39 protein-coding genes and 1 pseudogene are annotated in these 41,051 nt (G+C 40.7%); 23 read left to right on the top strand and 17 right to left on the bottom strand.

What is annotated here, in order from left to right; genetic code table 11:
* Positions 1–71: 71 nt before the first annotated feature.
* A complete protein-coding gene (locus V7266_RS18575; protein ID WP_335469802.1) occupies positions 72–503 on the bottom strand; it encodes a YwpF family protein in 432 nt (143 codons plus the stop codon).
* 244 nt (positions 504–747) lie between these two features.
* Here V7266_RS18575 and ssb point away from each other — a divergent pair, with 244 nt between their 5' ends.
* Complete coding sequence (ssb, locus tag V7266_RS18570) at positions 748–1,122, top strand: single-stranded DNA-binding protein (RefSeq protein ID WP_335469801.1); 375 nt, start codon at positions 748–750, stop codon at positions 1,120–1,122.
* Complete coding sequence (locus V7266_RS18565; RefSeq protein ID WP_335469799.1) at positions 1,109–1,330, top strand: hypothetical protein; 222 nt, start codon at positions 1,109–1,111, stop codon at positions 1,328–1,330. The genes ssb and V7266_RS18565 overlap by 14 nt, the downstream gene beginning before the upstream one ends.
* A 364-nt stretch (positions 1,331–1,694) precedes the next feature.
* On the opposite strand, the gene V7266_RS18560 is transcribed toward V7266_RS18565, so the two are convergent.
* Positions 1,695–2,108, bottom strand: coding sequence for a helix-turn-helix domain-containing protein (locus tag V7266_RS18560; RefSeq protein WP_335469797.1), 414 nt, complete (start codon positions 2,106–2,108; stop codon positions 1,695–1,697).
* A 216-nt stretch (positions 2,109–2,324) separates the two neighbouring features.
* Between V7266_RS18560 and V7266_RS18555 the strand changes: the two genes are divergently transcribed.
* Positions 2,325–2,747: a hypothetical protein gene (locus tag V7266_RS18555; RefSeq protein WP_335469795.1), complete on the top strand. Its 423-nt coding sequence runs from the start codon at positions 2,325–2,327 to the stop codon at positions 2,745–2,747.
* A gap of 209 nt (positions 2,748–2,956) precedes the next feature.
* Positions 2,957–4,123, top strand: a complete 1,167-nt coding sequence (locus V7266_RS18550; protein ID WP_335469794.1) for a 3D domain-containing protein — start codon at positions 2,957–2,959, stop codon at positions 4,121–4,123.
* A gap of 189 nt (positions 4,124–4,312) precedes the next feature.
* Here V7266_RS18550 and V7266_RS18545 read toward each other — a convergent pair whose 3' ends face one another.
* On the bottom strand, positions 4,313–4,528 hold the full coding sequence (locus tag V7266_RS18545) for a spore germination protein (RefSeq protein WP_335469793.1): 216 nt from the start codon (positions 4,526–4,528) through the stop codon (positions 4,313–4,315).
* Between the two features lie 190 nt (positions 4,529–4,718).
* On the opposite strand from V7266_RS18545, the gene V7266_RS18540 reads away from it, so the two are divergent.
* Entirely contained in the window at positions 4,719–5,675 is a 957-nt protein-coding gene (locus V7266_RS18540) for a carbohydrate kinase family protein (RefSeq protein ID WP_335469791.1), read from the top strand.
* A gap of 91 nt (positions 5,676–5,766) precedes the next feature.
* Here the strand turns inward: V7266_RS18540 and V7266_RS18535 are convergent, their stop codons facing one another.
* Positions 5,767–6,765 (bottom strand): peptidoglycan recognition protein family protein, encoded by a 999-nt coding sequence (locus V7266_RS18535; RefSeq protein WP_335469790.1) that lies wholly within the window; start codon positions 6,763–6,765, stop codon positions 5,767–5,769.
* Between the two features lie 386 nt (positions 6,766–7,151).
* On the opposite strand from V7266_RS18535, the gene V7266_RS18530 reads away from it, so the two are divergent.
* The 4 genes from V7266_RS18530 (at position 7,152) to deoD (ending at position 10,573) form a co-directional block, all read left to right on the top strand.
* The gene (locus V7266_RS18530; RefSeq protein ID WP_335469789.1) at positions 7,152–7,583 is read left to right on the top strand and encodes a MarR family winged helix-turn-helix transcriptional regulator; all 432 of its coding nucleotides are present in this window, start codon (positions 7,152–7,154) and stop codon (positions 7,581–7,583) included.
* Positions 7,584–8,399 (top strand): class I SAM-dependent methyltransferase, encoded by an 816-nt coding sequence (locus tag V7266_RS18525; RefSeq protein ID WP_335469787.1) that lies wholly within the window; start codon positions 7,584–7,586, stop codon positions 8,397–8,399.
* Between the two features lie 253 nt (positions 8,400–8,652).
* On the top strand, positions 8,653–9,819 hold the full coding sequence (locus V7266_RS18520) for an MFS transporter (protein ID WP_335469785.1): 1,167 nt from the start codon (positions 8,653–8,655) through the stop codon (positions 9,817–9,819).
* Between the two features lie 49 nt (positions 9,820–9,868).
* Positions 9,869–10,573 carry a purine-nucleoside phosphorylase gene (gene deoD, locus V7266_RS18515; protein ID WP_335469783.1) on the top strand — a complete coding sequence of 235 codons (705 nt, stop codon included), beginning with the start codon at positions 9,869–9,871 and terminating at the stop codon, positions 10,571–10,573.
* A 276-nt stretch (positions 10,574–10,849) separates the two neighbouring features.
* Here the strand turns inward: deoD and V7266_RS18510 are convergent, their stop codons facing one another.
* Entirely contained in the window at positions 10,850–11,611 is a 762-nt protein-coding gene (locus V7266_RS18510; protein ID WP_335469781.1) for a TrmB family transcriptional regulator, read from the bottom strand.
* A gap of 210 nt (positions 11,612–11,821) precedes the next feature.
* Between V7266_RS18510 and V7266_RS18505 the strand changes: the two genes are divergently transcribed.
* Positions 11,822–13,003 carry a NupC/NupG family nucleoside CNT transporter gene (locus tag V7266_RS18505; protein ID WP_335469780.1) on the top strand — a complete coding sequence of 394 codons (1,182 nt, stop codon included), beginning with the start codon at positions 11,822–11,824 and terminating at the stop codon, positions 13,001–13,003.
* Between the two features lie 60 nt (positions 13,004–13,063).
* Here V7266_RS18505 and V7266_RS18500 read toward each other — a convergent pair whose 3' ends face one another.
* Positions 13,064–14,353, bottom strand: coding sequence for an NCS2 family permease (locus V7266_RS18500; protein WP_335469779.1), 1,290 nt, complete (start codon positions 14,351–14,353; stop codon positions 13,064–13,066).
* 429 nt (positions 14,354–14,782) lie between these two features.
* On the opposite strand from V7266_RS18500, the gene V7266_RS18495 reads away from it, so the two are divergent.
* On the top strand, positions 14,783–15,328 hold the full coding sequence (locus V7266_RS18495; protein ID WP_335469777.1) for a DoxX family membrane protein: 546 nt from the start codon (positions 14,783–14,785) through the stop codon (positions 15,326–15,328).
* A 240-nt stretch (positions 15,329–15,568) separates the two neighbouring features.
* Here the strand turns inward: V7266_RS18495 and V7266_RS18490 are convergent, their stop codons facing one another.
* The 9 genes and pseudogenes from V7266_RS18490 to V7266_RS18450 all read right to left on the bottom strand — a co-directional run bounded on the left by V7266_RS18490 (position 15,569) and on the right by V7266_RS18450 (position 24,345).
* On the bottom strand, positions 15,569–16,084 hold the full coding sequence (locus tag V7266_RS18490) for a type 1 glutamine amidotransferase domain-containing protein (protein ID WP_335469776.1): 516 nt from the start codon (positions 16,082–16,084) through the stop codon (positions 15,569–15,571).
* Positions 16,085–16,307: 223 nt separating this feature from the next.
* Complete coding sequence (locus tag V7266_RS18485) at positions 16,308–17,000, bottom strand: hypothetical protein (protein ID WP_335469775.1); 693 nt, start codon at positions 16,998–17,000, stop codon at positions 16,308–16,310.
* The gene (locus V7266_RS18480; protein WP_335469773.1) at positions 17,001–18,092 is read right to left on the bottom strand and encodes a hypothetical protein; all 1,092 of its coding nucleotides are present in this window, start codon (positions 18,090–18,092) and stop codon (positions 17,001–17,003) included.
* 260 nt (positions 18,093–18,352) lie between these two features.
* Positions 18,353–18,628 (bottom strand): annotated as a pseudogene (locus V7266_RS18475) (KGG domain-containing protein); the annotation flags it as partial.
* A 438-nt stretch (positions 18,629–19,066) separates the two neighbouring features.
* Positions 19,067–20,551, bottom strand: a complete 1,485-nt coding sequence (locus V7266_RS18470; protein ID WP_335469772.1) for an aldehyde dehydrogenase family protein — start codon at positions 20,549–20,551, stop codon at positions 19,067–19,069.
* 238 nt (positions 20,552–20,789) lie between these two features.
* Positions 20,790–21,866 carry a sensor histidine kinase gene (locus tag V7266_RS18465; RefSeq protein WP_335469770.1) on the bottom strand — a complete coding sequence of 359 codons (1,077 nt, stop codon included), beginning with the start codon at positions 21,864–21,866 and terminating at the stop codon, positions 20,790–20,792.
* Complete coding sequence (locus V7266_RS18460; protein WP_335469769.1) at positions 21,863–22,543, bottom strand: response regulator transcription factor; 681 nt, start codon at positions 22,541–22,543, stop codon at positions 21,863–21,865. Before V7266_RS18460 ends, V7266_RS18465 begins: the two co-directional genes overlap by 4 nt.
* A gap of 54 nt (positions 22,544–22,597) precedes the next feature.
* Positions 22,598–23,392, bottom strand: a complete 795-nt coding sequence (locus V7266_RS18455) for an ABC transporter permease (protein ID WP_335469768.1) — start codon at positions 23,390–23,392, stop codon at positions 22,598–22,600.
* Positions 23,389–24,345 carry an ABC transporter ATP-binding protein gene (locus tag V7266_RS18450; RefSeq protein ID WP_335469767.1) on the bottom strand — a complete coding sequence of 319 codons (957 nt, stop codon included), beginning with the start codon at positions 24,343–24,345 and terminating at the stop codon, positions 23,389–23,391. The genes V7266_RS18455 and V7266_RS18450 overlap by 4 nt, the downstream gene beginning before the upstream one ends.
* A 119-nt stretch (positions 24,346–24,464) precedes the next feature.
* Between V7266_RS18450 and V7266_RS18445 the strand changes: the two genes are divergently transcribed.
* The 7 genes from V7266_RS18445 (at position 24,465) to V7266_RS18415 (ending at position 32,000) form a co-directional block, all read left to right on the top strand.
* Positions 24,465–25,676, top strand: a complete 1,212-nt coding sequence (locus V7266_RS18445) for a methyltransferase domain-containing protein (protein ID WP_335469766.1) — start codon at positions 24,465–24,467, stop codon at positions 25,674–25,676.
* Between the two features lie 117 nt (positions 25,677–25,793).
* Complete coding sequence (locus V7266_RS18440; protein WP_335469765.1) at positions 25,794–27,059, top strand: MFS transporter; 1,266 nt, start codon at positions 25,794–25,796, stop codon at positions 27,057–27,059.
* 527 nt (positions 27,060–27,586) lie between these two features.
* Positions 27,587–27,940: a YojF family protein gene (locus V7266_RS18435; protein ID WP_335469764.1), complete on the top strand. Its 354-nt coding sequence runs from the start codon at positions 27,587–27,589 to the stop codon at positions 27,938–27,940.
* Positions 27,941–27,961: 21 nt separating this feature from the next.
* On the top strand, positions 27,962–28,630 hold the full coding sequence (gene bshB2, locus V7266_RS18430; protein ID WP_335469762.1) for a bacillithiol biosynthesis deacetylase BshB2: 669 nt from the start codon (positions 27,962–27,964) through the stop codon (positions 28,628–28,630).
* Positions 28,631–28,696: 66 nt separating this feature from the next.
* On the top strand, positions 28,697–30,013 hold the full coding sequence (locus tag V7266_RS18425) for an extracellular solute-binding protein (RefSeq protein ID WP_335469761.1): 1,317 nt from the start codon (positions 28,697–28,699) through the stop codon (positions 30,011–30,013).
* Between the two features lie 197 nt (positions 30,014–30,210).
* Positions 30,211–31,158 carry a carbohydrate ABC transporter permease gene (locus V7266_RS18420; RefSeq protein WP_335469760.1) on the top strand — a complete coding sequence of 316 codons (948 nt, stop codon included), beginning with the start codon at positions 30,211–30,213 and terminating at the stop codon, positions 31,156–31,158.
* Positions 31,159–31,169: 11 nt separating this feature from the next.
* Positions 31,170–32,000 (top strand): carbohydrate ABC transporter permease, encoded by an 831-nt coding sequence (locus tag V7266_RS18415; protein WP_335469758.1) that lies wholly within the window; start codon positions 31,170–31,172, stop codon positions 31,998–32,000.
* A gap of 296 nt (positions 32,001–32,296) precedes the next feature.
* On the opposite strand, the gene V7266_RS18410 is transcribed toward V7266_RS18415, so the two are convergent.
* Positions 32,297–33,139: a dimethylarginine dimethylaminohydrolase family protein gene (locus V7266_RS18410; RefSeq protein WP_335469756.1), complete on the bottom strand. Its 843-nt coding sequence runs from the start codon at positions 33,137–33,139 to the stop codon at positions 32,297–32,299.
* Positions 33,140–33,290: 151 nt separating this feature from the next.
* On the opposite strand from V7266_RS18410, the gene V7266_RS18405 reads away from it, so the two are divergent.
* Together V7266_RS18405 and V7266_RS18400 are read left to right on the top strand one after the other, a co-directional pair.
* On the top strand, positions 33,291–33,956 hold the full coding sequence (locus tag V7266_RS18405; RefSeq protein ID WP_335469755.1) for an AraC family transcriptional regulator: 666 nt from the start codon (positions 33,291–33,293) through the stop codon (positions 33,954–33,956).
* A gap of 96 nt (positions 33,957–34,052) precedes the next feature.
* Entirely contained in the window at positions 34,053–34,322 is a 270-nt protein-coding gene (locus V7266_RS18400) for an excalibur calcium-binding domain-containing protein (protein ID WP_335469754.1), read from the top strand.
* 123 nt (positions 34,323–34,445) lie between these two features.
* On the opposite strand, the gene V7266_RS18395 is transcribed toward V7266_RS18400, so the two are convergent.
* Entirely contained in the window at positions 34,446–37,388 is a 2,943-nt protein-coding gene (locus V7266_RS18395) for a DEAD/DEAH box helicase (RefSeq protein ID WP_335469752.1), read from the bottom strand.
* A gap of 443 nt (positions 37,389–37,831) precedes the next feature.
* On the opposite strand from V7266_RS18395, the gene V7266_RS18390 reads away from it, so the two are divergent.
* The 3 genes from V7266_RS18390 (at position 37,832) to V7266_RS18380 (ending at position 40,682) form a co-directional block, all read left to right on the top strand.
* Entirely contained in the window at positions 37,832–38,572 is a 741-nt protein-coding gene (locus V7266_RS18390) for a metallophosphoesterase family protein (RefSeq protein ID WP_335469750.1), read from the top strand.
* A 115-nt stretch (positions 38,573–38,687) separates the two neighbouring features.
* Positions 38,688–39,371: a GntR family transcriptional regulator gene (locus V7266_RS18385; RefSeq protein ID WP_335469749.1), complete on the top strand. Its 684-nt coding sequence runs from the start codon at positions 38,688–38,690 to the stop codon at positions 39,369–39,371.
* A 213-nt stretch (positions 39,372–39,584) separates the two neighbouring features.
* Positions 39,585–40,682 (top strand): tartrate dehydrogenase, encoded by a 1,098-nt coding sequence (locus V7266_RS18380; RefSeq protein ID WP_335469747.1) that lies wholly within the window; start codon positions 39,585–39,587, stop codon positions 40,680–40,682.
* Positions 40,683–41,051 lie beyond the last annotated feature (369 nt).

Below are 41,051 nucleotides of genomic sequence, written 5' to 3'. Positions count from 1 at the left end.
GCTAGACAATTCTCAAAGTTAAATACTTTTATAATTTCTTAACTCATAAAAAAACCAGCCTGAGCTGGTTTTTAAGGGTTCTTGACTTTAATTTTTGGTTTGCTTTGCATTTTTTCCTTGAATTCTTTAAGTAGTTCCGGTCCTTTGAGCCCTTTTTCAATCAGGCTGTCGAGCAATAGCTCAGAATAATCACTCTTATTCCGGCGCAGCTGGCCTTGAAACAGGACGCTTATATGTTTTTCGAATTGTATCAGCGAGCAGATCTTGGTTTGAAAATAGGCAGGGGCGTTTTCCTTCTTGGTGATAACCGCTTCAATAATAATGTCGCGGTCCTCCTCGGAGATTTTTTTAAAATAATCATAGAGGGACAGGTCTGTATATGCTTCAAGCAGCCAGGTGGAATGTTCGTCTTCTTTGTTCAAAATCAAGCCATCCACTAATGGGATTTCAACGGAATTACCATCATCCACTACATCCAATGAGTATAATTTAAAAGATTTCATCGCTACCTCCTATTTCTTTTTTCCTAATTATAACATATGTCAGGCGAAAGCAAATGTCGAAAAGTTTTTGTCGAAACTTGGATAATCTAGGTTAGCGGGGAGAAAAAGGCAGATGAATGACGAAAACACGGAAGATAATGAAAGTTCGTGACAAAAACAGGCCTGATAAATCCTTTATCGTCATTTTACAACAGTGTAACAGAGACGCTATGATAAAGCCATCAAATGGTGAAGGAGTGAAAACATGATCAATCAGGTCACACTTGTCGGCCGGCTAACACGCGATCCAGATTTAAGAAAGACAACTGAAGGAACGGCTGTGACACACATTACACTTGCGGTCAATCGCCCATTTCGCAATCATAATGGCGAGTTTGAGACAGATTTTGTACAGTGTACACTTTGGCGGAAGGCGGCAGAAAATACCTCCCAATATTGTCGAAAAGGAGCGGTAGTAGGAATCACAGGAAGACTCCAAACGCGCAATTACGACAATAAAGAGGGGAAACGGGTGTATGTCACAGAGGTAGTGGCAGAAACCATCCGCTTCTTAAGCGCCAAGCAAAACGTTGTGGTATCTGAACAAAAAAGGGAGGAATCCGCCGTTGGGATTTCATGAGGAAGACCTTAACAATTTAGAGCAGCTGCTCGAGAGTTTAATCAAGATGGTTGGAAAGGCTAATAAAAATGTGGACAGCCTGCAAGTCCGGGTTCGCCAGTTGGAATGGCTGATTCGGGAGCAGCAGTTTGGCATCAAGGAAAGAGACCCCCTAGAAATCTACCCAAGACATCATCATTCTTCTGAAAAATTCCCATTACAGCTTTGAAGACTGCGTAAGTTAGTAACTCATTACTTTGCCCTTTAGGGGCTCGCCTAACAGCGAGATTTAACATAGCTATAAAAATCAGCTTTGAGAGTGTTCCAATTTCGCTGCGATCCCCTTTACCTGAGGAGAGCCAAGCAGCAAGATTACAGCACTAGACGAGCGCTTCTGCCTTTCTAGTTTCCCTTCGTATAAAAAATCAAACAACTCCCCAATCGTCCCCATCTTTCCGGCATCATAACATGATGTCGATTTTTTTATAAATTTAGAATGTATAGAATTCAGCCGGCAGGGCAGAATAGTAGAAAAAACCCCCCTGTTTTTTTTTAAAAGAAGCCGCTGAACTCGTATCAGCGGCTTCTTTATATTACATTTTGTCTTTATGTTTTTTATTGACCTTAATAAATGTAGTTATCGCGTCAGAAAAGAAACTTTTACGTTTGGGATGCATGAGGTGAAGCTCGACCATTGCCTTTTTTAAATCAGGCTCATCTTGCAATAGCTGAAGAATCATGCCCACATCTGGATCCTCGAGTTTTTCCTTTAGTACAAACCCCGGTGCTTCCACATTTGGCAGGAGCTGATTGAGTTCATCGACTAGATACTCCTTGTCCACCCTATAAATCTCCGCAAATCGTATAACTGTTTGATAGTTGGGAATTGCTTTTCCTGTTTCGTAACGACTAATCGTTGACCGGTGCATCTTCATCATGTCCGCCAGTGTTTCTTGCGACCAGTTTTGCTTGTCACGCAGTTCTCTCAATTTTTCTGATAAAGCCATCTCTATCACCGCCGTAAAACAATTCATGTTTTTAACTTAACGGTTTAAAAGTTTGAAAAGCTGTAATGTGAACGTTGTGCACATTTATTAACGTGAAAATCATGCACATATGGAGAATAAGGCAGCTTTTTGGAAGGGGATTTACAGGAATAAGGGATATTATTGTCGAATAATAAAAGTTGATGTAGTTAATTGTCATTTCAGGAGGTAGTATGTTTGGAGAATAATAATATATTGATGTTTATTGGAGATATGATTAGCAGCCAAGAAATACGGATTACAAGAAAACCAAGCATTTACGATGCATTCTTATTAACAGAAAAGTCAATTTCAAGCTTCCCCGCACCTATGGACGGTCACTATCAATCGATCCCACTAGAGGAACAGGCAACGATTTTGATCCATATTAATCAATACCATATCCTACTCTCCTATCAGCAAAATTCCTTGCATATAGCAGAAAGCGGTAAAAATTTTCCGGAAGAAGAAGTATTAGAGGTGTTTAGCAACTTTATTGTGAGGATAGGGGGCAAGATTACCTATTTGGGCACCTCCCCTTATTGTAAAAAAAGGCCGCGCAGAAAGAAAAAAGAGCGCATCGTTGCCGAGGAAAAAAAGTTAGAAATAAGCCGGTTCTAATATGGTGCCTGTCACCGTATGTGGTATTTCCACTATATTAAACTATGGAAATATAGTTCCCTAGTACTGGCTAAAAATTGACACTGTTATGCCACAGATTAGACACTTTTTATAGAAATAAGACAAATTGTGATACACTTTTATTCTTTTTGTAACATGACTGTTACATTAGTCTGGTATAAATATAGTAACTAAGGAGGGAGAAGCGTATGCCAACGACAACAAAGCGTATAATTCTCGGTTTACTTACAACTATGTTATGTGTATCAGGTTCAATGGTTACATATGCACAAACAAACACTGAAGCGCTACATAACGCTGAAGCCCAGCTGGAGCAGAAGCAACAGGTAGTACAACAAAAAGTTCAAGAACAACAAACGGTTAATAAAGAAATAGAAAATATCCAAGCAGAAATAAAATCCATTTCCGATGACATTGCCAAAAACAAAGAGGCAATGGCAAAAACACAGGAAAAAATTGATGCAACCAATAAATTGATCGAAGAGAAAAAAGAAGAAATTGTTGTGATTGAGGATAAAATGCTTGCTCGGGAAGATGTAATGAAAAAGCGAGCAGTAGCGATGCAGCAAAACAGCAATGTCAATTTAATGATAAACATATTCTTTGAATCTAATAGTATTTCAGATTTTATCCAGCGTGCCAGTGCTGCTTCAGAATTAATTGATGCAGACAAAGATATCCTGACAGCGCAGCAAGAGGATCTAAAACAAATCGAAGAAGATAAAGCAGAAATTGACCGTCAAGAGAAGGTTTTAGAAGAAGATCAGAAAGCGCTTGCAGATCAACAAGCCCAGCTTGATCAAAATATTCAAAAAAGACAACAATCGTTAACCGTTATGCAACAGAAATTTGCGCAAATTTCCCAGCAGGTAGCAGTAGCTCAACAGGAAAAAGCGGGAATTGAGTCGCAAATGAAGAACCTTCAAGCAGCGATTCAACAAGAGCAGGCAGAAGCGCAAGCTCGTGCCGCGGCGGCAGCTGCTGCAGCAAAATCGAGCGCAGAAACAGCTGTACCAGTGGCTGCTCCAGTAAAAAATAGCGGAGCTTCAAAAGGTACTGCGCAAGGTAAAGAAGTATATGTGACGGCAACAGCGTATACAGTCGATTGTAAGGGCTGCTCCGGAATCACAGCTACGGGTCTTAACGTTAAAGCGAATCCAAATATGAAAGTAATTGCGGTAGACCCAAGAATTATTCCTCTTGGAAGCAGAGTTTGGGTAGAAGGCTATGGTCAAGCGATTGCTGGTGACACAGGCGGCGCCATTAAGGGCCACAGAATCGATATTTTAATGCCAACAAAAGCAAAAGCTTTGGCTTTTGGAAGAAGAACCGTAAAAGTTATCATCTTAAATTAGTATGCGAACAGAGCTATTTCCTTATAAACTAGCATACTAGCTGAAGTTTAATAATTTGCTAATAATTGTTAATAATACAATACCCAGAGACCTAACAAATAAAACTGTTAGGTCTCTTTTTTTACCGTTAAGGCTGTTTAGTTTAAATTGTTTAGATTGTGATAAAAGGAGAAATGGTGCCTGTCACCATTATTGCTCGCTGTCACTTTCCTTAGGAAGCGTGGTTTGGTTTCCTTTATTGATGATTTTTGAGATGATGGTGCCGTTATCACCAATATTTATGTTGCTGCCAATGAGGGTCGAGTTGGCTGTATGGCTGTTTTGATAGGTGGGCCCATAATTAATGTTGGCATTATTCGAGAGATTGTCCACGATAAAATTAGTGACATTGATGAAGAATTTCATTTTTGATCACCGTCCTAATTTATCCTATTACTTACCATTCACGATGTTTGTCCAAATACCTAATAAGCCGATTAATTTTTTTCAGAAAGTGGAAGGCATTCCTTAGAGTGAAAAGACTCTTCTTGCTATAATAAAACTAACAATTACCATTATTGGATGTTAGTAAACGGGGGAAGGAGACAGGGATAGGATGGATAAATCGATTTTATGTATTGGAGAATTGTTAATTGACTTCTTTTGTACGGATGTAGATATTGATTTAACAGATGGTCAATTTTTCCAAAAACAAGCAGGGGGAGCACCGGCCAATGTGTGTGCGGCTATTGTGAAATTAGGCGGCAACGCCCTTTTTTGCGGAAAAGTAGGCAATGATCCGTTTGGTCGTTTTTTGAAAAAAACGTTAGATGGATTAAACGTGGATACATCTCTGCTTTTGATGGACAAGCAATATCCGACAACATTGGCCTTTGTATCGAGGAAGGACAATGGAGAAAGAGATTTTGTGTTTAATCGCGGTGCAGATGCGTATCTAAACGAGGCTGATATAAATATAGAAGTCGTGATGAAGCACGACATTCTTCATTTTGGCTCGGCAACAGCCCTATTAAGCGATCCCTTCCAAACCACTTATTTTAAAATAATGAAGGCAGCCAGAGAAAAGGGGAAATTGATCTCTTTCGATCCAAATTATCGAAGCGACCTTTGGAAAGGCAGAGAGGAAGAATTTGTGGAGCTCGCAAAAATGGGAATTAGGATGGCTGACTTTGTGAAGGTTAGTGATGAGGAATTAAGAATCATCACAGGCTATGATGATGTACATGCAGGTGTCAGCTGTCTCCATTTACAGGGTGCTAAAACCATTGCTGTTACGTTAGGGAAAGAAGGTACGTTTGTTTCAAATGGTGATAACAGTGAAATAGTTCCCAGTATGAAGGTAAATTCAATTGATTCCACGGGTGCAGGAGATGCCTTTGTTGGTGGGACCCTATATCAGTTAGCCAAATCAGACAACCCAAAAACCGCTCTCGAGGATTACGAAAAATTAAAACAAATTATTTCCTTTAGCAACAAGGTTGGTGCGATGGTTTGTACAAAAATTGGCGCCATTGCCGCCTTGCCAACGGAAAAGGAAGTCTTGCAATTTTAAGGATCAAATGTATTAGACCTGCTGACTTAAGCAGGTCTTTTCCGACTGATCACTAATAAGTGGATCGTGTCATAACTCCTCCTTCGACCGATTAGAACATAACCGCCCAGGTTTTCGGACCGACAATTCCATCCGCTGCTAAACCATGGCTCTTTTGATATGCCTTTACGGCTGCCTCTGTTTTCGGGCCGAAAATACCATCTGGGGCTACTCCTACTCTTTTTTGAATCAGTTTTATATTGGCGGCATCGTGTGAACCCCGTTTAATCTGGTGACCTGGATAAGGACGGTTTGCCGTCGCACTCACCGCTGCTTCAAGTTTGGCCTTCGTTTTTGGACCAACAATCCCATCGACAGAGAGCCCATGATGCGCTTGAAACGACCTTACTGCAGCCTCTGTTTCTTTTCCAAAATCACTATCTGCCCCATATTTCGGGAGCTTTTCTCCAGCTTGGACCAGATACTGTTGCAGTTTTTTTACATCAGGCCCTTTATCGCCCAATTTTAACAAATTGGGACTTGATTTTGTTGAGGATGATGGTTTTGATGTTGATGTTATTGATGGTACTTCTGTATGTGCAGCGGCAACAAGGGTAGGATGAATGGTATTATAATTGATTGCCCGGCTAACAAACTCGTCTCGATTGATCGAGGTTCCAGGGCACGTCTTACTAGCATGCTCACGATGGAACATGATTTGAGCCCCGCAGGCAGTTATAAGATAATGCTGCAATTTTAACATTGAATGCAGCTGGGCACCTTCTAGTATATCATGGCCGATATCAAAGTTACCTAACATCTCGGTCATAAATGCCCCTTCATTGTAGCCGACGATGCCTGCTGGTGTTTCATTAAAAGGCCGGCCGGTGACAAATAAACCATCTGGCATCAGTGTGAGATGTTGTCCGATGTCATCCCAGCCACGCGTGTTAACATGGTAATTCCTCATTGCTTGTTGTAATTGGAGATGGTTCTTGCCATTGAAATCATTGTGACTAGGTTCCCATGTATGGTGAACTTGAGAATATCGATATTTCCTGCCTTTTAACCTTTGAATAACTTGATCAACGTTGAGAATTTCAAATGCCATTTGTTTTCCACTCCTTTACTCAACATATGTTACCCTATGCAAATTTGGGCGGGCGGTGCATGGCACAATAGTGTCCTCACGGAGATGTGGAGTAAAATGGCAAAAAAAATATCCAGCTGACGAGCAGCTGGACCAAACTATATATAATTAAAAGGGGGTCATTTATGAAAAAGAGGTAAAATCAATTTCATAGGTTTATCTTACACCCCGTAGATGAACAAACTATGAACAAATCATGAAGCTTATATAAAAATATTGCAAGATGTATGAATAAATAAGAATAAAACTCCAATATAGTAAATGAATATTTACTAAATACGTATGTAATTGTTGATTTATATTCTAATTAGTATATAATTATTTACTATATGTAGGAGGTTAAGAGCATGCAACAAGTGAGCAAAGAATATCTTGATTTAATCCCTAATTTGTTTAAAAGTTTTCAACGATTGAATCAAAAAACTAGCAGCTTAACGCATTTACAGAATCAACTTCTAGAATATTTATTTATGTACCAGCAACCGTTAGCAATCAAACAAATAAGCGAAGGCCTAAATGTCCCCAAACAGCAAATGACTGACTTACTTAGACGTTTATTTGACCAAGGATATATTACAAAAAAACAAAATTACCATGATAAACGGTCATTTGTGATCGAGTTAACAGAAGAAGGAAAAACCACACAGCAAGAAAAATGGTCAAAAATTTATCAGAACTTCGTCGATGATTTATCCAAATTAGATAGCGAAGAGCAACTCGATCTCCAATACGCCATGCATAAAGTCAACGTTCTGCTGAGAAAAATGGAGGGACGCTAGATGGAGATAAACTTACAATCCGTTCAAGCCACCATGCTCATCCCTCTTTGGGGGCGCGCGACAGCGAGTGAGAAGAACCCGGAAATACTGTACGACAAAGAAGCGATCGAAATCATTGCTGGCTGTGAATTCGATTTTACCGAAATTGCTAAGACGTTTGGGGAATACGGCGGCATCAGCTATATTGTCCGTGCTCGAAAAATAGACGATACGATCCGGGCGTTTATTAAAAAACACCCCCGGGCTACGATTGTGAACATTGGAGCGGGGCTGGATACGACTTTTTCAAGAGTGGATAATGGTACGATTAACTGGTATAACCTTGATTTACCCGATGCGATTGCATTCCGGCAAACACTAATCGCAGACACACCGAGGAATACCTGCATCGCCAAATCCTTTTTCGATGTGTCCTGGTTCGACGATGTGATTTTTAATAAGGAGGATAGCATCCTTTTTATCTCTGCCGGGGTTTTCTACTATTTTCAAGAAGGCCAGCTTAAAGAAATGCTGCCAAAAATGGCATCACGCTTTCCGCGCGGAGAGTTGTTCTTTGATGCAGAATCGAAATTTGCCGTAAACATCTCCAACCGGACCGTTGAAAAAACAGGAAACAAGGGTGCGAAAATGTATTTCTATGTTAACAATCCCAGAATACTTGAAAACTGGTCGCCGAACATCAAGATAGTATCGTCAGAACCATATTTTAAAGGCATTCCAGTCAGCAAGCAGTGGGAAAGTGGAACGCGCTTAATGGTGCGGCTTGTCGATTTAATCAAGATGTTAAAGTTTGTGCATTTGCGATTTAACGAATAGAAATGACCAAAGTCACTAATATAAGTGGCTTTTTTTTATATTTTAACTTAGCCATTGACTCCTACTGATGAACGGCTTGAGTGCCATCTATAATTTTTTTACAGCTATAACAACTTTATCAAAACGGACCGGCTGCACGCAGCTGGTTTTTCTTTTTGGTCATCGAAAAAAAGTTCTTGCATTAAGAATGTAATAGAGGTTACTATTATGGTAGTAACCAATTGGCGAATCTTTTAAAGGGAGGTTGGATTAGTTGAATTTTAGAGTATATATTTTAGCCATTGTGTCTTTTGTAGTAGGGATGGCGGAATTAATTGTCGGCGGAATTTTAGACATTGTTTCGAGCGGCCTAGGCGTTTCTGTTAGTAAAGCTGGAGAACTAATCACCATCTATTCACTTGTTTTTGCGATTTCGTCTCCCGTCTTGTTAACGTTGACCGCAAAGGTAGAAAGGAAACGATTAGCACTTATTACATTAAGCCTGTTTTTAGTGGGGAATCTTGTGGCCTTTTTAAGTCCCAATTTTCTCGTGCTTTTCCTATCAAGGATAATCTCAGCCGCATGTGGATCATTATTAGTTGTCCTCTGTGTAACGATTGGATCTAGTATTGTCAAAGAGGAATTTCGTGCACGAGCGATTGGGGTCATTTTTATGGGGATCAGCGGCTCCTTAGTATTAGGGGTACCGGCGGGACTTATCGTAGGGAATCACTTCGGCTGGCGTTCGCCATTCCTGTTCATTGCAATCCTTACACTTATTTCGATGATTGGGGTTTATTTCTTTCTTGGGAAAATTGAACCCAAACCGGTTATCTCGCTTGGCAAGCAATTAAAAACGTTAAAAAATTCAAAGATTTTGTTTGCTCAATTAACATCGGTCTTGTTTTTAACGGGCCATTTAACGCTGTATGCCTATCTGACGCCATTTCTAAAATCTACCTTACATTTAGATGCTGCATGGGTGAGTTTTTTTTATTTTATCTTTGGTATTTCTGCTGTCTTTGGCGGAGGGCTTGGCGGTTTTATGGCAGACAAATGGGGTTCGAAGAAAAGTATCTTGACCATAGTGGTGATCTTTTGCCTTGTGATGTTTATCCTGCCAAAAGTAACTTTTTCTATCATTCTGTTCGTGATTGTGATGATGGTGTGGAGTATGTTAAGTTGGGCGATTACGCCTGCACAGCAAAACTATTTAATTGAGACCTCACCGGAGACATCCGATATTCAACAAAGTTTAAATAATTCAGCTTTACATGTTGGAATTGCTTTAGGATCTATTATTGGCGGTATGGTGATTAATCATTATTCCGTTCTATATAATGCCTCGATTGGCGGGATTTTTGTCTTCTTCGCCTTACTATGTGCCATTTTTTCCATTACACGAGGAAATGTGAGAAATAGAGAGGCGGAGCAAATTTAAAGGAGGTGAACATGATTACAGGGGCTGCCATCTCTGTAATCATGAGCAAATGAGTGTTCATATTAACGCAAAACAAGGTGAAATTGCCGAAAATATTCTATTACCTGGAGATCCTTTGCGTGCGAAGTATATCGCTGAGACTTTTTTAGAAGAGGTCCATTGCTACAATGAAGTTCGGGGGATGCTTGGATTTACAGGAACGTATAAGGGGAAAAGAGTTTCCGTTCAGGGAACAGGGATGGGGATTCCGTCCATTTCGATTTATGTAAATGAATTAATTCGTGATTATGGTGTAAAAAACTTAATTCGGGTCGGTTCATGTGGTGCCATCCAAAAGGATATCCATGTACGTGATGTCATTCTTGCCATGACTTCTTCTACTGATTCAAATAGTAACAGGCTAAATTTTCCAGGGATTGATTATGCACCATGTGCTGATTTTAACTTGTTAAAAAGAGCGTTTGAACAGGGTATTCAAATGGGAATGGATATTAAGGCAGGCAATGTGTTATCGGCTGACATGTTTTACCGTGACAGTATGGAAATCGTGAAGAAGCTAGGAGACTATGGGGTCTTAGCTGTAGAGATGGAGACAACTGCTTTGTACACCTTAGCAGCCAAGTATGGAGCTTCGGCACTATCCATTCTCACTGTCAGCGATCATATTTTTACCGGGGAAGATACTACAGCTGAAGAGCGGCAAACCACCTTTAATGATATGGTCGTGATTGCTCTAGAAACGCTAACTAAATAAAAGGCAGGGGAACACCCTCTGCCTTTTCTTATTAGATAAGAGAGTATAAAATTTGCTCTGAAAATTGTCCAGCTCCAGCGCCTAGCCCCTCGATGGTCTACAGCCAATCTGTCCAAAAGGTTAAAAAGCAACCTTTCGGCCGGCTCGTCTTATGCTTGGCTACAGAAAGCTATCGCTTTCTGTACGCATTAAGGGTGACTAGTCTTTGTCCCAGCTTTCGCTGGCCAGTCGACAAGTCGCCCTATATCGGGGCTGACCAAGGCGCTTGCGCTTTTCTTAATACCGAAGCCGTAACAGAAGATGTTTAAACTCTTCATCATTCATTAACTGGTCTTCATATTTTTTTGTGACTTTTGTTAACACAACATCATGATAGAAGAACTCGACAAAAAATTTCACAAATGCCTTTGATTTTGTAAGCATGGCTTGCCATGAATCGTTTTCGACACCGGCAAACAAAATCGTCTCTTCATCAATAATGATGAGGCGGTTTTTCTCTAATCTGCGGTGTTCTTCATTAGGCGACAGGATATGCAGGGAGGAAAGGCGTGATTCTTGAACATCACCCACAACAAGTGCCTCGACTTTTACACCTGATTGTTCTTTATCGAGCAGAATTGGTAAAAATTCTTGGAAGTCTTCCTTCCAAACGGAAATTTGAATCGAATGCTCCGCTTCTTGGAGAAGCTGTTTACATTGGAGTTGAATGGAGGAATCAACCTTTAAACTCCAGACGCGGTCATCAGACCTGCTGTTTTGATGGGTATTGTTTTTCAATTGACTTATATTTTCTTCAAATTCCTTGGTTAATTTTTCAATCACTAGATTTAAAGGCAGCGCGTTATAGAGTTTTTTCTTTTCGGAAACAGAGTCTAATACGAGACCTTTTTCAACCATCCGCGTCAGCACTTCATAAATCTTTGCCTTGGGAACACCAGAATATTTCACAATGAGTGTGGCATCCAACGGCTCACTCGAAGATGCGAGAACTTCAAATACCTGGCTTTCATATTGAGAAAATCCAAACTTTCTAAGCATCATTCTGACCTCTTTTAAAAAAATTGGAAACACTAAATTAATCATATGGGATAAAACAAGCGTTGTAAAATATTTCTTATGACTAAAATGTGATATCTGCCTTTACAAGATTGGTTACTACTGATATAGTAATCATCGTTGTTAAAAATTTTTACTTATAATTGTAAGCGAATTCAAAAAACCAGAAAGACAGCATGGAGGAACTTAACGATGAAGTACATCATTGCCATTATTGGATTATTAGTAGTTTTTGGACTAGCCTATCTAGCCAGCAATAATCGGAAACAGATTAAATGGAAGCCGATCTTCCTTATGATCGTGATTCAAGTCATTTTGTCTGCTTTATTATTAAATACAACATTTGGATTAGTTTTGATCAAAGGGTTTGCTGATGTTTTTGGTAAATTATTAGAGTATGCTGCCAGCGGCGTATCATTTGTGTTTGGCGGGCTTGCAAATAAAGGAGAAGCACCATTCTTTCTAACGGTCCTGCTTCCGATTGTGTTCATTTCCGTCTTAATTGGTATTTTTCAGTATTTAAAAATTCTTCCCCTCATTATGAAAGCAATTGGTTTATTGCTAAGCAAGGTGAACGGTATGGGGAAATTAGAATCATATAACGCCGTGGCCTCGGCAATTGTTGGTCAATCTGAAGTATTTATCACGGTGAAGAAACAGCTGGGTCTGCTCCCTGCGAATCGTTTATATACGTTGTGTGCTTCCGCAATGTCAACCGTTTCCATGTCGATTGTCGGAGCTTATATGACCATGATTGAACCGAAATATGTGGTCACCGCACTTGTAATTAATTTATTTGGCGGATTTATCATAACCTCGATTATTAACCCTTATTTGGTGGATCCAGGTGAGGATATACTGGTGATTCAAGAAGTGCAAAAACAAAGCTTCTTTGAAATGCTAGGGGAATATATTATCGATGGTTTTAAAGTGGCAATCATTGTTGGAGCGATGTTAATCGGTTTTGTGGCGTTAATGGCGGGAATTAATAACGTATTTGATCTGATTTTCGGGATTTCATTCCAAGAAATTTTAGGCTATGTTTTTTCACCGCTTGCCTTTATCATGGGTGTCCCATTTTCAGAAACCGTCCGGGCTGGAGGAATTATGGCAACGAAGCTTGTCACGAATGAGTTTGTAGCCATGATGGATTTAACCAAAATCCAATCTAGCTTTAGTCCGCGGACATTAGGGATTATTTCCGTATTCCTTGTCTCGTTTGCAAACTTCTCTTCCATCGGAATTATTGCCGGAGCAGTAAAAAGCTTAAACGAAAAGCAGGGGAATACAGTCGCTCGATTTGGCTTAAAGCTATTGTATGGAGCAACTTTGGTGAGTGTTTTATCATCCGTGATTGTTAGCGTAGTTTTATAATACTAGTAAAAAAGAAGACCTCTTGGTATGTAAGAGGTCTTCTTTTTATTCGTTCATTTCCTAACCAACTGCATGAAGCAGAAAGTTGGTAAAGAACAACAGTGAAATGATGATGCTTGAAAGTGAAATCTGTTTTAATTTATTAGAAAAAACTTTAACAAGCGGATAAGCGATAAATCCGAAAGCAATTCCATCCACAATACTGTAGGTTAATGGAATCATGATGATCACCAGAAAGGCCGGAAATGCTTCAGTAAAATCAGTGAAATCGATATTTACTACATTTTTCATCATCAATCCCCCGATAATAATCAAAATCGGAGTGATCGCGGTTTCTGGCACTAGTTTAATAAACGGCATGAAAAATAGTGATAACAGAAGAAGTGAACCTGTTACAACAGAAGTTAACCCAGTTCTGCCGCCCGTCGTAATCCCCGCCGCTGTTTCAACCGTTGAAACAGCAGGACTTGTGCCAAACAATCCACAAACAATCGTGGAAATCGAGATGGCCTTTAAAGATTTCCCGCTCTTTTCCGGTGCCTGCAGCATCCCGTTCACTTGCGAATGCACCAGCCCGATATTTTCAAAGACGAGCACTAACACCAATGAGAAGACAGCCGACCAAAACGGAAGGAAAGACCACTTTCCAAAATGGCTGCTTAGGAACACATCCTTATAGCTCTCAAAAGAAATAAAGCTAGTGTCCATCCCTTTAAAATCAACCAGTCCAAAAAAATACGAAACGATCGTACCTAGAATGATGGTGATTAAAAAATTACCCGGTACTTTCTTCAAGAACAAAAATAAAGCAATGATGAGATTAATAATCGAAGCCAATACAACAGGCGAAGATAACTCACCAAGGGAAACAAAATTAGTCGGGTTCCCAACAATAATCCCGCTTTTTTGAAGTCCAATAAAGGCAATAAATAGGCCAATACCAACTGAGATCGATTCTTTTAAGGAATCTGGAATTGCTTTAGTTAGGATGCTGTGTAATTTGGTAAAGGCAACGAGTACAAAAAGGATGCCCGACAGGACAACCGCCCCTAAAGCCTCCTTATAATCAAGCCCTAATGAACCCACAATCGTAAACGTGAATAAGGCATTAATCCCCATCCCCGGAACGATAATTAATGGTGCATTAGCGATAAAGGCAACCAGTAAACATCCGATAAACGATGATAGTACCGTTGCAATGATCCCAGCTTCTAAAGGAATTCCTGCATCTTCAAGAATCTTTCCGTTGACGGCAAGAATATAGACGATCGAAAAAAATGAGGTTAACCCTGCTATAACCTCCTTTCTAATATTGGTTTCATGCTGCTTAAGTTTAAATACCCCTTTCATTGTTATTATCACACTTTCGCGATTTCCCTCTCCCACCCGCATCAAGTTCATTTATTTAACTTATGCCGGGGGTAATTATAACAAATATGTAAGAAGACATAAACAAAAAAAAATATCCAGCTGACGGGTCAGCTGGATCCAAAAATATATTAAAAGGGGGTCATTTATGAAAAAGAGGTAAAATCAATTTCATACGTTTATCTTACACCCCATAGATGAACAAACTATGAACAAATCATTAAGCATATATAAAAAAATATATAGGTCGTCCTTTCCATTGCAATAGTGTAACGAAATATCTAATGAATGACATTATTTTAAATAGTTTTAAGAGAATGTTAAGTTGTGACGAAATTTCCCGCACGGAAAAAGAAATTTGTTATGGTAAAACCGTACATACAACGAATTTTCCTAGGGGAGGCTGCAAAAATGGTAGTAGATTGGTTAAGACATAACAAGATTGCTTCTGGTATATTAACAGTTCTTCGTTTATATCTTGGGTATAATTGGCTCGCGGCCGGTTGGGGCAAGTTGGCAGGCGGGGAGTTTGACGCTTCGGGATTCCTGAAAGGAGCCATCGCAAACCCTGTAAAAGGGCCGGACGGAACGGTTGTGTTTGGGTGGTATGTTGATTTTTTAAAACAGGTTGCCTTGCCTAACGTCCACGTCTTTAATACAGTGATTCCTGCAGGGGAGTTCTTAGTTGGATTAGGTTTACTCTTAGGCTGCTTAACCACTGCGGCTATGTTTTTTGGTCTATTGATGAATTTCTCCTATTTGTTCGCTGGGGCCATTTCTTCCAACCCGATGGATATCTTATTTGGAGGGATCATTCTTTTTGCAGGTTTTAATGCGGGGAAAATCGGTCTTGACCGCTGGGTAATTCCATTCATTCGGCGTGCCATTCCGAAGGGCAATAAAAGAATGACGATGATAGAGTTAGATCATCAGGAAACATTCAAGATAAATGGCTAGGCAGAAGGAAATTCCTTCTGCCTTTTTGTCGTCTGGGAAGTTAAAAAATTTTCGCTTGGGGATAACTGTTAATAAAAAGACTGTCGACGTCCAGCTCCAGCGCCTAGCCCCTCGATGGTCTACAGCCACTCAGGGAATGAAGGCAAAGAACGCCTTCTTTCCCTGAGCGTCTTATGCTTGTCGGGGCTAGGAAAAAATGAACTTCTTTTTTCCCTGTTCAAGGCGCTTGCGCTTTTGTTCCTATCCTAATATTCTTAACGATTCCTGGACAAAGGCGGGTATATCGTCCGGCTGCCTGCTGGTGACCAGTTGATTCTGGCAAACGACAACTTCTTTGTCATGCAGATTAGCGCCGGCATTCTTTAAATCCACATGAATGGATTTATAACCCGTTACATCACGCCCATCAAGCGCTTCAGCCGTGATGAGCAGCTGAGGGCCGTGGCAAATCGCGAGTACTGGTTTTTTGGCATCCATAAAGGCTTTGGCGAATTGGACAAACCGCTCGTCTGCCCGGAGGATATCCGGTGAAAAGCCGCCTGGAATGAATAGGGCATCAAAGTCCTCAGGGGAGACGTCATCAATACTTTGATCGATGATCACTTCACTTTCTCCTTGTTTCCCTTTCACGGTTTTACCTTTTTCCATTTCGATGGCAGTGATTTCATGACCCTTTTCTTTGAAGGCCTGTACCGGCTCACTGTATTCGGAATCCTCGAAATGATCTGTTACTACCACAGCAATTTTTTTGCTCATAGCAATCCACTCCTTTTCTAAGACTCCATAGTAACGTACCCTTTATGAGGGTGAATGAAACCTGTTCGGCGGCGGGGGAGAGGATATGAACAAAAAATAGATATATATGAACAAAAATTTGATTTTATTAACAAAAAATCAGCAGATATGAACAAAAAATCTATTATATTAACAAATCTCCACCAAAAAAAGGGCCGTCCAATATTGGACAGCCCCTTGTTATTTATATAAAAAACTTGATGCCTATTAAGATGGCTTCCACTACGACTACCGCCAATAGAAGGTTCATCTTATTCGCGCTTCTTTTCTCCAGCTTTGCCAAGTCTTGTTTGCTCGTCATCTGCTCGGAGAGGGTATGGAGTGCCTCTTGATGGTGTTTGCTCACCGACTCGATCTGTTCGCGCAATTGTTCTATTTCCGCCTTGTGAAACTCAAGTTCCGCCAGCTGTTTTTGGGTGAGGGACTCCAGTTGATAGATAACTTTGTTAATCAGCGCTTCTTCACGCACCACCAGAATGCTATTGATGGACTCAGAATGTTTGTGGAACATTTCTTTGTACGATTGCTGCAGCTGCTGCAATCGGTTATCCATTGCCAACAGGGCAGTGACATGGGTCGCCAATTTTTCTTGTGTTTTCGCTAAGTCATCTTTTGTAAGCGTGAAGAACGACTCGTTTTGCTCCAAAAACTTTCGATTGTTTTCGGCGGAAACCGTTAGCTCTCGCGTGAATTCCGCAATTTCGTTTGACACGGTATCCACTGTAGTGACGGCCTTTTCCAAGAGCACCTTGTTTCTGCCTTCCAATGAGCTCATTTTTTCTTTAAAATCGCCGTAGAAGATGTCCTCGTTCAGCTTCTTTAATTCATTCACTGCCTGTTCATATTCATTTTTTGTAGGAAGATTCGTTTGTACCATCTATTCATCGCCTCCACTGATTAAAGGTTCAATCATCTTCTCACCGTCTTGCCGCAAAAGCTGCAAATAGTGTGCCGCAAGAAAGCGGCTTTCTGCGTTTCCGTAAAGGAAATCCTGCTGCAGTTCTTCCTTAAACTCCAGCCAATACTTGATTAAATAGCCCTGCAATTGAGAGACATGCTCACGAAATTGATCCCACGCCTGGCTGTCTCTTTGATAACGGGCCTTGAGCTCCGCTTCTTCCTTTTGAAAAGTAACGAGTTGATTCTCTAGTATGTTTATTTTCTGTCTGTACGCAAGCTTCGATGCCTCGGCCTCTTTAAGGACCTGCTCTCTTTGCGCTGTTATTTCATATAAAATCGATGTTAATAAACGATTATAATTTTGATACATTTCCGTAACCCAGTCATGTGCTTGGGAGCGCATTTTGGCTAGGGCCTTATCATAAGTGTTCTTAAACCAGAAGGTGTCGATTTTTTGCTCGATGGCTGCTATCGGAGGGACGAAGGGAAGCTCTAAAGGAGTGGCTAGCTCTATTTTAAAAAAATGAGCTTCCTGTTTGAGTATAAGAATGGAAGTCCCTAAATCTCTTTCCACCGCTATCTGCAATCTAGATACATCTTCGTTGATATTGCTCGCTTTTCGATCATGGGGAGTATACTCAATCGTATCCTCGACCAATACCCGAATATGGTCGGGTTCCGAATTTTTAAGCTCAATTTGTTTAAGGAATCGGTCATAGTCATCGATTTCAATGGCAAATCCGTCCGCTTGGATTTGGGCTTCTTCTTTTTTATGGTCAATCATGGATGATTGTTTGGTGATTAACAACTCGTACGGTTCGATTTGTTTTTCATAGTTTTTCAGCTTCAGGCTCATTTCTTCGTCCGCTTCTTGATAAAATTGGCTGAGGCGGCCTGAAGAAGGCTCATTTGGGTTTTCAAGGTCCGTTTGCAAAATATGCAAAAGATCTTCGATTGAGTCGGAAAGTCCTTCAACCTTATATGGAGTGAAATGGGTGAGGAATTCCTCTTTCGCCTTTAAGGCCCACTCAAAACGTTTTTTATGGAAATCAATTAATGTAGAATTCATTTTTAGAATCCAACTCCTGCATTTCTACTTATGAAAACAGATTACCAGATTATTCTACCATTTTTATGGAGAAACAGAGGGATTTTTCTCAGAAAATTAAATCATTGTTAATAAAAAAGTCGAATTTGTCATAATGCGAAAGGGGCTGATTCTATTAGAAGAAGTGAAGCATGGGGGAATATTTACTAGAGTAGGGAGGGGAAGTAGTTTCTATTAAAAAAGGGAGAAGACTATTCTTCTCCCTTTATGGCTAAGCCTTAATCATCATCTCGTTGTTCTGCCCGGGCTTTTCCGCCTTTTTCCCCGATTTCCTCATAAAATTCTCTATCGTGGTTTTTCGAGGTGGCTTCTCCGCCCTTGCGTCCGATTTCTTGATAAAATTCTTTGTCGTGGTTTTCAGAAGTGGCTTCTCCGCCTTTACGACCGATTTCTTGGTAAAATTCCTTGTCATGTGTGCGAGCAGTCTCTTCTCCGCCTTTACGGCCTGCTTCCTCCACTGTCATACTGCCTCTGTTTTCTTTTTCTTTGTTTGCCATAATAAAATCCCTCCTAGTGTTATTTGGAATTGCTATTTGACTTACACTCTTTATGTACCCGAGCTTCCCAACTCTAAACCTTATTTTTAAAACAAGGCTGTGTTAATCTTGGATGTTGATTTCCGCTCCAGGCGCTTCGCTTTCCGCGGGCGTCCCGGGAAGCCTCCTCGGCGCCTTAGCGCCTGCGGGGTCTCCCCAGTTCTGTACTCCCGCAGGAGTCTCCGCGCCTTCCGCTCCAATCAACATCGTTACAAAATCAACAATAACCTTTAACACAGCCAATAAAAAAAGAAAAAGGGCTGATCTGGGGAAACAGATTCAGCCCTCTTCCTTCAAAAGATAAGAATATATAAGTTTGGACTTCGAGAATTGTCCAGCTCCAGGCGCCATCGGCTCGAGGTCACAAGCTGAAGTCTAAGCGCCTTTCGCTTTTCTTAGTTATTGCATGGAAATCCAAACGCTCTTCACTTCTGTATAGTTATTAAGTGCATAGGAGCCCATTTCACGTCCGATGCCAGATTGTTTAAATCCACCAAACGGGGAAGCGGCATCAAAGGCATTGTAGCAGTTGACCCAAACCGTTCCGGCCCGAAGTTTACTAGAAATATAGTGAGCTTTCGCCACATCGCGAGTCCATACACCTGCTGCCAAGCCATATTCGCTATTATTGGCCCGATTAATTAATTCATCCAAATCATCATAAGGCATGGCAGAAATAACCGGTCCAAAGATTTCTTCCTTGGCAATTGTCATGTCATCGCGGACATTAGCAAAGATAGTAGGGGAGACAAAGTAACCTTGCTCCTGAGGCTTCATGCCGCCAGTTACAAGCTGTGCACCTTCATTCAGTCCTTTTTCAATATAGCCGAGCACTCGTTTTTGCTGCTCATCGGATACAAGCGGGCCAATTTCTGTATCCGCATGAATTCCGGCACCTTGTTTAATCTTGTCCGCATGGGCAGCCATATCAGCTACCACATTATCAAACTGCTTTTTCTGAATAAACACGCGGGAACCGGCACAGCAAACCTGTCCTTGGTTGAACATCACACCGTTAAGTGCACCAGGAATCGCCTTGGTTAGGTCAGCATCAGGAAGGATAATGTTTGGTGACTTTCCGCCAAGCTCGAGTGTAACTCGCTTTAATGTTTTAGAGGCATTGGCCATGATCATTTTTCCAACTTCAGTCGAGCCGGTAAAAGCAATTTTATCAACTAAAGGATGGTCGACAAGCGGCTGGCCTGCCGTTTCACCAAATCCAGGCACGATGTTGACTACCCCAGCAGGGAAGCCTGCTTCTTGGATTAATTCTGCTAAATAAAGAGCAGATAATGGTGTTTGTTCTGCTGGTTTGAGAACGATTGTACAACCAGTAGCTAGAGCCGCACCAAGCTTCCACATCGCCATGAGAAGAGGGAAGTTCCAAGGGATAATTTGGCCGACCACTCCAACAGCCTCATGGCGTGTAAAGTTGAAGTATGGACCATTAACTGGAATGGTCTGCCCCACAATCTTTGTACACCAGCCTGCATAGTAACGCATATGCTCAATTGCCAAAGGAATATCGGCGTTAGTCGTTTCGCGGATGGGTTTACCATTGTCCAAGGTCTCTAATTGTGCTAGTTCTTCACTGTTCTCTTCCATTAAGTCAGCGAGCTTGTACATCAGACGACTGCGGTTCGCAGCACTCATTTTTGACCATGGACCTTCATCAAATGCTTTACGGGCAGCTTTGACAGCTAAATCGATATCTTCTGTGCCGGCTTCAAAAACACAGGCTAGTACTTCACCTGTTGCTGGATTATATGAATCAAAGGTTTTCTGGGATTTACTTTCAACGAATTCACCATTGATAAATAGTTTCTTCTTTCCACTTAAAAACTTCTCTACTCTTTCTTTTAGAACTGCCGTTAGTTGACTCATAAAATCCCTCCATAAAAGTAGTAGTTTATGTATGAAGTCTTGATGCCACAATAAAAAGGGTAACACTGTGATTATAGTAAATTCAATGATTTGTTTTACAAATATTCTGATAATAAACGGCATAAACCACTAATTTTCTACTTTTTTCCTAACTATACTCATAAAAACAAGCTGAATATTTACAAAACACCACTAAACCTGACAAACGTATCAATCAAATGATAAAAGGTGACAGCACTTAGTCTGTCACCTTTCTGGGTAATGTGATGGTCATCTCAGTGCCTTGTCCAAGCTCACTATGAACCGTGATCACACCTTCATGGAGTTCGATAATTTTTTTGACAATCGAAAGGCCCAGGCCACTGCCGCCAGAGGCACGATGACGGGATTTATCCCCTTTGTAAAATCGTTCAAATAGATGCATTTGTGTTTCTTTGTCCATGCCGATTCCTGTATCAGTGATTCTGATCGAGACATGCTCTCCATCTGGCTCCAATAGCTCAACTGAAATGGTACCTTTTTCAGGCGTGAATTTAATGCTGTTATGAATCAAATTCGTCCAAACTTGATCCATTAATTCTTCATCGGCCATAATCGTTACGCTTTTAAGAGCAACGTCCATTTCAATTTCCTTCTCAAGCCATTGTGGTTCACAGGCTAAGATGACCCGGCGGAGTTGATGGTCTAATCGGTAGCTTTTCTTTTCAAAGGGAGGGTGCTCCGATTCTAGGGACGTTAGTTTAAGCAGATTTTCGCTTAATTTGGATAAACGCAGACATTCGGTTTCAATAATTTCAAGATAATGGCTGCGTTCTTCAGCTGTGAGCTGATGATTCTTTAAGGCATGGGCAAATCCACTAATGGAAGTGAGCGGCGATTGGATTTCATGGGAGACGTTCGAAATAAACTCCTGACGCATTTGTTCCATCTCGCTAAGCTGTTCCGCTGCATGCTTAATACTTTGGATAATTTTATAATAGGGATGCTTAGGCGAATCGACATGTTGATGATAAAAGGAAAGATCAATTTTAAAATTTCCTTTCGCCATCATTTTCATGGCATCAATAATCGGAAGCAGGAAACTATATTGCCGTTCCTCAATATTCCACAGTTTGGAAATCGTAAACATGATAAAACCAAATAGAACGAAACCTGTTAGCGAATTGATCAGTTGACGGACAAAGGCGCTGGGCATTTGCTGGATGAAATCGTAAAACCAATCAGTGAATGCATAGGCTAAGGACCAGCATAGAAGCAGGGCAAGGATCACCATCAGGCTCCAGAGGGTGCGCTTCATCTTATCAGATAGCCTCATTTTGCGGCCTCCAGTCGATAGCCGAGACCTCGGATGGTCGTAATTTTAAAAGGGCAGTCCAGCTGGGAAAATCGCTGGCGGAGTCTCTTAATATGGACGTCGACGGTCCGCTCATCCCCCTCATAATCAAAGCCCCAAATATCTTCAATCAATTGCTCCCTGGAAAACGTTTTTCCGTGGTGGGTGGCCAGTTTGAATAGAAGCTCGAATTCCTTGAGCGGCAGAGTCATACGGTTATGACCATCGTATACCGTATAAGAAGACCGATCAATGACAACCCCACCGATTTCAACTTGATTGGAAATCGAGATCTGCGAACGTTTGAGCAAGGCCTTGATCCGAGCGGATAATTCAGCGGCAGCAAAGGGCTTGACCAGATAATCATCCGTCCCAAGCTCAAAGCCCTTAACCTTTTGGCTGATGTCTCCTTTAGCCGTCAGCATGAGAATGGGGAGGGTCTCCGAATAATAGGTCCGTACTTCGCGGCAAAATGTCCAGCCGTCCATATTTGGCATCATAATATCCAGAATGATTAAATCGATTTTTTCTGACTCTAGAACCTCTAGGGCAGCCGTTCCATCCGTTGCTTCAACAACCGCTAGCCCCTCTTGAGAAAGAAGGACCCGGATGAGTTCGCGAATATGTGGATCGTCGTCTACGATTAAAATCTTGACCATGGATTATCCTTCCTTTTTTAAAAAATAAAAATAGGCGGTCGCTGCTGACACAGCTTACCTGTTTTGCTCAGCCCGGGCAAAGACGATGGTTCCAATGATAGAAAAAATAAAGAAGAAACCAGCCATCACAATCAAATCAAGGGCAGGGTTAAACATAACAATGCGGTCATAGGCAGGATCGCCGGCATAAAAAACAGCACGGGCAAGATCGACACAATAAGTCATCGGCATAATATGAGCAAGAAAATTGAGGATGCCTGTCGAATGGTTAACAGGTATCAACGCCCCAGACAAAAACATTTGCGGCATAATCAGCAGCATCGAGCCAAAGTCCGCCACTTTACTATCGGTCACAAAGCTGATGAAAAAGATACCAAGGGCCGCCCCTACTAAACTGAACAATGGTGAGACAAGCAGCAGCCAGACAATGGACATGCCGCCAAGTGGAATCTGTAAGATAAGGGCCACTACCATAATGCCAAACAACATAATAATATTTGTAAAACTGGAGCCGATAATTTTACCAACAATAATAGAATACCGAGAAATCGGCGAGACGAAAAGTTCCTGCGTAAAATTGGTCTTCCGCTCTTCAACAAGCTGGCTCATACCCGTGACAGAGGACTGAAACATGGAATTGACGATCATCCCAATCAGCATGAATTGTAAAAAATTAAACCCAAGCCCGCCAGCTAAATTTTGCGCCATACTTTCTCCAAGTATCCCAATGAACATAATCGGGAAGAGGAGGCTGACAATAATATAAACGGGACTTTTTATAACGAGTGCGAGCTGCCGCCCTGCGATGGCAGTAACCGCGTTGATTTCCCTGTGTAGTGTTGACATCATTTGTCTTCCGTCCTTCCTGTTTGTTTTAAAAGATCCACATAAGCGGCCTCCAAGGTGGGCTGCTGAACATCGAGCATGGTTAAAGGTGTCTTAATCTGGCTAAGGATGGCTTGTGGTGTCTGCTCTTGATAGGACACATTCAAATAGTGATCTTCTTCGGTGTACCAAACATCCATCCTCTCAAGCTCTTCTTGCAGTGCCGGCCGGTCGTTTGCATCGATTCGCATGGTTTTATCCTTCAGCAAGCGATTCTTCATTTCCGCGGGTGTACCCAGCATTAAAATTTCCCCTTGATTAAGGATACAAATCCGGTCCGCCTCTTCCGCTTCGTCTAAATAATGGGTTGTTAAGAAAATCGTGATATTCTCTTCTTTCCGCACCTTTTGCAAGTACTGCCAAAGTGACAGACGACTCGATGGATCAAGTCCCTGTGTCGGTTCATCTAAAAAGAGAATTTTCGGGTTGTGCATTAAGCTGCGAATGATTTCGAGCTTCCGCTTCATCCCGCCGGAAAAGGTCTTCAGCTTTTTGAACATAGTATCGCGAATCCCGACAATTTCGGCTAGCTCCTCAATCCGGTCCTTATAAGCCTTTGGCATCAGGCTGTAGAGCGGGCGATAGGGATATAAGCCGTACGTACTGACGTGCAGGCGGATATTTTCCTCAGCGGATAAATCAAGATCAAGACTGGGATTTTGAAAGATAATCCCGATGTTCTCGCGGACCTTTTTCGCCTCCTTCTCCAAATCATAGCCGGCAATCTTGACCGTTCCGCTTGTCATCGATAAGGTCGTGGTTAAGATGGAAATCGTCGTCGTTTTCCCAGCCCCGTTTGGCCCTAGAAAGGCAAAGAATTCACCGGGTTTCACATCAAAGCTAATATGATTAACAGAGGGCTGTTTGGCCTTTTTGTATTGTTTTACTAAATTGTCTACATGAATAATCGATTCCATGTGTTTGACTGCTCCTTTCAGTTCTAATTCTGTTAAAGAATATAACAGGATTATGAACTGAATATGAACGGTAGGAATTTTCATGTTGGATAAAGAATAAGTAGTATTGGTGATGACAGATGAGGATCGGGAAATTTGGAAGAGTAAATGATGTAAGTATCGACACGATTAGACACTATATGGATCTAGGTTTAATCATCCCGGAAAAACGAGGCGGACAATATGATTTCGATGAACGTTGTCAAAGGGACCTAGACCTTATTTTAGAATTAAAAAAGATGGGCTTTCGTTTAAATGAAATGAGAATGATTTTTCACTATAAAAACTTTGCAAAACTGACGGACTATGAAGTGGATGCCTATTATCAATCTATTTTTTTAAAAAAATATGAGGAGGTAGACCACGAAATCAAAACGCTGGTCGAAGCGAGAGAGAGACTGAAACAGAAAGCAGCGCAATTATCCGCGAGTTCCCTAGAGGCAAGTTGTGTGCTGGGGGTTGATTTGGCAGTACTAGCTATGCTGAGATGTGTGAAATGTGCCGGGCACCTCAGTCTTCAAGATGGTGTCATTTCTAGAAATCAGATTATCGAGGGGAAACTTTCTTGTGAGTGTGGGGAAGAGTATCCGATTGAATCTGGAATAGTAAAAGTGGGGATGGGTATAAAGCCGGTGACACCACTCATAAATACCATCCCTGAATATATTCAGGACACCGATCCAGTCTATTTGGAAAATATGAATATTGGGCTGCATTGGTTAAAGAGAAAGCTGGGTCAAGTCCATTTATCCCAAAAGGTCATGCTCGAATTAGGTTCAGGAACCGGATTTTTTCTTCGCAATAGCTATCAAGATTTACCGGAGGACTGCCTTTATGTGGCGGTGGATCACAGCATTGAACGGCATTTATTTTTAAAAAACTTACTTGAAAAGACCGGTTTGAAAAGAAACATATTGTTTATTTGTGCAGACTTCTTAGAAATACCCTTGCCGAGTCATACGGTGGATCTGGTAGTGGACCACACGGGTACAAGTAATTACAGCTTTGAGCATGAGGCGTTTTTGCTTGATAAAGTGGATTCACTTGTGAAACCGGATGGATATTTATTAGGGTCCTACTTAATTTTTAAAAACTTTAGTCCGAAGAGTAAAATTGAGGCTAGATACAGAAATAACTTCACCATCCATACCATTAAGAAAAACATCGGCGATTTAAAGTATAAAGCGCTTGATGAGAGGATTTCAGAACCGGTCGATAAAGGGGGAAGGTTCGAGGACTTCTTTGTGCCTGGAGAAAAAATCTATTCGTATTCATTTTTTGGAAAAAGGTAGGGTTAACCCTATCTTTTTATTTTTTTACCTCTAAAAATAATGAAAATGGCTGCTTGAGGTTGCGTTCACCCCACCCTTTAAACTTTATTTATAAGTTGATAAAGAGGGTGTTGATTCATGAATAGAAACGAACAAGTAGAACGGAAAAATCTGTATCTTTATGCGGCGGGGAAGACCATCTCCGTATTTGGAACGGCCATTTACCAATTTGCGATAAGTCTGTATGTATTAAAATTGACGGGCTCGGCGTTAAGTTTCGCGGCTGCTTTGATTTTAGGGATTATTCCAATGGTAATCATCAATCCGTTTGCGGGCGTAATCGCGGATAAATTCAATAAAAAAAGACTCATCGTCTCCATGGATTTGTTAAATGGACTGCTATTCGTGTTCGTTTATGTGATAAGTACCATGTGGGGGTTAAACCTAATCCTCATCTATACGGCTACCTTACTGATGACCGTGTTTAGCACCTTTTTTGGCGTCGGAATGGAGTCAGCAAAACCGAACATTGTCACAGAGAAAAAGCTGCTGAACCTTAATTCCCTTAGTAAAGTCATTGATTCGGTATCTTCGATCATGGGGCCGATGTTAGGGGGGATTGTATTTGCAGTTTTTGATATCAGGGTATTTATTCTCATGAACGGGATTTCCTTTATCCTTTCAGGTGTTTCCATTTTATTTATTCAGTTTAGGTCGGGCCAACGTCCGTCACAGGGTGGCCAAGCGAAAATTTTTTTTATGAACGAGATCAAGGAAGGGTTTCATTATTTAGTCGCAAGGAGAAAGATCCTGGATTTGTTTATCCAGTTAATTTCCTTGAACTTTTTTCTCGGCTTTGCAGTGATGGTTCCCATCCCTTATATCATTAATACGATTTTCCAATTGGGTGCTAAGGAGTTCGGCATCATAGAAGGGGCCTTTCCGGTGGGGATGATTCTAGGGGCTCTGCTGGTAAGTAAAATCACCAATAAGTTTGATTATCCCACTCTGCTTCGATATATAAATGTAACTTTTGCGGTTCTTATGATGGTCACCAGCATTCCTGTGATGGTGGGAGGCTTCAAGGAAATTTACTTAGTTGTTTTTTACAGTATCGTGATGTTCTTTTTCGGTGCCGCAGTGGCGCTGATTGATATCCCATTTTCTTATTTGTTGCAAAAGGAGATACCAGATGAGTACAGGGGCAGGGTGCTGAGTATTGGTATTAGTATAGGGAAGGTTCTTCTTCCCGTTGCGATGGTGACCTCTGGCTTCCTCTTAACCCATATTCCAACTTTTTTTGTCCCTGCTTTTGGAGGTGTGTTATTCCTGCTGTTTGCTTTAAAAAATAGCTTGAAGAGGCAAGTGGAAGTGGATGCAGTGAGGGAAGGAATCAATCATTAAAAATGTAATGCTCCTGCAAATAGCAAGGTATTCGGGCTATCACTGTCGATCCTGTAAGATCTGTCCGAATACTATTTCTAGTGATTTCATCAAATACAAAAAAGATTATCAAGCAAATAAATGCAGGAATTGAGAATCTGGGGGCAATAAATATTTAATAAAAATTTCTAGTGGTAATGATAGAAAACTTTAATCAGTAAAATTTTGGTAAAATATTGAAGGTAAAGGAAATTATTGTTATAATCCAATCAATCCTATAGGAATAATAAAATATTAAATGTCTCCCGGACAACCGAAGGCATGAACATACAATGTTCATGCTTTTCTGATTTTTATAAAGAAAAAGTCTGGAAACCCAAATAAACAAAAGCTAGCAAACTTTCCTTCTCCTATATATTTTCAAAGTTTACTAGTAATTAATCTTTTTCATTCACCATAAGAGGATTTTAAGAAGGATTGTGATGAGGGCATATTCTTTGCCCATGGGGAGGAAAACCCGTGCCCTAGAAAATAAAGGAGGTGATCAGATGAAATCGATTGACCTTGAGCAGGTCCAACAGTATTTAAATCAATTTCTAAATCAAGATCTTTATTATCACCTTGAAACCTCAAATGGTTCTTACGCCTCTCTTGCGGATGACCAGCAAATGTCCGTATGTGCATTTATCCGAAACGGGCGCATCCGTTACAGCCGTGGAATAATTGTAGGTCCCGGACCATATCGTGTCGGGCTAAAGATGGAGGAGGGCTGGGTCTATGCAGAGGGCTTAACGGATTATGAAATGAACGGGCAAGACCAGCTTTTGCTTGGCGGCTATGACCATGAAGGCAGGATCAACATTGCCTTGGAGCTAAGCCTACGACCATTTTCAATCCAATAATAAAAGAGTAGGGGGATAATAGTGTATAAGAAAATTCTTGCCATTTACCCGCACCCTGACGATGAATCATTTGGAAAAGCGGGTAGCCTCGCGATTCACGCAATGGAGGGCGCTGAGATTACTTTGGTATGTGCCACATCGGGTCAGATGGGACGAAGAATGGGAAAACCTTTTTTCGCTAATCGGGAAACTCTTTGGGAAATTCGAGAAAAAGAATTGAAAGATGCTTGTGATGTGATCGGAATTCGGGATTTACGAATGTGGCGTATGCTTGACAAAACGCTTCAATTTGAAGATCCGGAAGAATTAGCCGGACGAGTGGAAGCGATAGTAAAGGAAGTGAGACCTGAGTTAGTTTATTCCTATTATCCGAATTATGCAGTCCACCCGGACCACGATGCATTGGCAGAAGCTGTTATACTAGCCATCTCTCGTCTCCCTAAACAGGAGCGACCAATCGTTCGTGCATCGGCATTTTCAAAAAATTGTGAGGACATCTTAGGCTGCGCGGACCTTGTGATAGATGTATCGGAGGTTCTAAATGTGAAATTAGACGCGCTTCGTGCCCATCGTTCTCAAACAGAATTCATAATCCAGAAACTCGAGCAAAGTTTAGCCGACCAGCCAGGTCTGAAGGATGTGCTGCTAGATCCATATAGAAAGGAACGATATTGGACGATTCAGTTGTAAATTCATATGCTAATAGGTTAATCCATTCATTTATTATAAAATTCATGAAATTCGGGGGTTAATAGTTTGAAAAAATCGCTATTAAAATTACTTATGGTCATTGTGGCACTCAGTCTTATTGTACTTGCCGGATGCAGTAGCAGTGAAACATCATCATCAAACAATTCTGGTTCTAAAGCGGATAAAAAGGTAACCATCACCTACTGGCAATATACTTTTCCTGCAAAAGTTACAGAAATCAAGAGTTTAATTAAAAAGTTCGAAGCGCAAAATCCAAATATTAAGGTAGTAGCACAAGATTTTCCTTATGATCAATATACCCAAAAAGTCACAGCAGCCACACATGCCGGTAAAGGGCCGGATGTATTAAACCTTTACTACGGCTGGCTGCCGCAATATGTAAAGGAAGGTTATCTTCAACCTATTCCTAAAGATTTAATGAGTACTACAGAAATTGAAAAGCATTTTATTCCAATGATTCAAGCATCTAAGATTGATGACAAATATTATTCGTTACCAACTGCTGTACGTTCTCTAGCATTATTCTATAACAAAGAACTGTTTAAACAGGCGGGACTTGATCCCAATAGCCCTCCAAAAACATGGAACGAACTCATTGAGTATGCAAAGAAAATGACCAAGCGTGATTCCAAAGGAAATTTACAACAGGAAGGTTTTGCATGGGATGTAAATGGACAAGGATTTCATGCCTTTCATGAAGTATTACTTCGTCAATGGGGCGTACAGCCATTTAGCGATGATGGAAAAAAAGTGCTTTGGAACTCCTCTCCAAAAGGGCTTGATGCCTTTACATACTGGATTAATATGACCAAAAGGGAGAAAATCGGGGAACCATCATTTTTACAAGGCTATAATACAGCCTTCAAAGCCGGAAAAGCAGGTATTATTATCGACGGATCATTTGATATTACCCCGATCAAAGAAGCTGCTAAGTTTGAATGGGGTGTAGCACCTCTTCCTGTTAAAGAGGAAGGCGGCCTGCAGTCAAACTTTGGTTCCTATTGGACCAATGGTATCGGCAAAGATGTGAAAGGGGAAAAACTAGAAGCGGCGAAGAAATTTATTAAATTCCTTATCTCCGAAGATACACAAAAGGAATGGTTAACGAATGTCGGGGAATTGCCAGCTGCGGCTTCATTTGCCAATGACAAGTCGATCAGCGATGATCCAATTTACGGTCCATTTGTTGAAGGTTTGAAATATTCACATGCCACCTTCTTTGTTGATGAAGCAAAAGAGCGAGACTCGATCACGGCAAATATAGATAAAATTTTATTAAATAACGATCCAATTAATAAAACTTTTAAAAGTCTAGTAAAAGAGCAGCAGCAAATCCGTGATGAGTATTTTAAAAGCAATTAGCTTTTTCATCATGAGAGTGGATAGAAGTTGAACAGAGAATTCAGCAAATGGTGTTAACTAGTTCGTTCCATTCTCTGGTCCATTAAGGTAAAACCATTTTAAAAATTTGAGGACTGTACTTGAGGGTATCCCAATATTTTGAACGCATGGCAGCACTTACTCCAGGCGTTCATTCCAGGTGAAAGGAGGGTCTAGCCTTGGCCCAAACGAGTATCGTCGATAGAGGAATCATAAAAACGCTGTTAGAAAGAAGAAAGTTGCCGCCTTTGAGACTAAAAACAAAGCGAACAATGGTGGCCTATTCATTTCTAGCCATCCCTCTCTTATTCTTTTTGATCATTCGTATTTACCCGACCCTCTATTCTTTTTCCATGTCATTTTCGTCGCAAAATAGTGAAGGATTTACCATGGAAAATTACCAACAATTAATTAAGGATGAGGTTTTTTGGAAATCGGTCTGGAACACGGGCAAATACGTCATCATTACGGTTCCTATTCAAATGGGGCTTGGTTTGCTGATCGCCCTTGCGATCGAACGAATCCAGCATCTGCGCTGGCTATATCGGATGATTTATTTCCTGCCCTATATTACTTCAGTCATTGCAGTAAGCTGGGTATGGCGTTTATTGTTTGAACCGAGTGTTGGTTTTTTTAATGAAATGCTTAGCTGGTTTGGAATCTCATCGCAAAAGTGGTTATCAGACCCAATATTAGCCTTGTTTTGTGTATGTGCAGTCATTATATGGCAGTCAATGGGATTTAGTATGCTCATCTTTATGGCTGGGCTTCAAGGCATTCCAAAACAATTATTTGAGGCAGCTCAAATCGATGGAGCGAGCGGATGGAAAATTTTCTGGAACATTACCTTTCCCTTATTAAATCCAACGATTGTCTTCCTGGCAGTAACAGGAGTGATTTCTGCTCTGCAATCCTTTGCCCAAATCCAAAGTTTGACTGCGAGCAGCGGTGCCAGTGCTGGAGGACCTTTAAATAGCACGATCAGCATTGTGGTCTATATGTACAAAAGTGCCTTCCAGGAATTTAATTTGGAATATGCTTCTGCTATAGCGGTTGTCCTATTTATCTTCATATTACTTGTAACCCTTTTGCAATTTAAAATTCTAAACAAAAGCTATGAGTACTAGGGGGTGGGAATTTGAAAAAGAAAAAGGTGTCTGTCTCTGAATATATTATTCATCTACTATTGTTAGCAGGGGTTATTGTTGTAGCCTTCCCCTTTCTTTGGATGATTTTATCCTCACTTAAGAGCCTGCCTGATTTTTATAGTTTTTCATTCTGGCCGAGTAAGCTGGATTTTTCGGGCTATAAATTTATCTTTCAGGAAACTGACTTTCTGCAGTGGTATCTGAATAGCATCATTATTGGGGCCATTGTTACGTTAAGCTGTTTGGTGTTTAATTCGCTGATTGGCTATACATTAGCAAAACATCAATTTATGGGTGCGAAAGCCATCCTTATTTTGATTTTGAGTACACTGATGATCCCAACAGAAATGCTGATCATTCCTTGGTATATAATGGGGACCAAGGTGAACCTTATCGACAGTTACTTGGGTATCATGTTTCCGGGGTTAATTGAAGCATTTGGCATCTTTCTGATGCGGCAATTCATGCTAGGTATCCCGAATGACCTGTTGGATGCCGCTCGGATTGATGGAATGGGTGAGTTTAAAATTTTTTGGCGAATCGCCCTCCCTCAGGTAAAACCCGCGTTATCGGCACTCGGGATTATTACATTTTTAGGAAATTGGAATGCTTATTTGTGGCCGGTTATTGTTATTTCAACAGACAAAATGCGGACGCTGCCTGTAGGAATTTCCCTATATGCAACTGGTGATGCCGGAGGAATTCAGTGGAATACGATTATGGGAATGAGTACGCTTGCTATTATCCCGATGATTATCGTTTTTCTACTATTCCAACGAAGAATTGTGGAAGGTATTACTCTAACCGGAGTGAAAGGATAAGTAGTAGACAAATTTCGCATAAACTATTTCAACCTGCGGATAAGTTAATTAACTTGCGAATCTTCCATAATGCCCCCGCACCTAATAATTGCATATAAACAAAAAAGGGGCAGATTCTGGCAATCGGGATAATCAGAATCTGCCCTTATTACATGTTTAGTGTTACAAATGGTGCCTGTCACCATAGATGTCATGTTCTACTCTGGTAAATCATTTTTTAGTTTGCAGTCGTGAAATAATCTTCTAATGCATTTCTAAGTGTAATTTACAGTATTACGTATGAAATAGTGCAGCATTTATTGTGGTGTTTCTCTCAAAATAGGCATGGTACAGCAGCGAAAGGCACCGCCAGATTTAATAATCTCTGTAATATCCACTTCAATCACTTCATAGCCGCGGTCCCTGAGCTTCTTATTTACCTCTTTATTAATGGGCAAACTTAACACGCGCTTGTTTCCAATCGAAAGCACATTAGTTCCTAAAGTGGCTTGCTCTTCCTCCGAAACTTCAATTAAATGGTACCGAGAGGAGAGGATCTTTAGTTTGTCCTCATTAATTTCCCCTGGAAAAATTAAAGCATCATCCTCTGATAGAATATTAAAGACACAGTCTAAATGAAGGTATGTATCCGTAAACGGGACGGTAATGACTTCAAAAGTGGGTAAGAAACTTTGTAAATGTTCAATAGCTGTTTTGTTGGTACGGTTACTGACGCCAATATAAACAGTGTTGCGGTCAATTAAAACATCGCCGCCTTCAATTTTATCCTCCAGCAGGTTGGTATACGTGATGAGTTCCTTTTCAAGCACATCAATTAACGGCTGCTCTTCCCCTTGACGGACATCATGTGCCATATGGGCTACAAACACCTGATTTCCCAGCGTAAAACCAATATCACGCGTGAACACTTGTTCAGGATATTTTTCTGAGGGAGTGAGTAACAGTACTTCCACACCGTTATTCTCCAAGGTTTGGACGAGCTGCTGATGCTGTTTTTTAGCAAGCTCGGTATCAATGTTTTCTTTTAAAAATTGCTTTTGGGTCTCGTTAATAGGTTCGCGGATGGTCATATAGGTAGCAGGGCATAACACCACTTTTTTTAAGGTGTCATATTCACTAAAACAGGAGCTCTTATGCATTTTGTCCTCCTCAATAAACGAAATTACATTTTAATATTCCCTGTGAGGTGATAGAGTAAACAATAAATAGAACGTATAAGAAGGTCATCTTAATAGGTTAAATAATGTAAGAAGACCCTATATGCAAAAGTAAAATGGAGGAGGAGTTGTGTTGGTTATTCAAGATAAGGCATTACATATTCTAAATGGAGAAGCAATGTATCATTACTACCAAGAGACAGGTTTTCTTAACCAGGAACGGATGGTCCCGTTTAATGAGGCAATGTGTTATGGAGGCACGTGCGAAGATTTATTTTCACAGGAATTCATCGATATGCGTGCAGAGGTTCATCATGTAACGGCCGATCAATATAGAGAGCACGTCCTAAAGCCGTTGCAGCCTTTTTTTGATAAAGAATTCTCTCATCTAGAATTATGGTTTGATGCGGATATGTTCTGTCAAATCAATCTTGTAACTATCCTTGCTTGGTTAGATCAAGCAGATTATAAAGAGGCTATTGATATTCATATAGTCGGGGAAAAGTTTAAACCTCTGAGTCTTTATACCGTAAAGGCAGAGGGATATTATTCTATTTACAAGCAGGTTTTGATTGATCAAACAATGCCTGAAGCTATTCTTCCAGCGTCTATTAAGAAGGGGATTGAATTTTATTTAAGCTATCTGAATAAAGATAGTGATCTTATGCTGTATATAAAAGAGCACGAAGATGTTCCAGAAAAAGAACTTGTAATAGCTCTAATCAATAAGTTCACAGATTATGGGTTAGGAGATACACAATACTTTGAAATAGTAAGAAACCAGCGCCAACCAAAATAAGTATAAATTAACTAGAAAATTTCAAATTGTCAAAGTAGAATATTTCCATTAAGATAAATACTGAAAATAGTAAAATATGTAAGTGAGGTATTTATCATGAAAAAGTTTTTCAAGGTAGGAATTCCGTTTGCGCTATTACTAGGTTTTACTTTAGGCTCTGCAGGGGAGTCAGAAGCAGCAACTAAGATTGTGACTTTCAAAAATTGTACAGAATTGAATAAGGTTTATAAGGGTGGAGTAGCTCGTTCAACTTCAGTAAAAAACAAAGGTGGTAAGACGTATTACAAACCTTTTGTTTCACAAGCTCTTTATGATGCAAATAAAAAGAGCGACCGAGATAAAGATTTAATTGCATGTGAGCGATAAAATAAAGGGAAGATTCTAAAATGAATAGAATCTTCCCTATTAGTGTTACTAATGGTGCCTGTCACCGTTCCTCATCTCACCACAGTATGAATGTTGCCCTCGCCGGCACTCCGTTCCACGGTTTTACCCTAAATAGACAAGGTCCTTCAGTTCGTCGGTGGAGAGTTCAGTAAGCCAGTTTTCACTCGTAATAATTTGATCATTAAGAAATTGCTTTTTCTCCAGCATGGCATCAATTTTCTCTTCCAGTGTCCCGGTACAAATCAGCTTATGGACATGGACAAACTTGGATTGGCCGATACGGTAAGCCCTGTCTGTAGCTTGATTCTCGACTGCCGGATTCCACCAGCGGTCGTAATGGATGACATGATTGGCAGCCGTTAGATTCAACCCTGTTCCACCAGCCTTTAATGACAACAGAAACACAGGAAACTCCTGATTTTGGAACCGTTCAATCATCGTATCACGCTGTGTTTTCGGTACACTTCCATTCAAGAACGGCACCTCAACACCGAACTTCTTCTTCAACGTACTGCGGATCATTTCGCCCATTTCAATATATTGAGTGAAAATCAAACAACTCTCTCCCTGATCAAGGACAGCATCTACAAGTTCCACCAGTTTCTCCATCTTATTGGAACGGTCCACCAGCTCACGGCCAATGGCCTGTTCTTTTAAATAGAGAGCAGGGTGGTTACACAGCTGTTTCAAGCGGCTCAGCATTTGTAAGATTAGCCCTTTTCGTTCAAAACCGGACAACTTTTCAATCTCAGCAAAGGTATCGTGGATCAGCTGTTCATACAACGATGCCTGTTCAGCGGTAAGCGGGCAGTACTCTTTCTGCTCAAGCTTGTCAGGCAGATTGAGTGCGACCTCTTCATCCTTTTTCGTACGACGCAGCAAGAATGGACGAATCAGCGATTGAAGCTGCTGGACTTTTTCCTTCTTTTCATCCTTCTCAATCGGAATGACAAACTTCTTCTGAAATTGCCCCAAGCTGCCAAGATAGCCGTGGTTGGTGAAATCAAAAATCGACCACAGTTCAGAAAGGCGGTTCTCCATCGGCGTTCCGGTTAAGGCAATATGGTGACGGCCGCGCAAGCTCCGGACAGCTTTCGATTGTTTAGTTTGGGCATTTTTAATGTTTTGCGCCTCATCAATGGCGATCGAACTCCAAACCATCGACCCAAACTCTTCCGAATCAAGATGGCTCAAACCATATGAAGTTAACACAACATCCACATCTTGGACTTGTTCCGAAAAAGACTCTTCCTTAAGGCGGTTCGAACCATAATGCAGATATACCTTCATCTCAGGAGCAAACCGTTCCAGCTCCTTCTGCCAGTTCCCGAGCACCGACGTCGGGCAGATAATCAACGAAGCCTTAGTCGGAATCTTAACCTTCAGAGCAGAGTCTGATGTTTCATCCGCCTTTTTCCTTCGCTTGGTAGTGCTAACGGTGTCAGGCACCATTTCTAAGGTATCCTCGTTCTTTACCTTTAAAAGGTAGGAGATGAGCTGGACAGTTTTGCCGAGGCCCATGTCGTCGGCGAGGACGGCGCCGAATCCGAATTGGCGGAGGAACCAGAGCCAGCTCATGCCAAGCTGCTGGTACGGGCGAAGCTCGCCGTTCAGCCCTTCCGGAACCGTCTCGAGCGGGATCTCATGGACCTCTGATAACATCTTGACCATCTGCTTCCATTGGCGGTTCAACTCAATCTGAATCTTCGCAAACGCCTTTGGATTCTCCAACTCCTCTTCGGATTCTGGCGAATCAACCAGTTCCTGCTCGAGTAAATCGCGCACGTGCAAACCCTCTTTTTCCGCACGTTTCATCAAATCCTGAATTTGCCGGATAAACTGCGGGTCCAGCTTCACCCAACGCCCGCGAATAAACACAAGCCGGCGCTTCTCCTCAACGAGCTTTCCGAACTCATCTTCGGACAAATCCACACCATTCATCGAAAAACGCCAGTTGAAATCAAGCATTGCCTGCAGTCCAACAAACGACGGACGATGGCTGGATGATCCCTTCAATGACGCCTTCACCTTCAAGTTGGCATTCTTCATCGCCTGCCACCAGGAAGGAAGGAGAATTTCCACATTCAACGCGACCAAGGTTTCACTCGCATCGGTTAGAAACATCCACGCTTCTTCCTCGGTAAGATGGGTCTTGAAAAATCCGTCCTCTTCAAGCCACGGAATTAACCGGGCCCAGCGAGTCCGCTCTTGATCCACCTTTTCTAGGTATGGACGCCACTTGGCAGGAATCTTTCTGACTCCTTCAACATCGTATACCTCATCGATATCTTTCTTACTACGCAAAAATACGTCCAGAATCCAGGCACCTTCACCATTAATGGGTTCATCAAGCCGGAGCCCAATGGTAAACGGGGTGTCGCTTTCCTTAATTCCCACCCACTCGAGCCAGCTTTCTTCATCAAAATAACGAGCCAGCTCAACGCCAGAAATATTTTGCTTTCGCAGTAATTCCAGTTTTGGACCAAACAGCTCTTTCATAGCGGCATTTCGTGTGAGATAAGCATCAAGAGCACCATTATATAAGTCGGAAATATAGTCTTTGGTTGTGCCAAGCCCGCGGTCCTCACTGACCAATACTTGACTCTCATCCTCGATGGATTGCTCCCAAAAAGACGAGTCGAATTCATCCTTGACCCGTTCTGGCAGCTTCCAACGGAAATCCCCATGCTCCCACACCGAAAAGTCGGGAAGCCAATCCTTCTCTAAAATTCCCTCATAGAGTGTAAGTGCGGAAGCAAGACAGATCTCAGATTGCTCATTCCAATCCCAATCAATAAATCGATTGAAGGATTCCTTCGCAAACAAAGAAACAAGCTGCCAGCCGCTTACGACGATCCCTTCGACGTCGTTCACCGTCTCGGTCTCAAGAAGTGTACCGAAAAAGCTTTCTTCATGGCTGCTAAAAACGAGGTTTTTCCACCTGAACGGATTCATATAGGAACCCTTTTCGTTCTGGGCCGTCAATAGAAAGCGGCCATCCTCTAATTTAGTTGTCAGTAATTTGATAAACCTGGTTTTAAGCATAAATAATGTTCCCCTTTAACTGAAACCCTTGGTTATAGTAAAAGTCCACGCATGTTGGTTGAACCATCAAAAAGTGGTCTAGTAAAAAATCACATGTAAAAATCCATATTCCTTTATTATAACCAAAAATTTACGGTTAGAGGAGTAAGGAGCAAGAAGTATTGATTTTTCGCTGTTTGAATTTTAGAGAGAGTGGGGAATAAATGTTAATGGGTAATCAATAAAAGGACCCCCAGCCGGTACAGTGCCCATGTACATCTATATAAGACTCAACGGGCATTGTCCGCATCTCTCTTGTTCAGACCGGCGAGCCTGTGATAGGTTATTAGACCCTTTCCTTTTAAAAAATAGAGCAGGTTCTCAGCCGAAACATTAGGAAGAGGTATTTTAATTTAGAAAAAGAAATAAATAATAGTAAAAACGAGAAAAAAGGTGGAACAGATTTGGATAGAATCGCTGTAATTTCAGATATACATGGAAATATTCCGGCACTACAAGCCGTCCTTCATGATATTCAAACTAGAAAAATGGAACAAATCATCTGTTTGGGTGATTTAGTGGGAAAAGGCCCCGATTCAAGGGAAGCGGTTGACATAATAAACAAGGTATGTGCGGTAACAGTTAAAGGCAACTGGGATGATTTTATTACGAAACCAACAAAATCAGAAACAATCAAATGGCATCAAAATCAATTGACTAGTCAACAAAATCAATACTTAGAGCAGCTGCCTTTTTCAGTTGAGTTCATGATGAGTGGAAGATTAATTAGGCTTTTTCATGCATCTCCAAGAAGCTGCTATGACCGAATTCAACCCTGGGACTCAATCGACCGGCGTTTAAGTATGTTTGAAAATACGATAAGTACAGAAAATATAAAAGGGAACAGGAATCCAGATGTGGTCTGCTATGGAGATATCCACCAAGCATACCTGCAAAATATAAAAGGAAGAACCTTATGTAATGTAGGAAGCGTAGGAAATCCTCTGGATATCCCTCAAGCCTCGTATGCCATTTTAGAAGGAAACTTCGGAGTGGAGGCAGCAGGCAGTTTTTCCATCCAATTCGTTCGGGTCCCTTATAATATTGACCTGTCTATTAAACTGGCAAGAGAAAAAAGAATGCCCGAACTTGAACATTATATAAAAGAACTAACAACGGCCCAATACAGAGGTGCACATAAATAATCAAGGTTTAAGATATATTTCATCGTACCATCTATATCATGTATTTTTGAAATATTGTTTGCACTTATAAAATAATATAAACTTTAAACATATGTTATAGATAAAGGATGAGACTATGAGTGATTTCACTATAGAAAGGCCCGTACCCTTTTATGAAAAATTATATCATTCAATTAAGAAAATGATATTTGAAGGGAAATTAAAGCCAGGTGAACGGATTATTGAGACCCAGCTAGCTAAAGATTTTAATGTGAGTAAAAGTCCAATAAGAGAAGCGATACGAATTTTAGAAAAAGAAGGACTTGTAATAGTTGATGAAAAATCAAGAGTTATGGTCTACCAGCCAACTTTGAAAGACGTTGAGGAAATCTATTTTTGCCGTATGGCACTTGAATCTTTTGCAGTTGGATTAGTTACTAGAATGGCTGCCAACGCTGAATTAGACGAAATCGAAAAAACGCTGATGCAAACAGAACAGGCTATTCAAGATTCACAAGCAAATGATACGATTATTACTCTAAATGACTTATTTCACAGTTTAATCATCCAATACACGCAAAACCGCCGATTACAAAAACAACTAAATGATTTGAGATCACTTATGTACTTTTTTCGAGTTTTAAACTTTCAGGGAGAAAATCGAGCTGAGATTATTCTAAATCAACATCGGGAAATATTTGATTGTATGAAAGAGAGAAACGCTGAACAGGCTTCACAGGCAATGATTAAACATTTAAAACTTGATTTAGAACATTTAACTGAAGTATTATCCAATTCACTTGAACAGACTAAACCATAATCTTTAAGGTTATGGTTTTTTGTTTGCTTTTCAAATTTTAATGTATGAATGAAGATGAAGCCTAACGAATCCTATTTCTCAAATTAAGAAAATGGTAAAAGCTCCTTGCCTAATAATTTACCCTATTGTAAAATCAAAACAAAGATACAGTCGACCGGATACCGGCGACTGATTTTCTCGAACTACCATTTTAGAATAGTGAGGAGATTAAGGATGAAAACATTAAAGATTGCTAACATCCCTGGAGACGGAATTGGAAAAGAAGTTGTACCAGCAGCAACAAATGTTTTGAAAACGCTATCTGATATTCATGGTGGCCTAAAGTTTGAGTTTACAACTTTCCCTTGGAGCTGTGAGTACTATCTCGAACATGGAAAAATGATGCCGGAAGATGGTCTTGAGAGATTAAAAGATTTTGATAGTATTTTTTTAGGGGCAGTAGGTAACTTAAAACTAGTTCCTGACCATATTTCATTATGGGGTCTTCTAATTAAAATCCGCCGGGAATTTGAACAAGTAATTAATATTCGTCCAGCAAAAGTATTTGATGGTGTTAGATCTCCTCTATTAAATCCAAAAGACTTTGACTTAATTGTTGTTCGAGAGAATAGTGAAGGCGAATATAGCGCTGTTGGAGGAAAAATCTATCAAGGCGAAGATGAAATAGCCATTCAGAATGCTATTTTTTCAAGAAAAGGGACAGAAAGGGCCATGCGTTATGCCTTTGAATTAGCAAAGAAGCGTAGAAAGCATGTAACGAGTGCAACAAAATCTAACGGAATCATTCATTCTATGCCTTTTTGGGATCATGTGTTTGAAGAAGTATCAAAAGATTATCCAGAAATAAGCACAGACTCACAACATATCGATGCTTTATCAGCATTTTTCGTTACAAATCCTGATAGATTTGACGTCATTGTAGCAAGTAATTTGTTTGGAGATATTTTGACAGACCTTGGTGCAGCTATCATGGGCAGTATCGGAATTGCTCCAGCGGCGAACATCAATGTAAATGGAAAATATCCGTCCATGTTTGAACCAGTTCATGGCTCAGCTCCAGACATTGTAGGAAAAGGGATTGCGAATCCGATTGGACAGATTTGGACAGCAAAAATGATGTTGGATCATTTTGGTGAAGAAGAACTTGGCCGTACATTATTGAATGTGGTGGAAAGTGTAACGAGAGATGGATTTCTAACACCGGACATTGGTGGGAAGTATACGACAAAAGAGATTACAGATGAGATCAATAACCGTCTTAAAGCTGTCGATAAAAAGGGAATGAATGCAGAATCCGTTATACAAAAGTAGTATGTTAATATGAATAAAGAAATCCAGGGCACTGGTAACCATGCCCTTGTGGGATTTAGTTATTTAGTGCTTTCTGGATTCACATAAAGAAACTCTTATTTGGCAGTTCCATAAAAACTTCTTAAAGCGTAAAACTTTTTGCGAAAAGAGGTTGACTTAGATACCGATTATTTGTTATATTATTTCTTGTCGCTGCGGCGGCGAAGTTAACTTTTAAAAAAATGTTGACTTCCATGAGGCGAAATCGTATAATTAATTTCGCTGTCACAAATTGAAGTGATGAATTGTTCTTTGAAAACTAAACAAACAAAAACGTCAACAAACAATAATATTAGTTTCTATTTGAAACTAAGCCAACGTAACAAAATG

The organism is Neobacillus drentensis (genome assembly GCF_036965645.1).
GTDB classification, from domain to species: domain Bacteria; phylum Bacillota; class Bacilli; order Bacillales; family Cytobacillaceae; genus Neobacillus; species Neobacillus drentensis_D.
Note: the sequence above shows the minus strand (reverse complement) of the source record. Positions and strands in the feature narration are given on the sequence as shown.

Bases quoted from the DNA above. Each gene is read 5' to 3' on its own strand.
- V7266_RS18575 (WP_335469802.1), bottom strand. From the start codon at position 503: ATGAAATCTTTTAAATTATACTCATTGGATGTAGTGGATGATGGTAAT.
- ssb (WP_335469801.1), top strand. From the start codon at position 748: ATGATCAATCAGGTCACACTTGTCGGCCGGCTAACACGCGATCCAGAT.
- V7266_RS18560 (WP_335469797.1), bottom strand. From the start codon at position 2,108: ATGGCTTTATCAGAAAAATTGAGAGAACTGCGTGACAAGCAAAACTGG.
- V7266_RS18550 (WP_335469794.1), top strand. From the start codon at position 2,957: ATGCCAACGACAACAAAGCGTATAATTCTCGGTTTACTTACAACTATG.
- V7266_RS18545 (WP_335469793.1), bottom strand. From the start codon at position 4,528: ATGAAATTCTTCATCAATGTCACTAATTTTATCGTGGACAATCTCTCG.
- V7266_RS18540 (WP_335469791.1), top strand. From the start codon at position 4,719: ATGGATAAATCGATTTTATGTATTGGAGAATTGTTAATTGACTTCTTT.
- V7266_RS18535 (WP_335469790.1), bottom strand. From the start codon at position 6,765: ATGGCATTTGAAATTCTCAACGTTGATCAAGTTATTCAAAGGTTAAAA.
- V7266_RS18530 (WP_335469789.1), top strand. From the start codon at position 7,152: ATGCAACAAGTGAGCAAAGAATATCTTGATTTAATCCCTAATTTGTTT.
- V7266_RS18525 (WP_335469787.1), top strand. From the start codon at position 7,584: ATGGAGATAAACTTACAATCCGTTCAAGCCACCATGCTCATCCCTCTT.
- deoD (WP_335469783.1), top strand. From the start codon at position 9,869: ATGAGTGTTCATATTAACGCAAAACAAGGTGAAATTGCCGAAAATATT.
- V7266_RS18510 (WP_335469781.1), bottom strand. From the start codon at position 11,611: ATGCTTAGAAAGTTTGGATTTTCTCAATATGAAAGCCAGGTATTTGAA.
- V7266_RS18505 (WP_335469780.1), top strand. From the start codon at position 11,822: ATGAAGTACATCATTGCCATTATTGGATTATTAGTAGTTTTTGGACTA.
- V7266_RS18500 (WP_335469779.1), bottom strand. From the start codon at position 14,353: ATGAAAGGGGTATTTAAACTTAAGCAGCATGAAACCAATATTAGAAAG.
- V7266_RS18495 (WP_335469777.1), top strand. From the start codon at position 14,783: ATGGTAGTAGATTGGTTAAGACATAACAAGATTGCTTCTGGTATATTA.
- V7266_RS18490 (WP_335469776.1), bottom strand. From the start codon at position 16,084: ATGAGCAAAAAAATTGCTGTGGTAGTAACAGATCATTTCGAGGATTCC.
- V7266_RS18485 (WP_335469775.1), bottom strand. From the start codon at position 17,000: ATGGTACAAACGAATCTTCCTACAAAAAATGAATATGAACAGGCAGTG.
- V7266_RS18480 (WP_335469773.1), bottom strand. From the start codon at position 18,092: ATGAATTCTACATTAATTGATTTCCATAAAAAACGTTTTGAGTGGGCC.
- V7266_RS18470 (WP_335469772.1), bottom strand. From the start codon at position 20,551: ATGAGTCAACTAACGGCAGTTCTAAAAGAAAGAGTAGAGAAGTTTTTA.
- V7266_RS18465 (WP_335469770.1), bottom strand. From the start codon at position 21,866: ATGAGGCTATCTGATAAGATGAAGCGCACCCTCTGGAGCCTGATGGTG.
- V7266_RS18460 (WP_335469769.1), bottom strand. From the start codon at position 22,543: ATGGTCAAGATTTTAATCGTAGACGACGATCCACATATTCGCGAACTC.
- V7266_RS18455 (WP_335469768.1), bottom strand. From the start codon at position 23,392: ATGATGTCAACACTACACAGGGAAATCAACGCGGTTACTGCCATCGCA.
- V7266_RS18450 (WP_335469767.1), bottom strand. From the start codon at position 24,345: ATGGAATCGATTATTCATGTAGACAATTTAGTAAAACAATACAAAAAG.
- V7266_RS18445 (WP_335469766.1), top strand. From the start codon at position 24,465: ATGAGGATCGGGAAATTTGGAAGAGTAAATGATGTAAGTATCGACACG.
- V7266_RS18440 (WP_335469765.1), top strand. From the start codon at position 25,794: ATGAATAGAAACGAACAAGTAGAACGGAAAAATCTGTATCTTTATGCG.
- V7266_RS18435 (WP_335469764.1), top strand. From the start codon at position 27,587: ATGAAATCGATTGACCTTGAGCAGGTCCAACAGTATTTAAATCAATTT.
- V7266_RS18410 (WP_335469756.1), bottom strand. From the start codon at position 33,139: ATGCATAAGAGCTCCTGTTTTAGTGAATATGACACCTTAAAAAAAGTG.
- V7266_RS18400 (WP_335469754.1), top strand. From the start codon at position 34,053: ATGAAAAAGTTTTTCAAGGTAGGAATTCCGTTTGCGCTATTACTAGGT.
- V7266_RS18395 (WP_335469752.1), bottom strand. From the start codon at position 37,388: ATGCTTAAAACCAGGTTTATCAAATTACTGACAACTAAATTAGAGGAT.
- V7266_RS18385 (WP_335469749.1), top strand. From the start codon at position 38,688: ATGAGTGATTTCACTATAGAAAGGCCCGTACCCTTTTATGAAAAATTA.
- V7266_RS18380 (WP_335469747.1), top strand. From the start codon at position 39,585: ATGAAAACATTAAAGATTGCTAACATCCCTGGAGACGGAATTGGAAAA.